Below are 56,332 nucleotides of genomic sequence, written 5' to 3'. Positions count from 1 at the left end.
ATAGGCGACATAACCTTCGAGTAGCGTGTCGCCCTGCCGGTAGTCGACGCTTTCGGCCTTGGCCGCCAGGGCCGGGGCAGCCGTCACCCCCAGGCAGGCCATCAGGCCGAGCCTTGCAATCAGCTTCCACATATTGCCTCCTTTGAGCCAGCCAGAGCCCTGCTCCATCATGCCAGAACCGGCGCTGGGCGCGGCGCTCCGGGCATACTGCCGTGCCATGTTACGCAGCGGATGCCGGCAGCGCCCGAGCTAGCCCGCCACTGCCGGGTTCAGCGTGTACCAGCCAGTCAAGCTGGCCTGCCCCAGCAGGTGCCCTGCCATGGCGCGGCGCACATCGGCACCGCCGAAGCGGCCCTCCACCGGGCAGCGGGCGATATCGAGCGCATAGACGGTAAACACATAATGATGCGGGATACTGTCGTTCCACGGCGGGCACGGGCCGTCGTAGCCGAGATAGTGGCCCGACATGTCCGCATCGCCCGCAAACCAGCCGGTATAGTCGTTCAGCCCATGCCGTGCGCCTTGCAGGCTCACCTGCTCGGGCTTGCCACGTGGCGTGATGCCGTCGCTGTGCGCGGCCTCGGCGATCCCGCCGACGGCCGGGTCGATGTCGACCAGCACCCAATGGAAGAAATCGACGCGCGGCAGACTGGCCGGCACGGTCTTGCCGGCCTGGTTGACGTCGTCGCCACGGCTCGGCACATCGGGGTCGTGGCAGATCAGCGCCAGGGAGCGCGTGCCCGCCGGCAGGTCATGCCAGGCCAGGTCGGGATTGCGATTGGCGGCCAGCGCCACATGCTGGGCCGAATCGGGCTTGCCGAAGCAATAGGTTTCGGGAATCTTCTGGCCATCGACGATGGCCCGGCTGCTCAGACGCATGACGCGCTACCCCACAAGGTCGACACATTGTTTGTAGACCGAAACAGCCAGGGCGGCAACACGCGGGCAGCTCCCGGCGAGGCAGACGCACCGCGCCCATTGTAGTCAGGTCGTGGCGGTGCTGTAGAGGGGGTTTTCCGGGTCGATGGCGAGGCCCATCTCGCGGATCGAGTTCCAGATCGGCAGGCCGCGCACGAGCGAGCGAAAGCGCTCGGCATAGTGGGCAAAGCGGTCGCGGTCGTGTTCCTTGTGGAAGATGTCGAACAGCATGAGCCAGACATCGAGCTGGTAGGGGCTGCGCGTGATCTCGTCGTCGAGCAGCGCAATCGCCTGCTCCTTCCAGCCCTGCTTGAGGAAGATCTGCGCCTCCTCGATGGCCCAGCGTTCGCGGTCGTCGACGATGATGCCGCTGTCGCGCGCGGTGCCAAAATCGAGCCCGTCGCCGATGTCGCCCTTGGGGAGCTTTTCCCGCGGCTGGATATTGGCCGCCGGCTTGATGTCGAAGCCCTCGGTGTCGTTCCAGTGGTCGCTGAGCATGGAATTAGCGCCGTGCCGCGCACGGTACAGCCAGAAGATATAGCCTAGGCCGGCCAGCACGGCGCCGCCGAGCAGCCAGATCACATAGTCGCCCCAGGTGTTCCAGTTGCTCTGGATACCGGAATGCGAGATCACGCCGAGCTTGGGCGAGGCGGAAGCCTTGGCGGCGGATGCTGGTGCCGGCTCGGGGGCCGCGGTGACGCGTGCGCGCATCTCCGCCAGCTGCTTTTCAAGCTGGTCGATCTGGTTGTTGAGGCGCAACATCTCGGCGGTCGAGTCGTCGTCCCGCACGGCCTTCATCGGGTCGCGCGGATTGGCTGACGCCGTGGCGGCAGATTTGCGCTGCAGGAAGGCCGGATCGAGCTCACTCGACAGCTTCAGCTCAAAACCACGCTCAGCCGGCCGGCGGTCCATGCGCAGCGGGTTTGGCGTCACGTGGCTCAATTGCAGCCGCGCATCGTCGGCGGCACGGGCCCGGTTGCGCCGGGTCACGCCGGGCAGCACGACTTCGCCCTCTTCCGTTGGCAGCGCCCTGAGCGGCTTGCGGCGTGCCGGCAGCGCGCGCTCGATGGCGGCTGGCGGCATTGCCGGCTTGGGCTCGGCGTTCTCGAACTGCGGCTCGACCGGGTCGATCAGCACGGTGTAATCACGCACCAGCCGCCCCGCGCCGCAGTCGAACAGCAGCGAGAACTTCAGCACCGGCTCGTTGATGGCGCGGGTGTTGCCGATGCGTATCACGCCGCTGCGACCATGGCTGTCGACCTTGACCCAGCCGCCGGCGAAGCCGAACAGGCCCGGATCGTTGCGCTCGCCGGGCAACAGCTTGATGCACGCGGCACTGACCAGGTCATCGGGCTCGGCCTGGTAGGCCACCTGCGCGCGCAGGGGCATGCCCAGCGTGGATTGCACCCGCACTTCGTCGAGCGATACGGCGCCGGCCATCGGCGCCGCCGCCATGCCCACGGCAAACATGAGCGCACGCCCAAGGGCGTGCATCGAATCGGTATCCTGCCTGTTGTCAGCGGGGGGGGTGAGTTGCATCGGCTATGATTGGCTGGAGGAGGCGCTGGCAGCGCGGTGTCTGTTTTAGCTATTTTAACAAGCAATGCGCGCGCATGTGACGATTTACGGCGCCTATGGCCAACATAGCAGGCAATTGGCGAAGCGCAAACGGGTTTTGGCATAATAGCGGGATTCGAATCCAAGCTCGTTGCGCGGGCGATCCTCGCGCCATGTCCCCCATCTTGAAAATCCGTCATCCCAACGACCCCTGGCTGGCCCTCCCTCCGTCTCATCCGCACCCGCTGCGGCCTTGGCTCACCGAGCGCGGCTCGTTGACCGCCCGGCTGCAGGCGCGCACCGGCCGTTTCCGCGTCGAGGTGCTGAACCAGGGCCTGAAGCGCGTCAACCGTGACGAGGCCAGGCTGGTGGAGCTCGATGCCGCACGCAAGGGGCTCGTGCGCGAGGTGATCCTGCGCTGCAACGAGCAGCCGACGGTGTTTGCCCACAGCGTGGCCTGCCCACGCCACATCCGCCGCACCTGGCGCTTCGTCGCGCGGCTCGGGTCGCGGCCGCTGGGCCACGTGCTGTTCGCCAACCCGCGTGTCAGCCGCCTGGCACTGCATTTCCAGCACATCGACCGCCGCCATCCGCTGTACCGGCGCATCCGGCAATGGTTGCCGGCGCTGCCGGTGCAGTTGTGGGCGCGGCGCTCGGTATTCATGCTGAAACGCTCGCCGATGCTGGTGACCGAAGTGTTCCTGCCCGCCGTACTGGAGTTACCCAAATGACTTTTGATGCATTGAAACTGCGGCTCAACGAATACGAAAAGCTGATGCGGCTCGACAAGCCGATCGGTATCCTGCTGCTGCTCTGGCCCACGCTATGGGGGCTGTGGATGGCCTCGGCCGGCACGCCGGGCGGGGAGCTGGTGTGGATATTCACGCTGGGCACGGTGCTGATGCGCTCGGCCGGCTGCGTCATCAACGATTACGCCGACCGCGATTTCGACCCGCACGTGGCGCGCACCAAGGATCGCCCGCTGGCGGCGCGGCGCGTCACCACCAAAGAGGCGCTGCTGCTCGCCGGTGGCCTGTCGGTCGCCTCTTTCCTGCTGATCCTGCCGCTCAACGCGCTGACCAAGTGGATCTCGGTGCCCGCCCTGCTTCTGGCCGCCAGCTACCCGTTCACCAAGCGCTTCTTCGCCATTCCGCAGGCCTACCTCGGCATCGCCTTCGGCTTTGGCATCCCCATGGCCTATGCCGCCGTGCTCGGCAACGTGCCCCTGATCGCCTGGCTGCTGCTGGCCGCCAATGTCGTCTGGACGATCGCCTACGATACCGAGTACGCGCTGGTCGACCGTGAGTACGACCTCAAGATCGGCATCAAGACCTCGGCGATCACCTTCGGCCGCTTCGACATTGCCGCCATCCTGCTGTGCTACGTGCTCTTTCTCGCCGGCATGGCGGGCGCGGGCTACCTGCTCCATCTGGGCGTGTGGTACTACGCGGGGCTGGTGGCGGCGATAGGGATGGTTGGCTACCAGTACTCGCTGATCCGCGAGCGGGTTCCTGAAAAATGCTTCCGCGCTTTTCTCGACAACAACTGGATCGGCGGGACGATCTTCCTCGGCACCGTGGCGGACTATTTCGCGGTCAACCATGTGCTGATCTGACCCGGCCGCGCGGCAGGGCCCGGACGCCTAGACAGGCCCGTCGCAGCGGGCGCTCAGGCCCCCAGCGCGGGCAGCCTGGCGGCGCCCTGCGTAAATAGCGAGACGGCGATCAGCCACATCACGGCGCAGGTGAAGCCATCGAGCAGGCGCCAGCTGATCGGCTTGCGGAACAAGGGCGACAGCCAGCGTGCACCGAAGCACAGCCCGAAGAACCAGGCAAACGAGGCCGTCACGGCGCCGAACCCGAACCAGATGTTGCCGGGCTGCCCATGCTGCGCGCTCAGGCTGCCCAGCAGTACCACGGTATCGAGATAGACATGCGGGTTCAACAGGCTCAGCGCCAGCGTGGTCATCAGCGCCGCGCGCGCCGTGGCAGGCCCTTGTGCGTAGCCATCCGCCTCTAGCTGGTGAGGCTTCAGCGCGTGCCTGAGCGAGCGCCAGCCATAGCCGATCAGGAACAGTGCCCCGCCCCAGGCGGCGAGATTGAGCAGCGTCGGCTGCGTGGTGATCAGCGTGCCGACACCGGCCACGCCGAGCGCGATCAGCAAGGCATCGCACAGCGCACAGGTCAGCGCCACCACGAGGCGGTGCCGGCCGCGTATGCCCTGCGCGAGCACGAACGCATTCTGCGCGCCAATCACCACGATCAGGCTCGCGCCCATGCCCAAACCCTGCAGCCACACACTCCACATGAGATACACCGTTTGCGTTGATTCGATAAGGCAAGCCTAAGCGCCTCAGCGAATTTAGAATAGCTAATAGTTTTTAAGTAACATTAGCAATATTAATAACAAACCGGTGCAGTCGATGATCGTCGATTACAAATTGCTCGATGCCTTGTCCGCTGTCGTCCGCCATCAGGGCTTCGACGCCGCGGCGCGGGCGATGCACCTGACCCAGTCGGCCATTTCACAGCGCATCAAAGCGCTCGAAGAACTGATCGGCCAGCCCTTGCTGGTGCGCGGTACGCCGATCGGGCTGACGGCGGCTGGCCGGCGCCTGTTGCAGCACGGCGAGGCGGTGCGCCTGATGGAGCGGGAGCTGCTGCAGACACTGGCCGACGACGATGCAGGCGATTTCGCGCGCCTGGCCATCGCCTCCAACGCCGACAGCGCAGCCACCTGGCTGATCCCGGCGGTGGCGCCGCTGCTGCGGCAGGAGAAAGCCTTGCTGGAACTGGTACTCGACGACCAGGACTACACCCACCAGCTGCTCAGGAATGGCGAGGTGGTCGGCTGCATCAGCAACTTGCAGGCGCCGTTGCCTGGCTGCAAGGTCGATTTCCTCGGCGCGATGCATTACTGGTGCGTGGCCTCGCCCGATTTCGTGGCGCGCCATTTTCCCGACGGCATCGGCCAGCAGGCAATCCGCCGCGCACCGGTCGTCAATTTCAACGCGAAGGATGATCTGCAGCGCCAGTTCCTGTCACGCCGGTTCGGCCTGGGGCCGGGCGACTATCCGCAACATGCGATCTCGTCGACCGAGAGCTACCTGGCGGCCATCCTGGCCGGCATCGGCTTCGGGCTCGTGCCCGAGCTGCAGGCGCACGCACAGCTGGCGCGTGGCGAGCTGGTGCGGCTGATACCGGAGCCAGCGGCGACGATTGAGCTGTACTGGCACCGCTGGCAGCGCGAGACACCGCTGATGGCGAGATTGACGCAAACCCTGCTGACCCACGCCAGCGCGGTGTTGGCGCAAGGCGCTGACGCCCAGCAGTGCCGGGCTATATGCTGTGGCCCGCCTGGCGCTGCCTGATCGACGGCAGCCCGGACGAGCGACGGAGCCAGTCGAGCAACTGGTCCGGCGGCACCGGGCGCTCGATGTAGTAGCCCTGCACGATGTCGCAGCCGAGCGCCACCAGCCGCCCGCACACGGCTTCGGATTCGACGCCCTCGGCCACTACCGTCAGGTTCAGGTCGTGCGCCATATTGATCGTGGTGCGCACGATAGCGGAATCGTCGGGCTGGGTATCGAGCGCAAAGATGAAGGATTTGTCGATCTTCAGCTCGGTCAGCGGCAACTCGTTGAGGTAGGACAGCGAGGAATAGCCGACGCCGAAATCGTCGATCGATACATTCACTCCGGCCTTGTGCAGCGGCGTCAGCACCTTCAGCGCGGCCTCGCGGTCTTCCATCATCGCCGTCTCGGTCAACTCGACAGTCAGCCAGCCCGGCTCGAGCCCGTGCCGCTCCAGCAGCGACAGCACGCGCTCGCAGAAATGCGATTCGCGCAGATTGCGGGCCGACACATTGACCGATAGCCCAAGCCGTATGCCCTGCTGGTGCCAGGTCGCCACCTGGTGGATGGTGTTCTCGAGCACCCAGCGCGTAAGCGGCTTGATCAGGCCGGTGTGCTCGGCCAGCGTGACGAACTGATCGGGCGGGATGAAGCCGTGCACGGCGTGGTTCCAGCGCAGCAGCGCCTCGACACCGACCACCTCGCGCTTGCGCACATCGTATTGCGGCTGGTAGTAGAGCATCAGCTGGTTTTCATCCAGCGCGCGCCTGAGCTCGCCCATCATCGACAAGCGCCGTTGCGAATAACGATTGAGGCTGTCGGCATAGACCGCCACCTGGCGCTCACCGCCGGCCGCGACCTCCACCGCCACCTCGGCGCAGCGCAGCAGCGTATCGAAATCGTCGCCATGCGCCTGGTACAGGGCAATGCCCACGCTGGTCGCAATGTCGAGCGACATGTCGAGATAGCGGGTGGGCTCGCGCATGCCGCGCGAAATCGCGTCACCGATGGCGACGATCTCGTCTTCGCTGGGCGCGGAAATGAACAATGCGAAACGCACGCCCTCGACATGGGCGAGCGGGTTTCTGCTGCCATCCTCCAGCGTCTCGAAGGACATCACCCCCGGCTGTCTGCGGGCAAGCAACTGCAGGCGCTGTACCGCCTGATGCAGCAAGGCATCGCCGATCTGGTGGCCGAGCGTGTTGTTGATTTCGTGGAACTGCGGGAAATGCACGAGCACCAGCGCACCGAGCCCGCCGCTGTGGCGCACTGCTTCGAACAGCGACGGAAGGGCGAGGCTCAGCTGCGTGCGGTTCGGGATGCCCGTCAGCGCATCATGCAGCGATTGGTAAAGCAGGCGCGATTCCGCCGCGGTGCGCTGCTGGGCTTCTTCGAGCAGGCGTTTCTGCGCCAGGTATTTCTCGCGTTTCTCGACGTTGATGCGGTCGGCCAGCGCGATCGACAGCACGATGACTTCCAGCACCGAGCCGAACTGCATGCCGTATTCGGTCCACCAGGTACGCGGCAGCCATCCTGCCTTGTTGAACGCCAGCATCAGTGCGCCCATCAGGAACACGCCCCAGGCCGCTACAAAATACGGCGCCGACGGCACCTTGCGCCGCCATGCCATCAGGCCCGAGATGAAGGCCAGCGAGCACACCACCATGGCCAGGCCGACGGCGGTACGGATCATCGTCGCATAGGGCATGACCAGCGACAGCACCGCGCAGATCCCGGAAGCGACGATAAAGAAATTGATGAGCCAGACAAAACGCGGGAAATGTCGCTGCAGCTGCAGGAAGGAGCGCGAGAACAGGCCGACGCTGAGCACGATCAGGCTGGCTCCCACCGCCATGCTCTTATCCTGCCACCAGGTGTCCTCCGGCCACAGGAACTGGTAGCCAAAGCCCTGCAGCGTGAGCTGCACCAGCATCAGCATGACAACATAGACCAGGTAGTAGAAGTAACTGACCTCGCGGATGCTGAACAGGATGAACAGGTTGTACAGCAGCATCACCAGCAGCATGCCGAAATAGGCCGCCTGGGGAATCAGCCGCTCCTGCTCGATCTCGACGAAGCGGGCCTCGCGATACAGCGTGGCGGGCACCTGCAGGGTGCCGGTGGTTTGCGTGCGCAGGTAGAGGGTGAACGGCCGCGTGGTATCCGCGCTGATCGGAAACAGGAAATTGCGGTGGGCAATCGGCCGCGCGCGGAACGGCTGGTGATCGCCCGTCAGCTCGTGGCTGACCAGGCGGCCATCCTGTACCACAAACAATTCGACGTTGTCGAGCAGGGGGTAGGCCACTTCGAGCAGCCAGGTCGCCCGCTCCACCTTGCCCGGCAGCACCTGGGTACGGAACCACCATACCGAGCGGGAATAGCCGAAGTTGGGCACATCGGCCTCGCTCTTCTGCCATGGCAGGTCAGCGCTGCGCTCGATACGGCCGAAGCTGTAGTGCCCGTCCGGGTCCTCCAGCACGTCGAAATACTTGCCCATGACAACCGACGGCCGGCTCTTGTCGAGCGTCAGGTCGGCAGCCTGGGCAGCGTTCGCAGCACACAAGGCGGCGCCCAGCAGGCACCACACGAGCCGCTGCAGAAAACCGGCGAGCAGGCGCCTCAATGCCGGTGTCACGCCTGGCTCCAGGCATGGCCGAAACGGCATGGGTAGTGGTCGGAAAATGAGGCGCATGGGTTCATTTTAGGCAAAAAGCTGACATGACAATGCGCATCAAGCAAGCAAATATTACATTGCGCCGCATCAATATCAGCATCACCCCGCAAGCACTCCGGCCTTGGTGCTTGTATTCAAAGGTGTTTTTTAGAAAAGTCTAATATTCTTCTTTTTAGAAACTTTGCCGCCCGAACGAAGGTTCTCACAACAAAATGTCCGGGGACAGCGCCAGATGCACCGCCAAAATCCCCGTCAGGCGGGCCGCCGCCGGCCACAGGAGCGGGCATGGCTGTTGACGCCCACATGCGATCGCTTATCATCTTCTCTCTAGAGCTAAACACCTAACCACCCGCCTCCGCCATGGCGGCGGGCCAGCGAGAACAACAATAACCTGATCCCTTCGAGGAGAGCACAACGATGAACTTCCTGCTGCGGCTGTCGCGGCCGATCGACGGCGTCACCGAACGCGTCGGGCGCGCCACGATGTGGCTGGTTCTGGCCACCTGTCTGATCAGCGCCGGCAATGCGGTGGTGCGCAAGGCCTTCGACATGAGCTCCAATGCCTTCCTCGAAATCCAGTGGTACCTGTTTTCCGCGGTATTCCTGCTGGGTGCCGCCTACACGCTGCTGCGCAACGAGCATATCCGCATCGACCTGCTGGTCGGCAGGCTGTCGCCACGCGGCCAGGCCATCGTCGACATCGTGGGTGGGCTGCTGTTCCTGCTGCCGATGGCCATCGTCATCACCCTCTACGTGTGGCCGTTCTTCACCCGGGCGCTCGTCTCCGGCGAGATGTCCCCCGATGCCGGCGGCCTGATCCGCTGGCCGGTATGGGCGCTGGTGCCGGCCGGTTTCGGTCTGCTGATCCTGCAGGCCTGCTCGGAAATCATCAAGCGGTTCGCCTTCCTGACCGGGCACGCGCCCTACCCCGGCACCCCGCTGGGCCAGCACGGCCAGACCGAACAGGAGCATATATGAGCCATGAAATGATGGCGCCGATCATGTTCGGCTCGCTGATCGTGTTCCTCTTGATCGGCTACCCGGTGGCCTTCTCGCTGTCCGCGGTCGGGCTGCTGTTCTCGCTCATCGGCATGCAGCTCGGCCTGCTGCAGCCCTCGTTGCTGCAGGCATTGCCGCAGCAGGTGTTCGACATCATGAAGAACGACACCCTGCTGGCGATCCCGTTCTTCACCTTCATGGGGCTGATTCTCGAACGCTCGGGCATGGCGGAAGAAATGCTCGATACCATCGGCCAATTGTTCGGCCGCATGCGCGGCGGGCTCGCCTACGCGGTGATCTTCGTCGGCGCCCTGCTCGCCGCGACCACCGGCGTAGTGGCGGCCTCGGTGATCTCGATGGGCCTGATCTCGCTGCCCATCATGCTGCGCTATGGCTACGACCCACGCCTGGCTTCGGGTGTGATCGCGGCATCGGGCACGCTGGCGCAGATCATCCCGCCTTCGCTGGTCCTGATCGTACTCGCCGATCAGCTCGGCACTTCGGTCGGCGACATGTACGAAGGCGCTTTCGCCCCCGGGCTGCTGCTCACCGGGCTCTATGCCGTCTACGTCTTCATCATGACGCTGATCAAGCCGGAGAGCGCCCCCGCCCTGCCGCCCGAAGCCCGCACGTTGCGCGGCCTGCGCCTTGCCGGCAAGGTGGTGACCTCGCTGCTGCCGCCGCTGGTATTGATCTTCCTGGTGCTGGGCACGATCTTCCTCGGTATCGCCACACCGACCGAGGGCGGCGCCATGGGCGCCACCGGCGCGCTGATACTGGCGCTCATCAATCGCCGCCTGAACGTCGGCTTGCTCAAGCAGGCGATGGATTCGACACTCAAGCTGTCGACCTTCGTCGTGTTCATCCTGATCGGCGCGCGCGTCTTCCGCATCGCCTTCCTCGGCGTGGATGGTGACAAATGGGTGGAAGGCCTGCTGACGGCCATCCCCGGCGGCGAGCTGGGCTTCCTCATCGCGGTCAACCTGCTGGTGTTCTTCCTGGCGTTTTTCCTCGATTTCTTCGAGATCGCCTTCATCCTGGTGCCCTTGTTGGCCCCCGTGGCGCAAAAGCTGGGCATCGATCTGGTGTGGTTCGGTGTGCTGCTCGGCGTGAACATGCAGACATCGTTCATGCACCCACCCTTCGGCTTCGCCCTGTTCTACCTGCGCTCGGTCGCGCCGAAAGAGATCAGGACCACCGACATCTACTGGGGCGCCATCCCCTTCGTGCTGATCCAGATCATCATGGTAGCAATCATCATCGGCTTCCCGGAGCTGGTGGGGCACCACCAGAAGGCCACGGGCGGCAGCGAGAATGCCGACCTGCTGTACCAGCAGACACCACCGGCCGACGTATCGCCCCAGCCCGGCACGCTGCCGTCCCCCGATGCGCCTGAGCAGCAGGATGGTGCCGCGCCGGCAGAGGAGCCAGATGCCGCCGCGAGCCTGATGGAAGAAGCCGCCAAACAAGGAAAATAACGCGCAGCCAAGCGTGACCCAGGGCAGCTGCCGCCGGTAGCCCGCCAATCAAACCCATGTAGGAGAATTGAGTGAAACGTCGTTCATTTCTGAAGAATGCGGGGGCCGCAGGCCTGGCCGCTGCTACCGTGGCCGCCCCGGCCGTCGCCGCCGAGCCGCAGATCAAATGGCGCCTGGCGTCGAGCTTCCCCAAGAGCCTGGATACCATTTTCGGTGCGGCGGAAACGCTGGCCAGCCGCGTCTCGCAGCTCACCGAAGGCCGGTTCCAGATCCGCGTCTTCGCTGGCGGCGAGATCGTCCCCGGCCTGCAGGTGCTCGATGCGGTCCAGCAGGGCACCGTGGAATGCGGCCACTCCGCAAGCTACTACTATGTCGGCAAGAACAAGGCCTTCGCCTTCGACACCTCGCTGCCATTCGGCCTGACCGCCCGCCAGCAAAATGCCTGGATGTACTTCGGCGGCGGCCTGCAGCTGATGCGCGAGTTCTTCAAGGAGTACAACATCATCCAGTTCCCAGGCGGCAATACCGGCACGCAGATGGGCGGGTGGTTCCGCAACGAGATCAAGTCGATGGCCGACCTCAAGGGCCTCAAGATCCGTATCCCGGGCTTCGGTGGTGAAATCTTCTCGCGCCTCGGCGCGGTGCCGCAAACCATCGCCGGTGGCGATATTTACCCGGCGCTGGAGAAAGGCACGATTGACGCGGCCGAGTGGGTCGGCCCTTACGACGACGAGAAGCTCGGCTTCTACAAGGTGGCGAAGCACTACTACTACCCGGGCTGGTGGGAGCCGGGCCCGCAGCTGACCTTCTACGTCAACATCGACCAATGGAACAAACTCCCCAAGGATTACCAGGCTGCATTTGAAGTCGCCGCAGCCGAAGCCAACGTCACCATGCTGGCAGAGTACGACGCCAAGAACCCGCTGGCACTGGTGCGCCTGCTCGGCAACGGCGTCAAGCTGCACCCTTATCCGCAGGATGTCGTGGCTGCCGCGCAGGCCGCCACCTTCCAGGTGTACGAGGAAGAAGCCGCCAAGAACGAGAAATTCCGCAGGATTTATACCGAGTGGCTGAAATTCCGCAAACTCCAGCATGGCTGGTTCAACATCGCCGACGCGACCATGGAGCGGATGATGTATGCGCCTGCGAAACCGGCCGCCGCCGCACCGAAAAAGAAATAGGCGCCGATTGAAACGAAAAAGCCCGCAAATCTCGCGGGCTTTTTCGCTCAATGCTTGCCGGTATTTGGCGGCGGGCTGGCGGCCTTGTTGGCTGCCGTGTCGGCCTTGGCGTCGCCAGCCGGCTTCTCCGGCAAGCCCAGGCAACGCCGCAGCCCTTCCCGCAGGCTGGTAACGTCCCCGCTGAGCTGGCAATCGCCGACGCCGGCTGCACCGGTTTTCGGGCTGTCACGCCTGGCCGCCTCGGGCGCCGCGGCATGCTGCTCGTCGGCAAGCTGCCTCCTGGCCTCGTCGAGCGCCTTGCGTTCCGCCGCGAGCTTTTCTCTTTCCTGCTCCAGCTGTTTGCGCTCGGCCTCAAGCGCGGCCGGCCCTGTCGGCGTGGCGGGCACGGCAGCAGGGGCGGCAGTACCTGCATGGCCAGCTTCCACCACTGCAGGCTTGGGTGTTGCGGCCTTCGCCGTGGTGGCGGGCTGCTTGCCGGCTGCATGCGGCGGCGTTGCGGCACCATGCGGAGGAGCCGCCGCCGGCCGCTTGAACAGGGTCAGCGCCACCAGCACCACAACGACACCCACGACCACCACGCCGCCCAGTATGGCGATCAGGCGAATCTGCGAGCGCAGCCAGGCCTTGATGCCAGGCTTGCCCTCGCCGCTGTCCTCATCCGCGGGGATGTCCGCGACGGGGGCTTCGTCCGTGGTGTTGTCTTCGCTCATGCTTATCGGGCGCGCCGGCGCGTCTCTTCCTTGTAAACCAGTAATATGGCGTAAACCACCAGGCCAAGGAAGCACAGCAGCGTCCAGCCCGGGATGGTCAAGCCAAGAAAGCGCCAGCCAGCCTCGGCACACTCACCCGAGCCATGCAGCACCGTGGCCAGCGCCTTGGCCCAGGGCATGGTTTCGAGCATGTATTCGAGCCCAGGGCCGCAGACCGGCACTTCCGCCGGCGGCAAATGCTGAATCCACACATGGCGCGCCGCCACGCCCGCGCCACCGAGGCCGATCAGCGTCAGCAGCAAGGCATACGCACGCGCGCCCCAGCCCTTGGGGTGATGCAGGGCGGCAAGCAGGAACACGAGCCCCATGCCGATCACCAGCACCCGTTGCAGAATGCACAGCGGGCAAGGCACCTGGAATTCGTAATACTGCAGATAGAGCGCATAAGCGATCAGGCTGCTGCAGAACAGGAAGCCTATGAAATTGCCGAGGCGGCGCGGCGGGACGAGGTTAAGTAGCATAGAGAGTGATTGGGTGTAATAAACGTGAGGCCCGGTAGACCCGTTGTCGGGTGAAGTGTTCAATCGCGTTGCCGATCTTCCAACAAACGCCTGATCGCTTGCAACTCGTGTTTGAGCTGAGTGACTTCATGCTGCAGGTGTTGAATGTCGCGATGCATGTCACGCCTCAACCGCTTTTCATCCTCGCCGATGAAGATGGCGGCGATACTCGCCGTCACCGCGCTCAGCATGCTGTAGCCGACCAGCACCAGCAGGATCGCAAACACGCGCGCGGTGATCGTCGTCGGCACCAGGTCACCGTACCCTACCGTGGCGGCCGTGGTGAAGGCAAGCCAGATGCCCTCGCCGAACGATTGCACGGTAGGTTCGAGCCAATAGAACACCGCCCCGCCGACCAGCATGGTGGCCACGCCGAATGCCAGGATGTAGGGCAGGCCGTCGGGCGAGAACAAACGCCGCACCGAGCTCATCACCCTGACCAGCATCATGGCGATCGCCGTCAGCCGCAGCACCCGTGCCAACGCCACCCACTCGGTGCCGGCACCGGCAAAGCTCGCCGCACTGGCCGCGATGATCAGCAGATCGAGCCAGTTGTATAGCAAATAGCGCTGCCTCTGCTTCACCACGGACAGCATCCACAACAGCTCGAAGGTAAAGGCGGCAAGGATGATTGCGTCCATCCACTCGCCGATCAAATGCAGCACCCGCGCCGAGGCGATCTCATCCAGATAGTAGGTGGGCACCGCCAGCAGGGCCACGCACAGCATCAGCCAATGCAGGCGGCGCTCCCACTCGTAGGCACGGGTATTGTCGTCGGGCGGCACGCCGGCAGCGCCGATCAGGATGCGAAGTTGAGAAAACATGAAAGCGATTGAAAGTGACCGGTGCGTATTCTAAATGCTGGGCGTGAGATGGCGGCAAACACTTGCGGCACGGGCCAACCTGGCCTGCCCTGCGCACTCCCCATGTTGCCGCGTCGCCTGGGCTGGCAGCTTGATCCCGCTCAACAAATTCGACTCAGGCGGTGCACGTCGTTTCCGGCGGCTGGGCCGGTACCGCGGCGGCTGGCGGCGCATGGCCGAGGAATTCGAGCACGGCCTCGCGCTGGCGCATGGTGTCGTCGTAGCCGAGCCGGATCAGCTCGCGCGTATAGGTCTTTTCGAACAGCAGATAGCTGGCCAGCACCGACCCACGGCGGCGCAGGCCACCAACGCCACGCAGCAGGAAACGTATCATCGGCGGGAAGCGTGCGGTATGGCGGGATGCAATCTCGTCCAGATCGCGGCTCGGGTGCACCACCAGCACGTCGACGTGATGAAGCGCCAGCTGTGCCTGCGCCCGTACCTCAGGTGGGACCAGCCCCACCGTGTTGTTGACGCGCTCCAGCCGCTCCAGGTCAGCCGACATCCCGTCCAGGAACGCACTATTGAGCATGTGGCCAATCACCTGCGCCATCGACGGATAGCCGTTGCCAGACTGGCGCTCGCCAGGCGAGCGCATCTGCCGCGTCACGCCCACCACCAGCACGCGCTCCGCCCCCAGGTGCAGGGCCGGGCTGAGCGGCGCGGTCTGGCGGATCGAGCCGTCGCAAAAGAATTCGCGATTGAGCTTGACCGCCGGGAACACAAACGGAATCGCCGACGAGGCCATGATGGTCTCCACGTTGATCGGCCCCGGCACGCCAAGCCGATGGACCCGATTCCAGCCCGCCAGATGGGGCTGGCCTTGAAAGAAACTGATCGACTGCCCCGATGTCAGACCCGACACAGTGATCGCCAGGGCATCGAGTGCCTGGGTGTCGATTGCCTGCTGGATCGAGGCCAGGTTGAAGTTGCGCATCAACAGCTCGCGCAGCGGCGCATTGTCGAGCAGGGAACGCGGGTTGTGCTTGCCGAAGCCGCCCAGCAGAATCGACAGGATCCAGTGCCAGATGTAGGTCGATACGGTGATGAAATCGGTGCGGTAGATCTTGTCGGGCGTCAGGTTCTTCCACAGATAGTCGAGCCGGCATATGCCGTTGCGAAACTCCTTCGCCGCCATGGCCACCCCCAGCGCGTTGAATGCGCCGGCCGAGGTGCCGCAGATGATCTTGAACGGGTTCTCGACGTCTTTCGGCAGCATATGTGCAATCGCGCGCAGCACGCCAACCTGATAGGCGGCCCTTGCTCCGCCCCCCGACAGGACGAGCGCGATCTTGGGCGGAATTTGAGCGGGTCCGTTCATGGTGGCTTAGATATGGTTGTGTTTATATCAGCCTAGGAAGCGCCGCCCAAAAAATAAAGCCCGTCTCGACGACGGGCTTTGGTCGGCAGGCTTATCACGGCACCGGGCTAGGCTGCCAGGTCCTGATATTTCAGCCAGCTTTCGAGCTTGTCGAGCGTCCCGGCAAGCCTGTCGGTCGTGGTGCGGCGTTTCTGCTCCGCATCGTCGTCCGGGCAGTGCAGGTAGCGGGTCGGGTCGAGCAGGCGATCGAGCCGCACGGTGATGCCATGGCGTTCGAAGATCGGCGCCAGCTCTTCGTAGCGCGCCAGCAAATCCTGACGGGTACGCTGGAACGCATGTTCGGCGATCTTGTGGCGATCCGAGTAGCTGAACACATTGGCGAAGAACATTTCGGCATCGGAATGGCTGGGCTCGAACAGCACCACGTCGGCCTGCGGATACAGCGTGCGGTACTTCGCCATGCCCACCTTCATGCGCGAATGGATGATGGCGCGGAAAGTCTGCGACAACACCACCGGTAAGCCGCCGTTGGCCAGCTTGTCGTGATGCACGAGGCCAATCTTCGGGTACTGGCGTGCGTCGTAGGGTACCAGCGGGTTCAGGCACAGCACGAAGTCGGCGCCTTCATCGAGCGACACTGACGCATGCAGGGTGCGCAACAAGGCGCCATCGACGTAGAAATTGCCGTCGATCTCGACTGGTGGGTACAGGCCCGGCAGCGCACAGCTTGCAGCGACAGCAGTCGACAGCGGCACATGGTCATGGCCCTTGTCGCCAAACTTGACCGAGCGCCCGGTATCGAGATCGGTTGCAATCACGTACAGCTTCTTGCCGAGCTGGCGGAAATCGTTGCTATGGCCTGGCGCGGAAAACACATTCGCCAAGTAGTCGCTGATGGCGCCTACGTCAAAAATCCCGGTCGGGATCGCACGCCCCAGCGAGGCCAGCGCGCCCGGCAGGGTCTGCGCATCTTCCGCTCGGGTGATGAACTTCCAGCATGCTTCCAGCAACACCTTCGGGATGGCCAGCGCGCGCTGCCAGTATTCGCGATAGGCCGGCTGCAGGAAAAGCTCGGGGCGGAATGCATCCTGATGCGGATGCTCGTTTTCGATCAGGATGCGGTACAGATCGTAGGGCGAGTAGCCATTCGCCATGGCAGCCGCAACCAGGCTGCCGGCGGAGACACCTACATAAACATCGAGATCGTTGAGGTCGATGCCTTCCAAGGAATCCTGCAAGGCACACAATGCACCGATTTCGTAAATCCCGCCGAGCGGACCACCGCCAGCCAGATTGAGACCGATACGAGGTTTTCTGTTGCCGAATGGGCTGGTTTCTATGCTGCTTGTCATGCTTGGTAATGCCTTCCAGTAGCAGTGCGGCCCTCATCCCAAAAGAGGGGCGCACCGACAATCCCAACCACGGTTGGTGGGTCAACCGTGAACGTGGCCAATTGGCCCATCGACACAACGCCGGGCGCAAGCCCAGCGTCATTCAACATCAAAGCACCGCCGCCTGCCACCTTGCTTTCGTTACAACCGGCAGGCGACGGCTATCCAGGCTTATGCGCCCTTGGTGTCTTCGGCGCCCGCGGCAGGCGCCGCAGCTGCCGTTGCCTTCTTCGCAGCCGGCGCCTTGGGCGCTGCCGGCTTCTTCGCGGCAGCCGGCTTCTTCTCGGCGGCAGCAGGCTTGGCGGCCTTTTCCGTCTTCACCACGGCAGCCTTGGTAGCCGGCTTCGCGGCGGGCTTGGCGATGCCGTCGCGCTCCAGCAATTGATCGACCATCTTGCTCAGATTGTCGATGCGCTTGGTAAGTGACTTGATTTCGCTATCGCTGGGCACGCCGAGGCGCGACAGGGAACGTGCGACACGGTCCTGAAACACGGTTTCCAGCTTGTCCCATGTTTCCACGGCCTTGCCGGCAACCTTTTCAACCTTGTCGCCAGCCAGGCGACGGCCATCGTCCTCGATCTGGCGACCAGCATCCACCAGCGCCTCGAAGATCTTGCCGCCTTCGACCTGCGCCTTGGCAAAGGCACCCAGGCCTGCCAGCCAGATCTGGTTCGCCGACTCGACGACTGTCGACGTCAGCGGCTTCTGTGTGGCTGCGCTCTTTTTCAACGATTTCATTGCTCTTCTCCTTGTTTGAACTCGCGTGACCAGCGGAGCCGGTTACAACGAAGTGCCTGTCCAGTTCACTGGCCAGGCAGGGCTGACGCGGCCATGGCCGCCGACTTTCACTGTATTTTGGATTTCGAGTATATAGTCTATCGCTCAGTATCTGGCTCGCTTTGAGCGATGTCAATTCCTTGTACGGTAGGGCTGGCTTGGCTTGCGCCCTCGTGCGATGCTTGTACCCGGCGCCCTACACACATCGACCGCACCCAAGGCTCGCCACTCGCACCAGACTTGATCTCCAGGCATCGCCGGACACCATCGGCACGGGCCGCGAAACGCTTGATCCTGCTTCACATAATTGTTTCTAAACTGTAGTCCACGACCATGAGCGATACCAGTAACAACCTGCCCCCACAACGCCATGCGCTGGCCGACTGGCAATCCAGGCGGCTGCGGCAAACCTATGCGGACCTGCTCGCCGATCCGCGCTATCACGACGCCGCTACCTACTTCCTGAGCGACCTGTACGGCCCGCACGATTTCAGCCTGCGCGACCAGCAGGCGGAGCGCGTGCATGCCAAGCTGCAACGCCTGCTCCCCAAGCACCTGGTGGCGCCGATGACCAACGCGCTCGAACTCAACACCCTATCCCAGTCACTCGACCAGCGGCTGTGCGAGGAACTGTTCGATGTGATGCAGGTTGACAGCATCGACGACGGCAACTATTGCGAGGCCTACCGCCGCTGCGACAACCATGCCGAGCGTCAGCATCAGATCGAACTGATGGCGCTGATCGGGCACGATCTGGAGCGCGTCGTGACCAAGCCACTGGTCAGCTCGCTGCTGACGCTGTCGCGCGTCCCCGCCCAGCTTGCCGGCCTGATGGAACTGCACCAGTCGCTGGAACGCGGCTTTCACGCATTTCGCTCGATCGGCGGCGCCAGCCACTTCATCGATACCGTCGTCGAGCGGGAACAGGCGATTCTGGACCGCATCTACGCCAAGCACCCTGACCCGCTGACGCTTTGATCCGATTCAGCCGAATTTCTCGTCGAGAAAGCCGGCAATCTCGGTTTCGATGCGCCCCTTGAGTGCCGACATCAATAGCCCAAGCTTCACGTCAACCTTGATTCGGTCACTGCCCACCAACAGCTGCCCCTTCACACCAGGCCGCTGAAAGTGCAGCGCATCGCCCTGCCATAGCCAGTCCAGGCCGAAGTCCTGCTTGAGATCGTCGGCGACCTGCTCGGCCAATTGCCTGGCATGGGCCAGGGTGGTGGAATGTTTCCGCTCGATGGATATGGTGGACATTATTGTTCTCCGGATAAACAAACGGGGCTGCGCAGGCAGCCCCGATGTGGCATGCAACAAAGAGCCCGATTACGGCCCGGCGCACATGATATGCGACAGGGCCGGCCACGGATTCTCACAGCTTAACCGATTGGGTGCCCCGGTAAAGCCCCCGCACGGCGGCAGCCACCACTTACATGTGAATACCCTTCATCAACTGCATCATCGCCAGCTGATCGGGCGTCACGTCCTGCACCTCGCCATCCTTCTTGCCCAGCGCGGCGGCGGACTCGGGGAACATGCGATACGAGGTGTTCATGATCACATGGGTCATCTTCGGCGCGATGGCATGCAATACCTGCGCGAAAATGCCGAGCTTGGTCGCGATACGTTGCGGCTTGTGGATGATGGCCTGGGCGATGAAGTCTGCAGCCTCTTCCGGCGAGATCATCGGCACGTTGTTGTAGATCTTGGTCGGCGCGGTCATCGCGGTCTTCACCAGCGGCATATTGATCGTGGTGAACTCGATCCCCTTGTCCGAGAACTCCGACGCGGCGCAGCGCGTGAATGCGTCCAGCGCGGCCTTGGAGGCGACATAGGCCGAGAAGCGCGGCGCATTGGTCAGCACGCCGATCGACGACAGATTGATGACATGACCCTTGCGGCGCTCGACCATCGACGGCAGCAGGCCCAGGGTCAGGCGCAGGGAGCCGAAGTAGTTGAGTTGCATGGTGCGCTGGAAGTCATGGAAGCGGTCGTAGGAGAGCTCGATGCCACGACGGATGGAGCGACCCGCGTTGTTGATCAGCACATCGACACCGCCATGGTCGGCCAGAACCTGCTTGGCCAGACCGTCGATCGCGTCGAGGTCGGACAGATCGCAGCTGTAGATGAAGGCCGTACCGCCGGCGGCTTCGATATGCTGCTTGGTCACCGCCAGCTTTTCCAGGTCGCGCGCAACGATCAGCACGGTGGCGCCCGCTTGTGCAATCTTCAGCGCAGCGGCTTCACCGATGCCCGACGAACCGCCGGTGATCATGACGATCTTGCCCTTGACGCTGCCAGCAAGCGAACGGTCGATGTGCAGATCCGGATCGAGGTGACGCTCCCAGTAGTCCCACAGGCGCCACGCGTAGTCCTCGAGACGCGGCACCTTGATGCCGGCCGGCTTCAGCAGCTGCATGGCATCCCGGTTGTCGAAGCGGGTCGGGTAGTTGACGAACTTCATGATGTCGGATGGCAGGCCCAGGTCCTTCATCACCGCGTCGCGGATGCGGCGCACTGGCGTCAGCATCATCATGCCCTGGCGCACCACGGCGGGGATGAAACCGAACAGGGCGGGGTTCAGGCGCACGGCGAAGCGCGGCGCGTGGGCTGCCTTGGTGAGGATCTCCAGGATCTCGCCGAGCTTGTAGGGCTCCGGGTCAGTCAGGTGGAAGCAGCGGCCGTCATAGCCCGGCAGATGCGCGATGTGATCCATGGCATTGACCACGAAATCGACCGGCACGATATTGATGCGGCTGCCGTCCAGGCCGATTGCCGGCATCCACGGGGGGAGCATGCGGCGCAACTTCTGGATCAGCTTGAAGAAATAGTAAGGGCCGTCGATCTTGTCGATCTCGCCAGTTTCCGAGTGGCCAACCACGATACCGGGGCGGTAAACGCGCCAGGCGATCTTGCACTCCTTGCGCACGATCGCTTCGGAATCGTGCTTGGTACGGAAGTATGGATGCGACATGTTCTCAGCTTCTTCGAACATGTCTTCGCGGAAGGTGCCTTCGTACAGCCCGGCGGCGGCAATCGAGCTCACCAGATGGAAGCACCCGGCATCAATCGCCTCGGCCAGTTGCACCGCATGGCGCGTGCCATCGACGTTGGCAGCCTGCTGCGCCTCGGCCGAAGCCTTGAGGTCATACACGGCAGCCAGATGGAAGAAATGCAGAACCTTGCCCTTCAGCATGGCCTGGTCTTGCTCCGATACACCCAGGGCCGTTTGGGTCAGATCACCGACCACGGGGATGACGCGTTCGGAGGCGCCGCCAAGCTGGGCCTTCAGCTCGTCGAGCTTGGACAGCGAAGATTCGCGAATCAAGATATAAATCGGGGCATCGCCACGCTCAAGCAGACGCTTGATCATGTTTCTGCCGATGAAACCAGTAGCTCCCGTCACGAAGTACGACACGTATTTCTCCTTTTTTACAATATTTTTTTCTAATTGGAATATTTTATGCCATAAACATCTATATTGCAACGCAGCAATATGTCAGAATAATTTATGAACGGTAATACCCATCGGGTATACAACTATATATCATTGCCATGACTCATAGCGGTTCAGTTCGAATAAGAATATGAGAAAGACCCTAGAGATGTGGCATACAACAATAAACCTTTATTTAGACTACTTGGACGGAGCAAATATGTTGTGGAATCTATCAAGCGAGAAGCGGGAGAGTATCTCTTCCGTTGATACCGCATGGCTGCGCATGGACCGGCGCACCAATCTGATGATGATCGTCGGCGTATTGATGTTTGAAACGCCGCTGGATTTGCCGCGCTTCAAGATCTCGCTGGAAGAGCGTTTTCTCAAGTACGAACGCTTCAAGCAGCGCCCGGTCAGCACCGGCTCGTCGCATAGCTGGGAAACCGACAGCTACTTCGATCTCGACAACCATATCAGCATCGCGGCCCTGCCAAGGCCTGCGACCGAGAGCGAGCTGCAGGACTTCGTCAGCGAGTTGACCAGCGAAAGCCTGGACCCCAACAAACCGTTGTGGCATTTCCATGTCGTCAACGACTTCCAGGGCGGCAGCGCGCTGGTTGTCCGCATCCACCATTGCTATGCGGACGGCATCGCCCTGATTCAAGTCCTGCTGGGGATGACCGATGACCAAGCCAAACCGAGCGGCAAACCGGCCAAGAAGCTGCGTGCGGTCGAGTCGCACCACGATGGCGAGCAGGATTTCTGGACCCGCTTCTATCGCCCCTTCACCGGTGCCGTCACGACGGCAGTCAAGACTTACTGGGATGTTCTCGAAGGCACCATCGACCTGGTGAAAAAGCCGTCCAAGCTGGTGGGCTACACCAATCTCGGCGTTGGCGTGACGGCTGACCTGGCCAAGGTGCTGACCATGTCCAACGACCCGCAGACCAGCTTCAAGGGCAAGCTCGGCGTGCGTAAGAAGGCCGTCTGGGCCGAGCCGCTCGACCTCGACGAGGTCAAGCAGATTGGCAAGGCGCTCGATTGCACCGTCAACGATGTGCTGCTGTCGAGCGTTGCCGGCTCGCTGCGCAACTACCTGATCGAGCGCGGCGAAAATGTGGATGGCCTCGAGGTGCGCGCCCTGGTGCCGGTCAACATGCGCCCGGAACACAAGATGGACAGGCTGGGCAACTATTTCGGCCTGGTGTTCCTGCCGCTGCCGATCGGCATCGCCAACCCGTTCGCGCGCCTGTATGAAGTCAAGCGCCGCATGGAGGAACTGAAGAACAGTCACGAGGCGATTCTCGCCCTGGGCCTGTTGGGCGTGGCTGGCACGTTGCCCAATGTGGTTCAGCAGTTCTCGTTCGACATGCTGACCAAGAAGGCTTCGGCCGTCATGACCAATGTGCCGGGCCCGCGTCAGCCGATGTACATGGCAGGCAGCAAGGTTTCCGACATCCTGTTCTGGGTACCGTCATCCGGCGAAATCGGCATGGGGGTCAGCATTCTGAGCTACAACGGGCAGATCCGCTTCGGCCTGATCACCGATACCAATCTGGTGCCGGACCCCGAGAACATCGTGAACCGCCTACAGTCGGAGTTCGACAAGCTGGTGTATGGCACGCTGCTGGACCTAGGCAGCGGGCCCGTGGTGCCGGAAAGCATCGAGCAGGAAATCAACCAGTGGATTTCCGCGCAGAATCTCGTGGAAAGCTGAGCTGCCCCAGCCGCCCCGGCACGAGCCGGGGCGTTCAGGGCGAAAAAAAGCGGGCATTTGCCCGCTTTTTTTGATTCTGCGAAGTAATTACTTCGCAGCTTCGTCCTTCTTTTCTTCCTTGGCAGCAGCCTTAGCCTTCTTCACCTTCTTGTGGTGCTTCTTGGCAGGTGCCTTTTGCTCAGCAGCCGGCTTTTCAGCGGCGGGCTTAGCGTCTTCAGCCATAGCGGAGAACGAAACGGTTGCGAAAGCGGCAGCAATCAGAGCGGACAGCAGCTTGTTCATGGTCAATCCCTTTTCTCGAAGTATGGGTAACTGAAATGCGGAACCTCGCGTTCCACTGCCAATAACGCAGCGCGCATCTTGCCGGTTGACAACTCTTCAGCAAGATTTTATTGCCAATGGCAATAACTCGCCGCGCGCATCACCAGCTCGGGTTACGCTGTATCAGATCGGTGGCATCACTCGCCGACAGCGGCCTGGAGAAGAAATAGCCCTGCGCAAGATCGCAGCCGAATTCGCGCAGCACCCCCAGATGCTCTTCCGTCTCGACACATTCGGCGATCACGTTCATGCCGAGGTTGTGCGCCAGCATGACGATGATACGGACGATCTCCTTGCCTTCGCGCTCGTCGGTGATCCGCCGCACGAAGGAGCCGTCGATCTTCAGCGTGTCGCAGGGAAAGCGGTGCAGATAGGACAGTGACGAATACCCGGTGCCGAAATCATCCATCAACACCTTGATATTCTTCTCCCGTAGCCGCGTCAGCATTTGCCGTGCGGACTCGGGGTTCTCCATCAGCATGGTTTCGGTGATCTCGAGCTTGAGGTGCGAGGCCGACAAGCCCGTCGAATGGATGACCGATTCGATTTCTTCGACCAGATCAGGCTGGTTGAACTGTTTGCCCGAGAGATTGACGCTCACCGGCAACATGCGGTGATCAGGAAACTGCTGCTGCCACATGACCATCTGCTGGCACGCCATCTCGAGCACCTGCTTGCCGATATCGACGATCAGGCCCAGCTCTTCGGACAGCGGGATGAAATCGTTGGGCGGCACCAGCTTGCCATCGGGCTTCTGCCAGCGGATCAGCGCCTCGAAACTGGATAGCTTGCCGGTGGTGAGTTCGACGATGGGCTGGTAATGCACGAGAAACTCACGCCGCTCGACCGCGCGCCTCAGCTCGTGCTCGAGTTGCAGCGTGGTCACCGCGCTGGCGTGCATGGCAGCATCGAAGACCTCCATCTTGCGTTTGCCTCGCTTGCGCGCACGGTGCATCGCGGTATCGGCGTCGCGCAGCATGTCCTCGGGGTCGTGGTAGCCACTGGCGCTGAACACGATGCCGACATTGCAGCCCGGAAAGAACTCGTGCCCGCCAAGGCCCAGCGGGTGGCCGATCATCGTCTGCAGCATCTCGGCGAAACGCGTCGCTTCGGCCGGGTCACGCAGGTCGTCGAGCAGAATTGCATATTCGTCGCCGGCAAAGCGTGCCGCCACATCGCCGGGGCGCAGCACCGACTTGATACGACTCGCCACCTCGATCAGGTACTGGTCGCCAATGCGGTGGCCGAAGCTGTCGTTGACGTAGCGGAAACGTTCGAGGTTGATGAACAGCACGGCGGACAGATAGGAGTCGTTGCGCTGGCGGTGTTCCAGCGCGAAGCCGAGCAGATCCGTGAACAGGGCGCGGTTCGGCAAGCCTGTCAGGCCATCGTGGAAGGCATCGTGCAGGAGCTGCTCTTCTGTGCGCTTGCGCTCGGTGATGTCGGTCTGCGAGCCGGCCATGCGATAGGCTCGCCCACTGTCGTCATAGACCGCCAGGCCGCGCGTCAACATCCAGCGATAGCCGGAGGTCTTGTGCAGCATGCGGTGTTCGATCTCGAAATGCGGCGTCAGGTGTTTCAGATGGTTGATCAGCTTGATGCGGAAGGATTGCTTCTCGTCCGGGTGCAGGCGGTTCTGCCACTCGTCCACCGAGTCGCCGACCTCGTCCATCTCGTACCCCAGCATGCTTTTCCAGCGCGACGAGAAGAACACCGTGTCGTCGGCGATATTCCAGTCCCACAGGCCGTCGTTGGCACCCTGCATGGCCAGCTTGTAGCGCTCCTCGCTGACCCGCAGCGCCTCCTCGGCGCGACGCTTGGCGCGGCGCAGATCGGCTTCGCGCAACTCGCGCTCGACCACGCCCGGCAGCCGCGGCAGATTCGTCTTGAGGACAAAGTCGCTGACCCCCATCTTCATCAGCGCGACGGCGGATTCTTCGCCAATCGTGCCGGTGACGACGATGAACGGGCAGTCCAGTCCGGTTTCGGAGAACAGGCTCAGCGCGGCCGGGCCACTGAAGCTGGGCATCGTGTAGTCGGAGATGACGATGTCCCAGGGCAGGGTCAAGGCAGCCCGCATGGCGTCCGGCGTATCGACGCGCTCATGCACGATGTGATAGCCACCACGCCTGAGCTGCAGCAGCATCAATAACGCGTCGTCTTCCGAGTCCTCTACAACCAGTACCCTCAGTTCGGTCACGCTATTATCGTCCTATCGCCGGCAGGGATTCGTTCAACACCAGCCAGTACAGCCCCACCTGGCGTACAGCATCGATGAACTGGTTGAAATCGACGGGCTTGCGGATATAGCTGTTGGCGCCGAAGGTGTAGCTCTTCAACAGGTCGTCCTCTTCTTTCGAAGTGGTCAGCACCACGACCGGTATCAGCCGTGTGCGTGCGTCGGCACGCAAGGCCTTGAGCACCTCCAGCCCATCCATCTTCGGCAGCTTGAGGTCGAGCAGGATCAGCGCCGGCTGGTGCGAGGTATCGCGCCCCGCGTAGCCCGCATTGCCAAACAGGTAATCCAACGCCTCGACACCATCACGCGCGACGACAATTTCGTTGGTGATGTTGTTCTTCTTGAATGCTCTCAGGGCGAGCATTTCATCGTCAGGATTATCTTCAACCAACAAGATAACTTGATTTTTCATCGAGGCGCTCCATGCGCATGAAATAACGGCTTATTCTAATTTAATAGCACGACTTGCAAGCCTGGCGCCAGCTGTCGCGAAATATAACGTCACAGGGCTAGGCCAACGCCTTGCTGACGATCTCGTAAACGTCCTTGGAAAGCCCTTCTGTCGCCATGATGCGCTCCAGCTCGGCTTTCATCAGGCTCTGCCGATCCGCGTCGAAACGACGCCAGCGATTGAACACGCTGACAATGCGCGACGAAATCTGCGGATTGATCCGATCAAGCGCCAACACCTGGTCCGCAATGAAGCGGTAGCCTTCGCCCGAGCCATGGTGGAAGCGCACCTGATTGGCGCCAAACGCGCCAAGCAGCGAGCGCACCTTGTTGGGATTGCGCAAGGTGAAGGCGGAATGGTCGAGCAGCGCTTTCACACGGGCCAATGCGTCGGGTAGCGCGGACATTGCTTGCAGCATAAGCCATTTATCGACCACCAGTGCATCATCCTTGAAGCGCTCGTAAAACGCCGTCAGTGCCGGCTCGCGCTGTGGGCAGCCGACATGGGTGAGCACGGACAGCGCGCCCATCATGTCGGTCATGTTGTTGGCGGTGTTGCATTGCTTGACAACCAGCTCGTGCGTTTCGGCCTCGTCGATCTGCAGCAGATAGCCCAGGCAGACATTGCGCAATGCGCGCTGCCCGGCCGCCTTGGCGTCGAAACGATATGTGCCCTTCACCTCGTTGGCGTGGTAGGCCGCCAGCCAGTCGCTGCGCAGCGCCAGCGCCAGCTCGGTGCGCACGTACTCGCGCACGGCATGGATGGCGTCAGGGTCGATCACCGCCATCTGATCGCCGATATAGCTCTCGCTCGGCAAGGTCAGCGCCTGTGCGATCAGCGCGCGGTCGAGCTGCGGGTCGTGCAGGGTCTTGCTCACCGCCTCGATGAAGCTTGTCGGCAGGCTCAGCGCACGGCCCGCCTGATGGTCGCCGATGAGCTTCAGCATCAGGCGTAGCGCCAGCGTCTGGCCAGCCTCCCAGCGATTGAAATCATCGCGGTCGTGCGCCATGAGGAAGGCCAGCTCGTCGTCATGCCACTCGTAGTCGAGCCTGACCGGTGCGGAGAAGCCTCGCAGCAGCGACGGAACCGGCTTGCTGTCGACATTGATGAAGGTGAAGCGCTGCTCCGCCTCGGTGAAGCGCAACACGCGCGAGGCGCCGGTGGGCTCTGCCTCGCCTTCGAGCTGCAGGGCGATTTCGCTGCCATCTGCGGCCAGCAGGCCAAGCGCCACGGGGATCAGGAAGGGCAGCTTGTCGGCCTGGCCTGGCGTGGCCGGGCAGCTCTGCTTCAGCGTCAGCACATAACTGCGGGTCGCGGCATCGTAGTGGCCGATGGCCTTGACCAGCGGCGTCCCTGCCTGGCTGTACCAGCGCTGGAACTGGCTCAGATCCGTCTGGTTGGCGTCGGCCATGGCGGCCAGGAAATCATCCGTGGTCACGGCTTGGCCATCATGGCGGCGGAAGTACAGATCCATGCCCTTGCGGAAGCCGTCGCGGCCGAGCAGCGTGTGGTACATGCGCACCACTTCGGCGCCCTTCTCGTACACCGTCACCGTGTAGAAGTTGTTGATCTCGATGTACGAGTCGGGGCGCACCGGGTGCGCCATCGGGCCGGCATCCTCGCGGAACTGGACGTTGCGCAGAGTGTTGACCTGATCGATGCGCTCGACCGCCCGGCTGCCCATGTCGGCCGAGAACTCCTGGTCGCGGAATACCGTCAGGCCTTCCTTCAGGCTCAGCTGGAACCAGTCGCGGCAGGTCACGCGGTTGCCGGTCCAGTTGTGGAAATACTCGTGCGCGATGACCGCCTCGATGCCGGCGTAGTCTACGTCCGTCGCCGTTTCCGGCTTGGCCAGCACATACTTGGTGTTGAAGATGTTGAGGCCCTTGTTCTCCATCGCGCCCATATTGAAGTCGCCAGTCGCGACGATCATGTAGACGTCGAGGTCGTACTCCAGGCCGAAGGTATCCTCGTCCCATTTCATCGACTTCTTCACCGAAGCCATCGCGTGATGGCACTTGTCGAGGTTGCCCGGCTCGACATAGATCTCGAGCTTCACCGGCTTGCCCGAGTGGGTCTTGTACTGGTCTTCGAGCTTGACCAGCTTGCCCGCCACCAGCGCGAACAGGTAGGACGGCTTGCGGAACGGATCGACCCACTTCACCCAGTGGCGCTGCTTGTCCACATTGCCGTGCCCGACCAGATTGCCGTTGCTCAGCAGTACCGGAAAGCGTTGCTTGTCGGCCGTGATGGTGGTGGTGTAGCGCGCCATCACGTCGGGGCGGTCGAGGAAGAAGGTGATGCGACGGAAGCCCTCGGCCTCGCACTGCGTGAACAGGTTGTGGTTGGATTCGTACAGGCCGGACAGGGCGGTATTAAGCTGCGGCTTGATATGCGTCACCACTTCCAGCACGCAGCTCGCGGGCAGGCCGGCCAGCGTCAGGCCGTCGCGGGTCTGCACGTAGCGGTCGGCCGGCAGGGTTTCGCCATCGACACGCACCAGCTTGAGTTCGAGTTCCTCGCCATCGAGCACCAGCGGCGCATCGGCAGACGGGTGGGCGCTGTTGCGATTAAGCACCATGCGCGAATGCACTTCGGTATGGTCGTCGAACACGTCGAACTTGAGATCGACGCGGTCGATCAGGAAGGCCGGCGGGGTGTAATCCTTGAGGTAAATCGTCTTGGGTGCGTCGTTGTACATCGTCTCGATCCTGCTTTTTTATCGGGCAGGCACTGGGCCTGCCGCTTGGTCCCCGCTGCTGCGCATGGGCGCGGCAGCGGGCTTGTCGTTACCCGGGCCGGGCAGTATCACCCCCGGCACTCAATCCTTGTCTTGCAGCCACGCCCGGCGCGCCTTGCGCTGTGCCGATGTGGGCTTGTGCGCCACGGCCAGCACGCAGGTATCCGCCTGGGGCGCCTGCAGCTCGGCCTGGAACACCATCAATTCATCGCGGCGGAACGCGTGAATCTCCACTACATCGCCCACCTGCCGGCACTCGATGGCCTGGTCGAAGTTGCTGGCACTGACGCGCAGACCATCGACCGCCACCAGCAGGTCGCCGGCAGACAGGCCAGCGGCCTGTGCCGCACCATCGTCGAGCACGTGGGTCAGCTTGACCCAGCCATTCTCGGTGCTGGTTCGCACTCCCAGCACCGGCCGCCGGGCCAGCGTTTTGGCCGGCTTCGACACGGCCTTGCCGCCCTTGTCGGCGTTCGACTCCGCGGCCCTCAGCTGCATCTCGACACCGACGCCCGCCAGCAACTCGGCCAGCGGCAGCTCATCGGTCGATCGCAGCGCGAGCTCGAAGAACCGACCGAGATCGATGCCGCTGGCCTCGGCGGCAACACGCTCCCACTCCGCCTCGCCCACGCCCTCGCCGCGTTCGAGATACAGCACCCACAAGGCGCGCATCACGTCGTCGAGCGAGCATGCGCCGTCACTGTCGAGGCGGATCGTCAAATCCAGCGCGAGTGCGGCGAGCGCCCCTTTTGTATAGTAGCTGACCAGGCTGTTGGGCGAATTTTCGTCCTGGCGGTAATACTTGATCCAGGCATCGAAGCTCGACTCTTCCAGCGTCTGCTTGAGGCGGCCAGCGCCACGCGCGACCCCGGTCACCGTCTTGGCCAGCAACTCGAGGTACTGCTCGACGCTGATCAGGCCCGAGCGCACCAGCGTCAGGTCGTCGTAATAGGAGGTGATGCCCTCCATCGCCCACAGCAGGCGGGTGTAGCCCTCGCGCCCGAGGTCGTAAGGCGCGAATGCCTGGGGCTTGATACGCTTGACGTTCCAGCTGTGGAAATATTCGTGGCTGACCAGGCCGAGAAACTGCCGGTAGCCTTCGCTCTGCGCCTCGTCGCCCACGCGCGGCATATCGCCGCGGGACGCCATCAGCACGGTCGACGCACGATGCTCGAGGCCGCCGTAGCCATCGCCGGTGAGCATGGTCATGAACACGTAGCGGTCGAACGGCGCCGGCTCGCCGAACAGCTTGATCTGGTATTCGCAGATGCGTTTGACGTCCTTCACCAGCCGCTTCATGTCGGCACGGTGCCGGCCGGTGATCACGAATTCGTGCGGCACACCGCAGGCCTTGAAGCTGGCCAGCGTGAAGTCGCCCATTTCCACCGGGTGGTCGATCAGCTCGTCGTAACTGCCGGCCCCGTAGCTACCGAAGCCATGCTGCTTGGCGTCCTTGCGCGCCAGGGCGGTGGCGACCTTCCAACCCTTGTAGGCACGGCCCTCGGGCGGGACGATCTCGACCTCGTGGCGGCGTGCCTCCTGGCCCTCCACGCACAGGCACAGGCTGGTGCCGTTGAAGAAGGCGCGGGTCTGGTCGAAATAGGCGCCGCGCACGGACAAATCGTAGGCGTAGACCTCGTATTCGAGCGTCAGCTTGCCCTTGCACGGGGCCGCGAGCCAGGTGTGCTTGTCCAGCTTGCTCAGGCGCACGGGCTTGCCGCCGGCACTGGCCTTGACGCTGACGATATGGCGCGCGAATTCGCGGATCAGGTAGCTGCCGGGGATCCAGCTCGGCAGGGAAAAGCGCTGGCCGCTGCTGGCCGGCTCATGGACGCTCAATGTCACACGGAACAGATGCGCCTCGGGGCTGGCGCAGGTGATGCGGTAGTGAATCGGTGATGTTTTCATTCGATGTCAGTACCCGCCATTTTTGACGGCGGGCATACCGGTGGTCGCGAGAGGCGGTATTGTAACCGAGTTGTCATGCCAGGGCCTGCCACAGCCTAAGCGGCAAGATCCAGCAGGCCTTGCAGCGCCGCGATCACGGTGGCACGCCGTACCGCCTCGCGATCGCCGGCAAACATGAAGCGCTCGCAGCGCACCACCCCGGCACGACTGGCCCAGGCGATCCATACCGTTCCGACCGGTTTCTCGACCGAGCCCCCGGACGGGCCGGCCACGCCGCTGACAGCCACGGCGAGATCGACATCGGCGCGCGACTGGGCGCCCGACGCCATCTCGGACACCACCAGCGCGCTGACTGCGCCGAACTGCGCCAGCGCCTCGCCGGAGACACCCAGCATCTGCTGCTTGGCGCGATTGGAATAGGTCACGTAGGCGCGGTCGAACCAGGCCGAGCTGCCGGGTACGGCCGTCAACGCCTCGCTGATCCAGCCGCCGGTGCACGATTCTGCTGTCGCCAGCCACAGGCCGCGTGCCAGCAGCCGCTCGCCAAGGCCTCGCGCGAGCGTGAGCAGCTCGGCATCAGCCACCGCGGTGCCTCCGGTAGCGCTCGATCAGGCCGCGCGTCGAAGCATCGTGCGTATCGAGCGAGCTGTAGTCGGTCAGCTGCGGCGTGATGCGCTTCGCCAGCTGCTTGCCGTATTCGACGCCCCACTGGTCGAAGGAATTGAGCCCCCAGATCACCCCCTGCACGAATACCTTGTGCTCGTACATGGCGATCAGGCCGCCCACGGAGCGCGGTGTCAGCCGGTCGAGCAGGATCGTGTTCGACGGCTGGTTGCCAGGGAATACCTTGTGCGGCAGCAACTGCTCGAGCGCCTCGCCAGTCAGCCCCTGCGCCTCAAGCTCCGCCCTAGCCTCGGCTTCGGACTTGCCGCGCATCAAGGCCTGCGTCTGCGCCAGGCAGTTGGCGACGAGGATGTCCTGATGATTGCCGAGCGGGTAGTTGCTCTTCACCGCCAGCACGAAATCGGCCGGCACCAGGCGCGTGCCCTGGTGCAATAGCTGGAAGAACGCATGCTGGCAGTTGACGCCGACCTCGCCCCAGATCACCGGACCGGTATCGAAGTCGAGCGTGAAGCCGTCGCGCGTCACGCGCTTGCCGTTGGACTCCATGTCGAGCTGCTGCAGGTGCGCGGGCAGGCGCGACAGGCTCTGGTTGTAGGGGATCACCGCGTGGGTATGCGCGCCGAAACAGGTGTTGTACCAGATGCCGAGCAGCGCCAGGATCACCGGGATATTGCGCTCGAACGGCTGCGAGAAGAAATGGCAATCCATCTCGTAGGCACCGTCGAGCAGCGCCTCGAAATGGTCCATGCCGATCTGGATGGCAACCGTGAGGCCAACCGCGGACCACAGCGAATAGCGCCCGCCGACCCAATCCCAGAAACCGAACATATGGTCGGGATCGATGCCGAAGGCCTTCACCGCCGGCGTGTTGGTCGATACCGCGACGAAATGCCGGGCCACCGCGTCGGCGTGGCCGAGCTTGGCCACCAGCCAGTCGCGCGCGCTTTCGGCGTTGAGCAGCGTCTCGGGCGTGGTGAACGATTTCGAGGTGACGACGAACAGGGTCGTCTCCGCATCGAGGCCAGCCACCACGTCGCTCAAGTGGCCACCGTCGACGTTCGACACGAAATGCGTGTCGATGCCGGCGGCGCCGAACGGTTTCAAGGCGCGCGCGACCAGCATCGGCCCCAGGTCGGAGCCACCGATGCCGATATTGACCACGGTGGTGATGCGCTTGCCGGTATACCCCAGCCATTCGCCGCCGCGCACGCGGTCGGTGAAGCGCCGCATGCGTTGCAACACCTCGCGCACGCCGGGCATCACATCCTCGCCATCGACGTAAACCGGCTCGTCCGAGCGGTTGCGCAGCGCGGTATGCAGCACGGCGCGGTTCTCGCTCAGGTTGATCTTGTCGCCGCTCCGCATGCGCGTCATCCAGTCGGCCAAGTTGACGCTTTCCGCCAGCTCGGTCAGCAGGCGTAGCGTGGTGCCGTCGATACGGTTCTTGGAGTAGTCCAGGAACAAGGGCCCGCATTCGAGCGAGAAGCGCTCGAAGCGGCCAGGGTCAGCATCGAACAGGTCGCGCATGTGAACGCGCGACATCTGCTGCTGATGCCGCCACAGTGCGAGCCAAGCACTCGCCTGCGGCGATTTGAACAGATTTCGCATATTTCCCAGAGTGTATTGTTGTTGGTTTTATCGCTGCACGCTCTGTGGCGCGTCAGCCTGCGCCCCGGCCGCAGCCGGGGGGCGATTACAGCTTGATGAAGTGCTCGCGGTAATACTTGAGTTCTTCGATCGATTCGTAGATGTCGGCCAGTGCCTCGTGCTTGCCATGCTTCTTCAAGCCCTTGGCAATCTCCGGCTTCCAGCGCTTGACCAACTCCTTGAGCGTGCTGACGTCGAGATTGCGGTAGTGGAAATAGGACTCGATCTTGGGCATCCAGCGCGCAAGGAAGCGGCGATCCTGGCAGATCGAATTGCCGCACATCGGGCTCACGCCGCTCGGCACGTATTCCTGCAGGAAGCTGATCATCTGCGCCTCGACCTGCGCATCGGACAGCACCGAGGCCTTGACCTTGTCGATCAGCCCCGAGCGGCCATGGGTGTTCTTGTTCCAGTCGTCCATCGCGTCGAGCACGGCGTTGTCCTGGTGCACGACGAGGACGGGTGCCTCGGCCACGGTGTTGAGCTGGCTGTCGGTGACGACCAGTGCGACCTCGATGATGCGATCCGACTCGGGCACCAGCCCGGTCATTTCCATATCGATCCAGATGAGGCGGTTTTGATCTTGTGGCATACTGATTTTCCTACAAACATTCACGCGTCATTGTCGCACACACGCCAGCCAAGCGTCATCGACGTTGCTCCCCGCGCATGTCCGCCTTCACCCTCGCCTTCCTGCTCGCCGTCGCCACCACCTTCTGTCTGCGCCAGTATCTCGCATGGCGCCACATCCGCCACGTTGCGGCCCACCGCGCGGCGGTACCGGCGGCATTCAGCGACGGCATTGACCTCGCCGCCCACCAGAAGGCTGCCGACTACACCGTCGCGCGCACCCGGCTCGGCATGCTCGACACCTGCATCGATTGCGCTGCCCTGCTCGCCTTCACGCTGGCTGGCGGGATCGAGGCACTGCACCAGTTCTGGCTTGCCCATCTCGGCAGCGGCATTGCCCAGGGCATCGCGCTGATCCTGTCGCTGTCGTTCGCCAGCGGCCTGATCAGCCTGCCGCTGTCGCTGTACACCACCTTCGTACTCGAAGCGAAGTTCGGCTTCAATCACACCTCGTTCGCCACCTTCATCGCAGACCAGATCAAGCAATTGCTGCTGGGCCTCGTGCTCGGCGTGCCGCTGATCTACGCCGTGCTGTGGCTGATGAGCAAGATGGGGGCAAACTGGTGGCTGTACGTGTGGCTGACCTGGATCGGCTTCAACCTGTTCGTGCTGGCCGTCTACCCGACCTGGATCGCCCCGCTGTTCAACAAGTTCTCGCCGATGCAGGACGACACGATGAAGACCCGCATCGAAGCCCTGCTGGTGAAGTGCGGCTTCCAGTCCAGCGGCCTGTTCGTGATGGATGGCTCGAAGCGAAGCGCGCACGGCAACGCCTATTTCACCGGCTTCGGCAAGACCAAGCGCATCGTCTTTTTCGACACCCTGCTGACGCAATTGCAGCCGGGCGAGGTGGAGGCGGTGCTCGCGCACGAGCTCGGCCATTTCAAGCACCGCCATGTGCTCAAGCGCATCGTGTGGAGTTTCGCCGCCAGCCTGCTGTTCCTGTTCGTGCTCGGCCAGGCGATGCAGCAGCCCTGGTTCTACCAGGGGCTGGGCGTGAGCTCGCAGAGTACGGCGCTGGCGCTGATCCTGTTCTTTCTGACCGCGCCGGTCTTCCTGTTCCCGCTGACACCGTTGACCAGCCTGTATTCGCGCAAGCACGAGTTCGAGGCCGATCGCTATGCCGCCCGCCAGTCCAGCGCCAACGACCTGGTCAACGCGCTGGTCAAGCTCTACCGCGACAATGCCTCGACGCTGACGCCGGACCCGCTGCACTCGGCCTTTTACGATTCGCACCCGCCCGCCTCGATCCGCATCGCGCAGCTGCGCGCCGCCGGGTGACGACACAAGACTGCTCACCGCAGCCGCCCCTGCAAGGGCCCACAAGGTCCGCGCGACACACCACTGAAGATAGGAGACCACCATGTCCAACACCGTATGTGACCTCAGCAACAAGAACTGCAAACCGTGCGAAGGCGGCATCCCGGCCCTCACCGAGGCCGAGGCGCGCGAGCTGCTCCAGCAGCTGAGCGGCTGGACGCTCGATGGCGGCAAGATCTGGAAGAAATACGAATTCAAGAATTACTACCAGACCATGGCCTTCGTGAATGCGCTGGCCTGGGTCTCGCACCGCGAGGACCATCACCCCGACCTGGAGGTCTGCTGGGGGCATTGCACCGTTCACTACAACACCCACGCGGTGAACGGCCTGTCCGAGAACGACTTCATTTGCGCGGCCAAGTGCGACGCGCTGTTTGACATCTGATGGCGGGCCCCACCACCACCGGCCGCATCGTCACCAGCTACGGCCGTTCGTTTCGCGTCGAGGTGGACGACCGCCAGGTATATGAATGCAGCGTGCGCGGCAAGCGTACCGACCTGGCCTGCGGCGACGTGGTGGAAATCCGCATCAGCAACGCCGAGCAGGCGGTGATCGAGCGCGCGCTGCCGCGCAAGAGCCTGCTCTACCGCGCCGACGACTGGCGGCAGAAGCTGATCGCGGCCAATGTCACGCAGGTCGTCGTGGTGCTCGCGCCGTTCCCGAGCTTCAGCGAGGATTTCCTCGGCCGCTGCCTGCTGGCGTGCGAGGCGGCCGACATCGAGCCGCTGATCGTGCTCAACAAATGCGACCTGCCGGAGGCCGAAGCGGCGCGCCAGCGCCTGGCCGGCTATCGCGAGCTCGGCTACCGCCTGCTCGAACTCACCGCCCGGCAGAGCGTCGACCCGCTGCGCCCGTTTCTGGACAACCATGTCACGGTGCTGATCGGCCAATCCGGCATGGGCAAATCGACCATCATCAACACTCTGCTACCACAAGCCCAGGCCCGTGTTGGCGACATTTCCATCGCCCTCGATTCGGGCAAGCACACCACGACGCACGCCACGCTCTACCACTTGAACGATACCGCATCGATCATCGATTCGCCGGGCATGCAGGAGTTTGGCCTCAAGCATCTCGACGCGACCACGCTCGACCGGCTGTTTCCCGAGATGCGCGAGCACGTGGGGCAATGCCGTTTCCGTAACTGCCGGCATCGCGTCGAGCCGGGCTGCATCATGGATGAGCTGGTACGAGAGAACAGGCTCGCGGCGGAGCGGCTGGCCTTCTATCGCCGCGTTGTCAACGAGCTGGCCTGAGGCGGGCACCAGGGCACGACGTCGCACGGCCCGCAGGCTGACTGCTTACAGATCGGTCAGCCTGAACCACAGTGCCTGGCGATCCAGCGGGGTTTCAGCAGGCAGCTGCGGATTGGTCAGCTCGATGATGCGGCGCGACCGCAATCCTGCGCCGCGAATATAGGTGCCGTAGGTGTCGTAGAACAAGGTATCGAAGTCGCCGTCGGCAATGGCGCATTCGAGGCCGGCTTCGATCACGGCAGCCAGCAGGTCGGCATTGCGGTTGACGAAGAAATAGAATGCCGCCGGATAGTGAAGCGCGAGGTGATCGTCGATCACCAGACCATCGCGGCGTGCGCGGACGGCATTCTCGGCCCATATCTCGGCCAGCGAGCGCGGAAAATAGTCCGCGTAGCCCGAATGCATCAAGGCAAACAGGCCGTCGTAGCTATCTACCGGACACACCGGCAGGCCGTTGGCCCGCAGTAGCGCGGTATCAGGCCAATCGTGCCCCTGGCAGGCGATGAAGCGGGCCAGGCGGCGGATCGAATCCACTCTAGCCAGCAGCTGCGGGCGCTGCTGCGACACAAAGGCAATGCGCCAGCCGATCAAGCCCTTGTAGATGGGAATACGGATGGGCAGCAGGCGCCGCTCGCGGTTGAGGGAGGTCATCGACCACACGATGTCGAGCGACTCGCCCCGTTCCATCATCGACAGCGCCGCTCCCTGTTGCACCACGTTCGGCCCGGGGCACAACTCGAAGCGCTCGCCGGCCTTGTTCAGTGCCAGCTCCAACAGCCTGACGGGGTATTCGGTGCGCGCGTCTGGCGCACTCTCCGGCGGGGGGTAGACCAGTCGTATCATCGGCGCCTCACGTCTGGGCACTGCGAATAAGCGGCCTGGCGAGCAAAACCTGCATCGGCTGCTCGCTCGGCATTGCCTCTGTGGCTGATATCCCTCGGCCCGTCAGCCCTTGCTTGCGACGGCTTCCGAGGTGGCCGTCTGTTTACCGCCGGGAACCGTCCTCAGCCGACCCAGTGGGTCACGCTGAACAGCAGGATCAGGAACAGCCACAGCAACACGGCACGCCACACCAGCCCGACGGCGCTGGCCAGGTAATCGGGATCGGCCGCGTCGCCCACGCCAAGCTCGGGGCGGAACTTAACGGTGTGATCCTGGTGCAGCGGGTCGCCGAGCTTGATGCCGATGGCCCCGGCGCCGCTGGCGAGCAGGATGCCGTAATCGTAGTTGAGCCAGGCCTGCGCCTGCGAACGCCAGCAATACACCGCATCCTCGAAATCGCCGACAATGGCGAAGCTGACCGAGGTCAGCCGGATCGGCGCCCAATCGAGCAGCTGCATGATCTTGAGACTGAAGCGGCCGAACGGATCGGTCTGCTGCGCGTCGCGCTCGCCCCATTTCTGGCTCAGCCGCGTGGCCAGGCGATACAGCAAGGCACCGGACGGCCCGGGCAGGATCAGGAACCAGAAAATCGTGCCGAACACGTGACGATAGGAATCCACCAGCCCCTGCTCGATCGCCACGCGCGACAGCTCGCCTTCGGTCATCTCGCTGGTGTGCTGGCTGGTCCAGCCGGCCAGCAACTGCCGGGCGCGCTCGATATCACCCTCTTTCATGGCCTCGGCGATGCCGCTGAAGGCGTGGCTGAAATGGCGGAAGCCGATGGTCAGGTAAAGAATGACCACGTTCCAGGCCAGCGCGAACAGCGGGTTCAGCTGGTTGAGCCAGAAATAGATCCCGGTGGCCGCGAGGCACAGCGGCAAAATGGCTGCGCACCACGCGATGGCACCGTGCTTGAACTCGCCGGCATTGAGCTTGCGCTCCAGGCGATTGGCGAAACGGGTGAAGACGAACATCAGCTGGTTGCGGATTTCCAGCGGCTTGAACTGTTCCAGCAGCAAGGCGGCGATCAGCGACAGCAGACTCATGGCGGGATCTTTATTAGAGAACGATGTTTGATTTCCAAGATAACATAGCAACTGCCCGGAAACCAGCCGCAGCAAGCCCGCGCAGATACAAGAGCAATTTACTCAACAATTGTTCAGCGCATGGCACTCCTGATAAACTCTTGATCCACCACTCCATCACTCAGAGCCGCCCGGCTCTGCAGCGTTATAACCACAGGCCAATCAGGAGATTTCCATGGAACACAAGCTGCCAGAACTGCCCTACGCCCTCGACGCGCTCGCTCCGCACATGTCCAAGGAGACGCTGGAGTACCACTACGGCAAGCATCACCAGACTTACATCACCAACCTGAACAACCTGATCAAGGGCACGGAAAACGAAAACCTGTCGCTCGAAGAGATCGTGAAGAAGGCGCCGGCTGGCGGCCTGTTCAACAACGCGGCCCAGGTCTGGAACCACACCTTCTTCTGGCTCGGCTTCAATCCGAATCCGAACAGCGAAGCGCGCGCACCCAGCGGTGCCCTGGCTGACGCGATCAACGCCAAGTGGGGTTCGTTCGACGAGTTCAAGAAGGCGTTCAACACCTCCGCTGCCGGCAACTTCGGCTCGGGCTGGACCTGGCTCGTGAAGAAGGCTGACGGCTCGCTCGACATCGCCAACACCAGCGCTGCCGCCACCCCGCTGACCACCGCCGACACCGCGCTGCTGACCTGTGACGTGTGGGAACACGCCTACTACATCGACTACCGCAACAGCCGCCCGAACTACCTCGAGGCGTTCTGGAAGCTGGTCGACTGGTCGGTTGTCGCCAAGCGCTTCGCCTGATCGATGCGTGATGCCGGGGTCATCATTGCCAGAGCCTGCATGATGCCCTGATATCTCCGCACCCGGCAGACGATCCGTCGTTGCAGAATGGGCGCCCCTGGGGCGCCCATTTTTATGGTGTGACGGACCACTCCGCACACGGGCCGTCACCCCGCCAGCCCACCAAAACGCGAGAGCAAGGCCCATCACCGCGGGCGTGATGCCGCCCGGCATCCACACCGCGCCGGCACGGGCCGCGTCCGACCCGCAACAGCGCCACTCACTCACGGCGGCAGGTTCTACACTGAAGCAAGCGGCGGCGAGCGTGCATCGCGCCAGTCCCGGCGATGAACCGCTGGTACGCTGTTCTGTCCACCCTTCAACCGGACCACACAGGAGCAATCATGGCAAGCAGAAAAGTCGCGGTACTCGTCGGCAGCCTGCGCAAGCAGTCCTACAACCGCAAAATGGCCAAGGCGTTGATCGAATGTGCACCGAGCGGGCTTCAGCTCGAAATCGTCGAGATCGGGCAACTGCCGCTCTACAACCAGGATGGTGACGACGACGGCAGCCCGGCATCCGAGTGGGTGGCGTTCCGCGAGCGGATGGCGGGTTTCCAGGCGGTATTGTTCGTGACACCGGAGTACAACCGCTCGGTGCCCGCCGTGCTCAAGAACGCGCTCGACGTCGGCTCCCGCCCCTACGGCAAGAGCATCTGGAGCGGCAAGCCTGGCGCGGTCGTGAGCTTGTCGCCGGGCGCCATCGGCGGCTTCGGCGCCAATCACCATCTGCGCCAGTCGCTGGTGTTTCTCAACGTGCCGACCATGCAGCAGCCTGAGGCCTACATCGGTGGCGCGGCAGCGCTGTTCGACGAGTCTGGCAAGCTCGCCAACGACGGCACGCGCAACTTCATACAAGGTTTCATGAACAGCTTTGCGGCCTGGGTCCAGGCCAATCTGCCCAGCGCATGAGCTTGGCACCCCGGCCTGACATCAGCACGGTGCGGGCAGACTCGCCGCAGGCCGCCGGCATGGCACCTGCCCGCACTAAGCCCGGCTGAGGAGCGGCGCAACGATGCACTATGCGCTGAACCCGCGTGTCTTCATCTTCAGCCACTATTTCCACACCGGCCTGCGCGTCGCAACGGGCGTCATCGGGCTGACGGCGCTCGTTTTCCGCTACACGGACCTGCCCACGGCGATGACGGTGTGCATCGGCGCCCTATGCACGAGCCAGATGGATCTGCCGAGCCCAATCCGCCACAAGTTCAACGAGATGCTGGCCAGCGTGCTGCTATGCACGCTGGTCACGCTGTTGATCAGCCTGAGCAGCCCTTATCGCGCCCTGCTCTACCCGCTGCTCGTGCTGGTGAGTTTTCTTGCCAGCATGATGGTGGTCTACGGCAAGAAAAGCCTGCCCTTGCAGTTCGCCGCGCTGTTTGTGATGACGCTGTCGATGGTGAACGTGCTGAGCCCGATGCAGGCGCTCGGCCATAGCGCACTGTTCTGCGCCGGGGGGCTGGCCTATCTCGGCTATGCCATGGCGGTCAGCTGGTGCCTGCGCTTTCGTACCAAGCAGCAGATCCTGGCCGAGGCGCTGTTCGAGCTCGGGCGCTACATCGAGCTCAAGGCGGCCTGCTACGACCCGCGCATCGACCTGAAACAGCAGTTCACGCTGCTGGTGCGGCAACAGGTGATCCTCGCCGACAAGCAGCAGGCATCGCGCGACCTGTTGCTGCGCGGCGTGCCGGACGAGCGCGACAGGCGGCGGGTGCAGGTCCATTTCGGCATGCTCGATCTGTATGAGCTGGTGCTCTCAACGCACGCCGATTATGCGCTGCTGCGCCGCCACGCCGAGGGGGCGCCAGCGCTGACGCTGATGCGCAGCCTGGTGGAGAAGGCCGCGCAGGACATCGAGGCGATCGCCTATGACGTGACGCGGCAGCGGGCCTCGGCGCCGCGCGTGAACTACACCGCAGAGCTGGCGGCGCTCGACCGGGAGCTCACACAATGGGCCCAGAGCAGCGGGCCGGACGGCAAGGCCGCGCTGGTCGTGCTGCGTACGGCGGCCAACAAGCTGCGTGAAGTGATCGAGATGATCGAACGGCTGCACCGCGCCACGGCGGCCGTGACCGGGCCACCACCGACGCTGCCCGGCGCGGACATGACGCCGTTCCTGACACAGCAGCGCTACGAGATCGGGCTGATGTTGTCCCACCTGCGCCGCGACTCGCCGATCTTCCGTTTTTCACTGCGGGTGGCGATGGCCGTCGCCGTCGGGCTTGCCGTGGCCAGCACGCTGCCCTACATGGCGCATGGCTACTGGATCTTGCTGACCATCGTGATCGTGCTCAAGCCGAGTTTCAGCATGACCAAGCGGCGCCGCGGCGACCGCCTGATCGGCACGGCGATCGGCTGCGCGCTGACGGCCGTCATCCTGCATCTCGTGCATGCGCCGGCCGTGCTGCTGGCCCTGCTCTACCTGACCACGGCCGCGGCCCCGGCCTTTCTGCAGATCAAGTACCGCTACACGGCGATTGCCGCGAGCATGCAGATCCTGCTGCAGACCAGCCTGCTGTTGCCGGCGGGCAGCCACGTGATCGGCGAACGGCTGATCGACACGGCGATCGGCACGGCCATCGCCACCATATTTAGCTTCGTGCTGCCGAGCTGGGAATACCGCGCGCTGCCGCAACTGGTACGCAAGGTGCTGGAAGCCAACCGGCGCTATCTCGATGCCAGTAGCGAGCTCTTGCGGGGCAGGATGGGCAACGACCTGGCCTACCGGCTGTGCCGCAAGCGCTTCATGGATGACCTCGCCAATCTCGGCGCCGCGCTGTCGCGCATGCTCGACGAGCCGGAAGACAAGCAGCGTGCCGCCGACGAGCTGAACCAGTTCATCGTGCAGAACTACCTCGTGGTGACCCATGTGGCGGCGCTGCGCCTGTTGCTGCGCCGCCATGCAGCCGAGCTGACGCCGCAGCACCTCGATGGCCCGCTGCAGCAGACCTTCGCCGCCGTGTCCGCCACGCTGGAGCAGGCACGGCAGGCGCTGGCAGCCGTGCCCGCCACGCCGCCCAGCACACCGACGCCGCCCGAGCCCGCAACGGACCCCGGCATCTGGGGCGGTGAAGCGCTGCTGAGCCGCCGCCTGGCCCTGCTCCATAGCGACGCCGCGGCCCTGGCGGCCTCCAGCGCCGTGCTGGGCCGCAAGCTCGGTGCCGCGCCCGCAGCCTGATTCAGCTGGCGGGGATGTGTACCCGGGAACATTCCGCCCGGCCCGCCACCTCGCTGCATTTCACCACCTGATCGCGTGCCGTATCGAGAAACCACGCGGTGGAGCCCGCGCCCGACGCCGACACGCCGAGTGGCGTGTATGTGCCCTTGCTGCCGCTGGGCAGCTCCGCATGGGCGCGGCCGGCGACGGATACATAGGCCGCTGCGAACATCAGTGCGGCCGCAGCGGTGATGGCAAGCGATGCTGTCTTCATGTCGATCTCCAGAATGAGCCGAGGCTGTGGACCGGCGCCGGCACGCGGCCTTGGCGATTGGCTCAGCCCAAAATTCGGGCAGCCCAGTTCTACGCGATGCTGCTCAGTAGCTTAGCGACGCCGTCCTCACGATATGCCCAGGGTTATCCACAGAAGCTGTGGGCAACGACACACGCCGCTAGCCGCCTGCCGCCTGTTGCTTCAGCGCGACCATATGCTCGGCGATCAGCTCGGTCTGGAAGCGCACGATCGTGTCCTGATCGGTGAAAATCGACTGGGTGTTGTTCTGGGCGCGGTAACCCGGCCCACCGGCCTTGCCGGTCACGCCAAACGTGCCTTCACCGGCGCTCGACCAGTTGGTCGAGCCTTCGCCACCCACGCGGCCGTCGGCCACGAAGCCCTTGGTGTGCGTGATCTGGTGGCTGCTCGACTGGCCGATCGCGAAGTGGGTGTTGAAGTTCGCCAGATCATGCTGGCGGTTGACATCGAGCAGCGCCTTCTCGTGCGCCCCGCCCGCCTGGCTCTTGTCGAGCGTGATCAGCACGGTCACGCTCGGGTCGCGCACCAGCTGCATCAGGATGTCGTTCAACTCCTCGTCGTCATAGCCGAACATATTGAGATACAGCGAGATGCTGACGCGCGACAGCACGTACTTGAGCACGTCGTGCACATCGTCGCGGCCAACGTAGAACAGGTGAAAATCCCGGCTGGCATTGCTGGCGTAGCTTTTCTCCTGCGTGTACTGCTGCAGGTCGAGCAGATCGAAGGTCTGCAGCGTCTGGGTCGGGTCGTCGATCACATTGCTGGCGCTGTTTGCCATCACACGTCCTTTCCTCGCGGGTTCAACCCAGGCCCGGCACAGGGCGGGCCACCCACTCAGTATTGCCGCTATTGCACCAATGGCAATGCCGATCGGGGCGCTATTTCATATAGGGCTTGATGACCTGCAGCACCAGTTCGAGATCGTGCTGCCGCTGGGCAAGCTCGGGCTCTTCGACGATGTGATCGGTCAGATGGCCCTCGATCACCGCCACCATCAGGCCGTTGACCGCCCCCCGGATCGCCGCGATCTGCTGCAGGATGCCGGCGCAGTCGGTGCCGCTGTCGAGCAGCGTTTCCAGCGCGGCGGTCTGGCCGTGGATGCGCCTCACCCGCGCGAGTAGCTTGGCCTTGTCCCGGATCGTATGAACCATGTCGTTTTCTCCGAAAAATATACTGGAGGGTAGCATAAACATACTGGAGGGGAGTATGATGCGGACTCCAGATTTCCCCAAACAGTGCCATCCACATGACTGATTTCGCAACACTATTGCAACAAGGGGCAGGCAACGCCTGGCTGTTCATCCCCAGCGCCATCCTGCTCGGCGCGCTGCACGGGCTCGAGCCGGGGCACTCCAAGACCATGATGGCCGCCTTCATCGTCGCCATCCGCGGCACGCTGACGCAGGCCGTACTGCTCGGCCTGGCGGCCACCTTGTCGCATACCGCCGTGGTCTGGGCCGTGGCGTTGGCCGGCCTGTATTTCGGCCAGCACTGGCAGGCCGAAGCGACCGAGCCCTACTTCCAGCTCGCCTCTGCCGTGATGATCGTCGGCGTCGCCGCGTGGATGCTGTGGCGCACCTGGCACAACGCCGGCACCTGCATCGGCCATGATCATGGGCACGGTCACGACCATGACCATAAGCACGATCACGAGCACAGCCACGGGCACGATCACGGCGAGGGCAAGCACATCGATACCGGCCATGGCGCGGTTCGTCTCGACATATTCGAAGACGGTGTGCCGCCACGCTTCCGCCTCACCCGCGATGGCCGGCATGGCCATGACTGGGCGGCCGATCAGGTGAAGCTCGAGACCGAGCGGGCCGATGGCAGCCGCCAGTCCTTCAGCTTTGTGGCGCGCGAGGGCTATCTCGAATCGGCGCAGGAAATCCCCGAACCGCATGAATTCGTCGCCCGCCTGAGCCTGGGCCACGGCCATCACAGCCACGATTACGACGTCGAGTTCACCGAACACCAGCATGCGATCGCCGACTACGCGGGGCTCGATCTCGCCGCACCGGGCTATCAGGATCCGCACGAACTCGCCCACGCCAACGATATCCGCCACCGCTTCGCCAACCGCCAGGTGACGACGGGGCAGATCATCATGTTCGGCCTGACTGGCGGGCTGATCCCCTGCCCGGCCTCGATCACCGTGCTGCTGCTGTGCCTGCAACTGAAGCAGATCGCGCTCGGCGCGACGCTGGTGCTGTGTTTCAGCGTTGGCCTGGCATTGACGCTGGTGGCCTCGGGCGCGCTGGCGGCGTTCAGCGTCAAGCACGCGGCGCAGCGCTGGAGCGGGTTCGGCGATTTCGCGCGCAACGCCCCCTATTTCTCGGGCGGGCTCATCCTGCTGGTCGGCCTCTACATCGGCTACCAGAGCCTGCACGCCCTGCTGTAACGCGTCCTTACCTGGCCTTGCGCAGGGTCAGGTTGATGCGCAGCTCGCCGGTGAGCGCATGCCGGCCGGCTTTCAACGGCAGCACGCCGTGATGGAAGAGCCGGGCCGGCCCACCCCACACCACGACATCGCCGTGGCCAAGCGGGATGCGCCGCAGTGGGTCGTTACGCGCCAGCCCGCCGAACTGGAACTGCGCGGGCAGACCGAGCGATACCGAAACGATGGGCACACCGAGGTCGCGCTCATCGCGATCCTGGTGCAGCGACAGCCTGGTGCCGGGCTCATAGCGGTTGATCAGGCAGGCATCCGGCACGAAGCCCGCAAAGCCTGCGCGCCCGGCAGCCTCTTCCGCAAGCGCTCGAAACAGCGCAGGCATCGCCGGCCACGGCCGCCCACTGTCCGGGTCGACGTCATCGTAACGATAACCGCGCCGGTCGCTGATCCAGCAGCAATCGCCACATCCCGTCATGGCCACCGACATGCGCTGCCCACCGGGCGTGACCATGTGCCGGAACGGCGCCTGCGCCACGACGGCGGCCACCGCATCGAGCAGAGCCTGTGCCCGCGCCAGCGCAAAGCCGCGCAGCACCACGGCGCCGGGGCAGATCGGCTCGTCCCAGCCCTGCGGCTGGTCGCCGAACAAGTCCGCCATCATTCCACGCTCCATCATTGACTGGCTCACGGCCTTCTCTCCGATTGGCCCACACGACAGGCCGTCCCACTCTGCGGAATAACCATTTTCAGAGCAGGGAATATCCGTGGATTCGCCTGCCTGCCCCGCCTAGAATACACCCAGGCTGTTCACCGTGCGGGCCACCCCGCACGCAACGAGATTGTCAGTCGCGCAGGCCCCGGCGGCCATTTCGCAGCGCCAGCACCTGCGCCCATATATGAGGAGATGTCCGTGTCACCGAAGCATGCCTACCAGCTTGGTCTCGACCGCAACGACGCCAATTTCGTCGCCCTGTCGCCACTGAGCTTCCTCGAACGCTCGGCCCAGGTCTACCCCAACCGGGTATCGGTCGTGTACGACGAGCGAAGCTACACCTGGCGTCAGACCTACGATCGCTGCCGCCAGCTGGCGTCGGCCCTGCAGGCGGCCGGTGTGGAAGCGGGCGACACGGTTGCCGTAATGCTGCCTAATATTCCGGCGATGTACGAGGCGCACTTCGGCGTGCCGATGACCGGTGCGGTGCTCAACACGCTCAATACCCGGCTCGATGCCGAAGCCATCGCCTTCATGCTGCAGCACGGCGAGGCCAAGGTGCTGCTGACCGACCCGGAATTCTCCGGCGTTATCGAGCGCGCGCTCGCCATGCTCGGCAGCAAGCGCCCACTGGTGATCGACGTGCTCGACCCGGGCTTCGAAGGCGGCAAGCGGCTGGGCACGATCGAATACGAGGAATTCATCGCCAGCGGCGATGCCGATTTCGCCTGGCAGCCGCCGCGCGACGAGTGGGATGCGATCGCGCTCAACTACACCTCGGGCACCACGGGCAACCCCAAGGGCGTGGTCTACCACCACCGCGGTGCCTATCTCAACGCCACCAGCAACATCGTCTCCTGGGGCATGCCGCAGCATGCGGTCTACCTGTGGACGCTGCCGATGTTCCATTGCAACGGCTGGTGCTTCCCCTGGACCATGGCCGCCAACGCCGGCACCAATGTCTGCCTGCGCCGCATCGACGTGGCGCAGATCTTCGACCTGATCCGCCGCCACCGCGTCAGCCATTTCTGCGGCGCGCCGATCGTGCACGGCATGCTGGCCAACGCGCCGGACGCATTGCGCGCAGGCATCGGCCACAAGGTCTGCGGGCTGATCGCCGGCGCCGCACCACCGGCCGCCATCATCGAGGGCATGGAGCGCATCGGCTTCGACATCACCCACGTCTATGGCCTCACCGAAACCTACGGCCCGGCCTCGGTCTGCGCCAAGCATCCCGAGTGGGACGCGCTGCCGATCGAACAGCGCGCCGAGCGCAACGGCCGCCAGGGTGTGCGCTATCACATGCAGGAGGCGATCAGCGTGCTTGATCCAAACACCATGCAGCCGGTGCCGCGGGATGGCGAGACCATGGGCGAGATCTTCTTCCGCGGCAATCTGGTGATGAAGGGCTACCTGAAGAACCCGAGCGCGACCGAAGAAGCCTTCGCCGGCGGCTGGTTCCACACCGGCGATCTGGCGGTGGTGCACCCGGATGGCTACGTGAAGATCAAGGATCGCTCGAAGGACGTGATCATCTCGGGTGGCGAGAACATCTCCTCGCTCGAGGTCGAGGACATCCTGTATCGCCACCCGGTCGTGATGGCCGCGGCCGTGGTCGCCGGGCCGGATCCGAAATGGGGCGAGGTGCCCTGCGCCTTCGTCGAGCTCAAGGACGGCGCCACCACCACCGAAGAAGAGATCATCGAGCACTGCCGTGCCAACCTGGCCCGCTTCAAGGTGCCGAAGAAAGTGGTGTTCGGGCCCATCCCCAAGACCTCGACCGGCAAGATCCAGAAATTCCTGCTGCGCCAGCAGATGAAGTCGAGCAACGCCATCGAATAGCGATACGGCTGCCGCGGCGACATGGGGCGTGCGATCGGGCACGCCCTTTTTGTTGCCGGCCCGTGGCAACAAGCCGCCCCTGCCCTTGGCGCGGCAAATGCGACTATAATTCCCGCCACATCGAACCAGACGAGGACCACCATGGGTTTTCTTGCCAACAAACGCATCCTGATCACGGGGCTGATCTCCAATCGCTCGATCGCCTACGGCATTGCCCAGGCGATGCAGCGCGAAGGCGCCGAGCTGGCATTCACCTATGTAGTGGACAAGCTCAAGGACCGGGTGGTCGAGATGGCGCGCGAATTCGGCAGCGACATCGTACTGCGTTGCGATGTCACCTCGGATGACGAGATCGCCGGCATGTTCGCCGACCTGAAGACCCACTGGCCCGAAGGCCTGGACGGCATCGTCCACTCCATCGGCTTCGCACCGCGCGAAGCGCTGGCTGGCGACTTCCTCGACGCCATCTCGCGCGAAGCGTTCCAGGTTGCCCATGACATCAGCGCCTACAGCTTCCCGGCGCTGGCTAAGGCCGGCCGCGCGCAACTGCGGCCGAACGCCGCGCTGCTGACGCTGACCTACCTCGGCGCCGAGCGCGCCATGCCCAACTACAACGTGATGGGCCTGGCCAAGGCCAGCCTCGAAGCCAGCGTGCGCTACACCGCCTACGCCATGGGCCCGCAGGGTTTCCGCGTCAACGGCATCTCGGCCGGACCGATCAAGACCCTGGCAGCGAGCGGGATCAGCGGTTTCTCCAAGATGCTGCACCACATCGCCGAGAATGCGCCGCTGCGCCGCGGCGTCACCATCGAGGAAGTCGGCAATGTCGCCGCCTTCATGATGAGCGACCTGGCATCGGGCATCACTGGCGAGATTACCTATGTCGATGCCGGCTACAATACCGTCGCCCCGATGGCCGGCGAATGAGCAGCTCAGCCTTCGCCAGACAGCCCACCCGCGCGGTGGGCTTTTTCTTGCTCAGCCCGACACCCGCCCCAGGTGCAGTGACAGGAAATCCATGAAAGCCTTGACCGCCGGCGACAGCCCACGCCGGCTCGGGTACACGCCGTGCACGATGCCCTCCGGCAGACGCCAGTGCGGGATCACCGGCAACAGCTCGCCGTGCTCGATTTCATCGATGCAGTAGGTTTCCGGCATCGTGGTCAGCCCCATGCCGGCGAGCGCCGCGTGCTTGAGCACATAGAAGTCGTCGCAATGGAAGACCGGCTCGATCACTACCTCGCGCTGCTCGCCATCGGGGCCGGTAAGGCGCCAGTGCGTGCCACGGTCGCCGAGGCCAAAGTTCATCGTCGGCAGACCGGCCAGATCCTCGGGCGAGTTGATCGGCGGATAGCGCTCCAGCAGCGCGGGGCTCGCCACCAGCAGCGTATTGCCGGTGCGAAAACGCCGCGTCACCAGATTCGGGTCCTGCTGGCCCGCTTCGCGCACGCGTAGCGCCACGTCCACCCCTTCTTCCAGCAGATCGACGCGGCGGTTGGTCACCATCAGTTCCAGCTGGATGGCCGGGTGCTGTCGCAGAAAGGCCGGCAGCACCGGTGCCAGTTCCGGGTAGGCGATGCCGACCGGGCAACTGACGCGCAGCCGACCGCTCGGCTCATCGCGCAGGCTGGCAACCGTGGCCTCGGCCGCGTCCGCCTCGAGCAGCATGGCCTGGCAGCGCTCGTAATAGCGCTGCCCCACGTCGGTCAGCGCCAGCTTGCGCGTGGTGCGCTGCAATAGCCGCGCGCCAAGCCGCTCCTCGAGCTGCGCCACGCGGCGCGACAGGCGCGATTTGGGGATGTCGAGCGCTCGGCTGGCGGCAGCAAAGCTGCCGCGCTCGACCACCTTGGCGAAGAAATAGAGATCATTCAGGTCATGCATCGATTAGCACCACAAATAGAACAATCTATTCCATTTTAGCTGGCTACCGCTGATTTAGCTTCATCCATATGATTAGTTCCAAGCGATGACGCCACAGATTGACGACATCGGCCAACTCAATCAATTTGGAGAGTCCATCATGAAAGTTCTGCACCTCGATTCCAGCATCCTCGGCAACCACTCCGTTTCGCGTGAGCTGACCCAGGCCGTGGTTGATGCCTACCGCAATGGCGGCGAACAGGTTGACGTGATCTACCGCGACCTTGGCACCGAGCCGCTGCCGCACATCTCGCCCGACCTGCTGGCACCACGCGGCACGCCGGTCGAACAGATGAGCGACGCGCAACGCCGCGACAACGAGATCAGCGACCTGCTGATCGATGAACTGAAGACGGCCGACGTCGTCGTCATCGGCGCCCCGCTGTACAACTTCACCGTGCCATCCGGCCTGAAGGCGTGGATCGACCGCATCGCGGTGGCCGGCAAGACCTTCAGCTACGGCGCCAACGGCCCCATCGGCCTGGTGCCGAACAAGAAGGCGGTGATCGTGGCCACGGCTGGCGGCATCCACAGCCAGTCGCCGGTGACCCATATGCACGATGGCTACGTCAAAACGGTGCTCAACTTCGTCGGCGTGCAGGACGTGGAAGTGGTCCGTGCCGAAGGCCTGAACATGGGGCCGGAACTGCGTGAAAAGGCGCTGGAAGCCGCACGCGCCCAGATCGCGGAACTGACCGAGCCACAAACAGCCTGATCCGTCGGGCAAAGCAAAAAAAGGCGAGATGATCTCTCGCCTTTTTTACGTCCATTGTGGCTATCATGACCGGCATCACCGATGGTGGTGCCACAAAAAAACAAACCCCGCTATCAGGAGCGGGGTTTGTTTCGAAATTCGGTACTGCGGGAAACGGCTGAATTACTTCAGCTTCACTTCCTTGTAAGCCACGTGCTTGCGGGCTACGGGGTCGAACTTCATGATTTCCATCTTTTCCGGCATGGTACGCTTGTTCTTGGTCGTGGTGTAGAAGTGACCAGTACCTGCGGAGGATTCCAGCTTGATTTTTTCACGCATGATGCTTCAGCCTTTCAGTAATGATGCTCGGGCTTAGATTTCGCCGCGGGCACGCAGGTCGGCCAGAACAGACTCGATGCCGTTCTTGTCGATCAGGCGCAGAGCCGCGTTGCTGACACGCAGACGAACCCAGCGGTTTTCGCTTTCAACCCAGAAACGACGCGATTGCAGGTTGGGCAAGAAGCGGCGCTTGGTCTTGTTGTTGGCGTGGGAAACGTTGTTCCCGACCATCGGGCCCTTCCCTGTTACTTGGCATACACGTGCCATGATGTTGACTCCCGACTCGGAAAAAACACGATTTATACCACAGATCAAGCGCCCCACTCAATACTGATTTCAAACAAAAAATCGTCCGTCTGCCCGCCCGTCATAGCAGCCCACGCTCGGCGAACGATAACGACTGGTTGCCGGCAACCACGAAATGATCGAGCACTTTCACGTCGATCAGCGCCAGTGCCTGCTTCAATGCCTGTGTCAACAGTTCGTCGGCGCGGCTCGGTTCGGCCACGCCAGAGGGGTGGTTGTGCGCGAAGATCACCGCGGCGGCATTGTTGGCGAGCGCACGCTTGACCACCTCGCGCGGATAGACCGAGGTCTGCGTCAGGGTGCCGCGTGCCAGCTCCTCGCTGGCGATCACGCGGTGCTGGGCATTGAGGAAGATCGCCCAGAACACCTCGACCGGCAGGCCGCCAAGCTGCAGCCGCAGATAATCGCGCACCGCCTGCGGCGACTCCAGCGCATGGGCCTCGCGCATGGCCTCGCCGAGCGCGCGCTTGGCCATCTCGAGCACGGCCTGCAACTGCACGTACTTGGCTTGCCCCATGCCCGGCATCTCGCAGAATGCCGCTTCCGACGCCTGGAACAGCTGCGTCAGGCTGCCGAAACGCGCCAGCAGTTCGCGCGCGAGGTCGACCGCGCTCTTGCCGACGATGCCGGTGCGCAGAAAGATCGCCAGCAGCTCGGCGTCGGACAGGCTGGCAGGGCCTTTCTGGATCAGCTTCTCGCGTGGCCGCTCGTCGGCGGGCCAGTCGGTGATGGGCATGGCGTTCCTCCTCCTCGACCATTGTAGGCAGGAATTCGCGCCTGTTTTAAACTCCCGCCAACTGCAACGAACCAGGGTTGGTCATGGCCACATCCAGCAAACGCATCCTTCTTGGCATCACCGGCGGCGTGGCCGCCTATAAATCGGCCGAACTGACGCGCCTGTTCGTCAAGGCTGGCCACAGCGTGCAGGTAGCGATGACCGAGGCCGCCAGCCATTTCGTCGGCCCGGTCACCTTCCAGGCGCTGTCGGGCAAGCCGGTGTTCACCGACCAGTGGGACCCGCGCATCAATAACGGCATGCCGCACATCGACCTGTCGCGCGAGGCCGACGCCATCCTGATCGCCCCGGCCAGCACCGATTTCATCGCCAAGCTCGCGCACGGCCAGTGCGACGACCTGCTGTCGACCCTGTGCGCGGCGCGCGACTGTCCGCTGCTGGTGGCCCCGGCGATGAACCGGCAGATGTGGGAGAACCCGGCCAATCAACGCAATATCGCGTTGCTCAAGCAGGATGGCATCGCCGTTCTCGGCCCCGGCAGCGGCGATCAGGCCTGCGGCGAGGTCGGCGACGGGCGCATGCTGGAACCCGCAGAGCTGTTCGAGCTGACCGAAGCCTTCTTCGCGCCCAAGCTGCTCAAGGGCAAGCGCGTGCTGATCACGGCCGGCCCGACTTTCGAGCCGATCGACGCGGTGCGCGGCATCACCAATTCGAGCTCGGGCAAGATGGGCTACGCAATTGCCCGCGCGGCCGTCCATGCCGGCGCCGAGGTGACGCTGGTCAGCGGCCCGACGGCGCTGCCGACACCGCTGGGCGCGCGGCGCATCGACGTGCAGGGAGCGCGCGACATGCTCGACGCGGTAATGGCCGGCGTAGCCGACACCGATGTATTCATCGCCGTCGCCGCCGTAGCCGACTACACGGTGAAGAACCGCAGCGAGCACAAGATCAAGAAGACCGACAGCGCCCCCGTGATCGAGCTCGAACTCAACCCCGACATCCTCGCCACCGTCGCGGCGCTGCCGCAGGGGCCGTTCTGCGTCGGTTTCGCGGCAGAGAGCCAGAACGTGCTGCAATACGCGGAGGAAAAGCGCCGCCGCAAGCACATCCCGCTGCTCGCCGCCAACCTGGCGCAAGCCGCCTTCGGCTCGGACGACAACGAACTGACGCTGATCGACGACCAGGGCCAGCACCCGCTGGGCCGCGCGCCCAAGGCGGAGCTCGCTCAGGGGCTGATCCGGCATATCGCCGGGATGCTTGCCGCGCGCTAGCACGCGCCACCTTACAGAACCGCTCCGGCTGATGGCCCCGCGCCATCAGCCTTCATTTTTCAGGACACACCGCATGACCACCATCGACATCAAGATTCTCGACCCACGCATCCAGGAAGCCCTGCCCGCCTATGGCACGCCGGGCGCCGCCGGTCTCGACCTGCGCGCCTGCCTCGACGAGGCGCTGGTATTGCAACCGGGCGAGACCAAGCTGATCCCCACCGGCATCGCGATTCACCTGGCAGACGCGGGCCTCGCCGCGATGATCCTGCCGCGCTCGGGCCTCGGCCACAAACATGGCATCGTGCTCGGCAATCTGGTCGGGCTGATCGACTCGGACTACCAGGGCCAGATCTTCGTCTCGTGCTGGAACCGCGGCCTGGAGGCCTTCACCATCAACCCGATGGAGCGCATCGCGCAGATGGTGGTGGTGCCGGTGGTGCAGGTCGGCTTCAACATCGTCGATGATTTCGATGCCAGCCATCGCGGCGAAGGCGGCTTCGGCAGCACCGGCAAGCATTGATCGCGGATGGCGCCATGAAATACGACGACCTGCGCGACTTTCTCGCGCAACTGGAAAAACAGGGCGAGCTCAAGCGCATCAAGGCCGAGGTCTCGACGCATCTCGAGATGACCGAGATCTGCGACCGCGTGCTGCGCGCCGAGGGCCCGGCCCTGCTGTTCGAAAACGTGAAGGGCCACCGCATGCCGGTGCTGGCCAACCTGTTCGGCACGCCGAAGCGCGTGGCGATGGGCATGGGCGCCGAGTCGATCGACGCGCTGCGCGAGATCGGCAAGCTGCTGTCCTACCTGAAGGAGCCGGAGCCGCCCAAGGGCTTGCGCGACGCGTGGGAGAAGTGGCCGGTGTTGAAGCAGGTGCTCAACATGTCGCCCAAGGAGGTGCGCAGCGCACCGTGCCAGCAGGCGGTGTGGGAAGGCGCGGATGTCGATCTGGCGCGCATCCCGATCCAGCATTGCTGGCCCAGCGACGTGGCGCCGCTGATCACCTGGGGCCTGGTGGTGACGCGCGGCCCGCACAAGACGCGGCAGAATCTCGGCATCTATCGCCAGCAGGTGCTGGGGCCGAACAAGGTGATCATGCGCTGGCTCGCGCATCGTGGCGGCGCGCTCGATTTCCGCGAGCATTGTGAAAAGAATCCCGGCCAGCCCTTCCCGGTGGCGGTGGTATTGGGTTGCGACCCGGCGACGATACTGGGCGCGGTGACGCCGGTGCCGGACACGCTCTCCGAATACCAGTTCGCCGGCCTGTTGCGCGGCGCCAAGACCGAGCTGATCAAGTGCCTGGGCTCGGACCTGCAGGTGCCGGCGAGCGCCGAGATCGTGCTCGAAGGTGTGATCCACCCCGATGAGACGGCGCTCGAAGGCCCTTACGGCGACCACACCGGCTACTACAACGAGCAGGACCGCTTCCCGGTGTTCACGATCGAGCGCATCACCATGCGCCGCGACCCGATCTACCACAGCACCTATACCGGCAAGCCACCGGACGAGCCCGCCGTGCTCGGCGTTGCGCTGAACGAGGTGTTCGTGCCCATCCTGCAGAAGCAGTTCACCGAGATCGTCGACTTCTACCTGCCACCCGAGGGCTGCAGCTACCGCATGGCCATCGTCAGCATCAAGAAACAGTACCCGGGCCACGCCAAGCGCGTGATGTTCGGCATCTGGAGCTTCCTGCGCCAGTTCATGTACACCAAGTTCATCGTGGTGGTGGACGAGGATGTGAACATCCGCGACTGGAAAGAGGTGATCTGGGCCATCACCACGCGCATGGATCCGGCGCGCGACACCACGCTGGTCGAGAACACGCCGATCGACTACCTCGATTTCGCTAGCCCGGTATCGGGCCTCGGCAGCAAGATGGGGCTCGATGCAACCAACAAGTGGCAGGGCGAGACCACGCGCGAGTGGGGCACGCCCATCGTGATGGACGAGGCGGTGAAACGGCGCGTCGACGAGATGTGGGGACAGCTCGGGCTGTAGGCCCGCCACGCCATGGACATGCACGCGGCGACGCATATTCTTCTTGTGCGTCACCGCATCTGAGCTAAGTTTAGAAAATAAGCAGATGCTCAGGAGGAGCACCCATGTCCCACCCCATTGATTTCTATTTCGATTTCGGCTCGCCCTATTCGTATATCGCGGCGAACCGGCTGGAAAGCTTCGAATCGCGCAACGGCAAGCCCGTCGTCTGGCGCCCCATCCTGGCGGGTGCCATTTTCAAGCTGCTCAACAACCCGCCCGAGCCCGACGTGCGGCAGCGCTACATGGTTCTGGACGCCAAGCGCACGGCAAGTTTCCACAAGATGCCGCTGAACTGGCCGAGCCGCTTCCCGATCAACCCGCTGGCGGCCTGCAGGGCGTTCTACTGGCTTTACGAGGACAACCCGGCGCAGGCCATCCAGCTTGCCATGGCCCTGCTCAAGGCCTACTGGGTGATGGACCACGACATCTCCGACGCCGACTACATCCTCGACCTCGCCGACCGCTACGGCATCGAGCGCGACTACCTGCTGGAAGGCATGAACGATCAAGGCGTCAAGGACAAGCTACGGCAGGCCACCGAAGTCGCCTATCAGCGCGGCGTGTTCGGCGTGCCCTTCGTCTTCGTCGGCGACGAGCCATTCTGGGGGCAGGACCGCATCGACCAGATCGAGCGCTGGGCGCAGATCAGCGGCTGGACCTACTGACCGCCCCTATCGATACCCCCACGGCCCGCAGCAGCACAGCGGGCTTTTTCATGCCCGGCGGCCTTCCGGTATCATCGGCGCTCGCGCCAACCCTGTCCTCCCCATGCCGCCCTCGCCCCGCCCACTGACGCTGCTGACCGCCCTGCTGGCCATCGCCTGCTCACCGCTCGCCATGGCCGACGGGCTGTATGTCGGTGCACGCTACCACCTGGGGCTGGGCCCCTATCGCGTCAGCACGCTGGGCGAGGGCCTGCCGGCCGGCGACCATACCGGCGAACGCCTGCTGCTGCGCGACGATGAACTGGGGCTACGCCTTGTCGGCAACCCGGCATTGAGCCTCGATGCCATCGTCCAGCAGGATCGGCTCGCGTTTCGCGCGCGCGACGCCGACACGCCCGAGCTGCGCGCCCTGCGCGACCGCAGGGAGAGCCTCAACGCCGGGCTGGAGCTGGCCTGGCGGCCAAGCGCAGCCAGCGTACTGCGCATCGCCTACCTGCACGATGCACTGGCCCGCCACCAGGGCGATCAGGTCGAGCTCCATGCCGACTACACCGTCGAGCAGGCGGCTGGCGCGCTGCGCTTCACCCCCTATCTCGACTGGCGCCACTACAACGCGCGCTACAGCCGTTACTATTTCGGCGTCGATGTCGACGAAGCACGGGCCTCGACCCTGCCAGCCTACGCGCCGGACCACAGCCAGCGCCTGGACCTGGGCCTGCGTCTGGCCCACCCCCTGTCGCGCGACTGGACGACCTTCGCCGACCTGTCGCTGCGCCACTATGGCCAGGCCGTGGCGGATAGCCCGCTGACCGGCCATGCACGCTATGGCGAGCTCAGCATCGGCGCGGTCTACAATCTCAGGGCCGTGCTCGGCACCCGTCTCGCCGGCCTCTGAGCACGGCTGCGGGGCGGCGGGCGCCATTCAGCGGATGGATGCGCCAGCACCCCGCAACTGGCCAGCCCCCACTGCATGACCGACACGCACCACCTGCCGGCGTGGCCCACGACACCTTGCCGATAACGGCACCGCGGCCAAGGTGAAAGCATCGGCGGCTCATCGCCGGGAGGGGCAATCGCCCACCGTACAG

General features: G+C 63.7%; 54 protein-coding genes (1 of these 54 cut by a window edge). 23 read left to right on the top strand and 31 right to left on the bottom strand.

Annotated elements, in window-relative coordinates; translation table 11 throughout:
- From ABWL39_RS19000 to ABWL39_RS18990, 3 genes are all read right to left on the bottom strand, one after another.
- Positions 1-132: the 5' end (the start) of a dienelactone hydrolase family protein gene (locus ABWL39_RS19000; RefSeq protein WP_367795129.1), read on the bottom strand. 651 nt of this gene lie to the left of the window's left edge; 132 of the gene's 783 nt are visible here — the first part of the coding sequence; its start codon is at positions 130-132; the stop codon falls past the left edge of the window.
- A gap of 117 nt (positions 133-249) precedes the next feature.
- A complete protein-coding gene (locus ABWL39_RS18995; protein WP_367795125.1) occupies positions 250-879 on the bottom strand; it encodes a YbhB/YbcL family Raf kinase inhibitor-like protein in 630 nt (209 codons plus the stop codon).
- 105 nt (positions 880-984) lie between these two features.
- Entirely contained in the window at positions 985-2,457 is a 1,473-nt protein-coding gene (locus tag ABWL39_RS18990; protein WP_367795122.1) for a FimV family protein, read from the bottom strand.
- 191 nt (positions 2,458-2,648) lie between these two features.
- On the opposite strand from ABWL39_RS18990, the gene ABWL39_RS18985 reads away from it, so the two are divergent.
- Positions 2,649-3,206, top strand: coding sequence for a chorismate lyase (locus ABWL39_RS18985; protein WP_367795119.1), 558 nt, complete (start codon positions 2,649-2,651; stop codon positions 3,204-3,206).
- A complete protein-coding gene (ubiA, locus tag ABWL39_RS18980; RefSeq protein ID WP_367795116.1) occupies positions 3,203-4,090 on the top strand; it encodes a 4-hydroxybenzoate octaprenyltransferase in 888 nt (295 codons plus the stop codon). The genes ABWL39_RS18985 and ubiA overlap by 4 nt, the downstream gene beginning before the upstream one ends.
- Before the next feature lie 53 nt (positions 4,091-4,143).
- Here ubiA and ABWL39_RS18975 read toward each other — a convergent pair whose 3' ends face one another.
- The gene (locus tag ABWL39_RS18975; RefSeq protein WP_367795113.1) at positions 4,144-4,782 is read right to left on the bottom strand and encodes a LysE/ArgO family amino acid transporter; all 639 of its coding nucleotides are present in this window, start codon (positions 4,780-4,782) and stop codon (positions 4,144-4,146) included.
- Between the two features lie 115 nt (positions 4,783-4,897).
- Between ABWL39_RS18975 and ABWL39_RS18970 the strand changes: the two genes are divergently transcribed.
- Complete coding sequence (locus tag ABWL39_RS18970) at positions 4,898-5,845, top strand: LysR family transcriptional regulator ArgP (protein ID WP_367795110.1); 948 nt, start codon at positions 4,898-4,900, stop codon at positions 5,843-5,845.
- On the opposite strand, the gene ABWL39_RS18965 is transcribed toward ABWL39_RS18970, so the two are convergent.
- On the bottom strand, positions 5,814-8,462 hold the full coding sequence (locus tag ABWL39_RS18965; RefSeq protein WP_367795107.1) for an EAL domain-containing protein: 2,649 nt from the start codon (positions 8,460-8,462) through the stop codon (positions 5,814-5,816). The two genes, ABWL39_RS18970 and ABWL39_RS18965, sit on opposite strands and share 32 nt — an antisense overlap.
- A 456-nt stretch (positions 8,463-8,918) precedes the next feature.
- Between ABWL39_RS18965 and ABWL39_RS18960 the strand changes: the two genes are divergently transcribed.
- The 3 genes from ABWL39_RS18960 (at position 8,919) to ABWL39_RS18950 (ending at position 12,159) form a co-directional block, all read left to right on the top strand.
- Positions 8,919-9,479: a TRAP transporter small permease subunit gene (locus ABWL39_RS18960; protein ID WP_367795104.1), complete on the top strand. Its 561-nt coding sequence runs from the start codon at positions 8,919-8,921 to the stop codon at positions 9,477-9,479.
- The gene (locus tag ABWL39_RS18955; protein WP_367795101.1) at positions 9,476-10,978 is read left to right on the top strand and encodes a TRAP transporter large permease subunit; all 1,503 of its coding nucleotides are present in this window, start codon (positions 9,476-9,478) and stop codon (positions 10,976-10,978) included. Before ABWL39_RS18960 ends, ABWL39_RS18955 begins: the two co-directional genes overlap by 4 nt.
- A 71-nt stretch (positions 10,979-11,049) precedes the next feature.
- On the top strand, positions 11,050-12,159 hold the full coding sequence (locus ABWL39_RS18950) for a TRAP transporter substrate-binding protein (RefSeq protein ID WP_367795098.1): 1,110 nt from the start codon (positions 11,050-11,052) through the stop codon (positions 12,157-12,159).
- A gap of 47 nt (positions 12,160-12,206) precedes the next feature.
- On the opposite strand, the gene ABWL39_RS18945 is transcribed toward ABWL39_RS18950, so the two are convergent.
- The 6 genes from ABWL39_RS18945 to ABWL39_RS18920 form a co-directional block, all read right to left on the bottom strand.
- Positions 12,207-12,869, bottom strand: coding sequence for a hypothetical protein (locus tag ABWL39_RS18945; RefSeq protein WP_367795095.1), 663 nt, complete (start codon positions 12,867-12,869; stop codon positions 12,207-12,209).
- A 2-nt stretch (positions 12,870-12,871) separates the two neighbouring features.
- Complete coding sequence (locus ABWL39_RS18940) at positions 12,872-13,390, bottom strand: disulfide bond formation protein B (RefSeq protein WP_367795092.1); 519 nt, start codon at positions 13,388-13,390, stop codon at positions 12,872-12,874.
- Between the two features lie 59 nt (positions 13,391-13,449).
- Positions 13,450-14,253: a potassium channel family protein gene (locus tag ABWL39_RS18935; protein WP_367795089.1), complete on the bottom strand. Its 804-nt coding sequence runs from the start codon at positions 14,251-14,253 to the stop codon at positions 13,450-13,452.
- A 154-nt stretch (positions 14,254-14,407) separates the two neighbouring features.
- Positions 14,408-15,613 (bottom strand): patatin-like phospholipase family protein, encoded by a 1,206-nt coding sequence (locus ABWL39_RS18930; RefSeq protein ID WP_367795086.1) that lies wholly within the window; start codon positions 15,611-15,613, stop codon positions 14,408-14,410.
- A 107-nt stretch (positions 15,614-15,720) separates the two neighbouring features.
- A complete protein-coding gene (locus tag ABWL39_RS18925; RefSeq protein WP_367795083.1) occupies positions 15,721-16,965 on the bottom strand; it encodes a patatin-like phospholipase family protein in 1,245 nt (414 codons plus the stop codon).
- A gap of 210 nt (positions 16,966-17,175) precedes the next feature.
- A complete protein-coding gene (locus ABWL39_RS18920) occupies positions 17,176-17,742 on the bottom strand; it encodes a phasin family protein (protein WP_367795080.1) in 567 nt (188 codons plus the stop codon).
- A gap of 372 nt (positions 17,743-18,114) precedes the next feature.
- Here ABWL39_RS18920 and ABWL39_RS18915 point away from each other — a divergent pair, with 372 nt between their 5' ends.
- Positions 18,115-18,759: a hypothetical protein gene (locus ABWL39_RS18915; RefSeq protein WP_367795077.1), complete on the top strand. Its 645-nt coding sequence runs from the start codon at positions 18,115-18,117 to the stop codon at positions 18,757-18,759.
- Between the two features lie 6 nt (positions 18,760-18,765).
- On the opposite strand, the gene ABWL39_RS18910 is transcribed toward ABWL39_RS18915, so the two are convergent.
- On the bottom strand, positions 18,766-19,041 hold the full coding sequence (locus ABWL39_RS18910) for a polyhydroxyalkanoic acid system family protein (RefSeq protein ID WP_367795074.1): 276 nt from the start codon (positions 19,039-19,041) through the stop codon (positions 18,766-18,768).
- Between the two features lie 172 nt (positions 19,042-19,213).
- A complete protein-coding gene (locus ABWL39_RS18905; RefSeq protein ID WP_367795071.1) occupies positions 19,214-21,202 on the bottom strand; it encodes an SDR family oxidoreductase in 1,989 nt (662 codons plus the stop codon).
- A 238-nt stretch (positions 21,203-21,440) separates the two neighbouring features.
- Here ABWL39_RS18905 and ABWL39_RS18900 point away from each other — a divergent pair, with 238 nt between their 5' ends.
- Entirely contained in the window at positions 21,441-22,940 is a 1,500-nt protein-coding gene (locus ABWL39_RS18900; protein WP_367795068.1) for a wax ester/triacylglycerol synthase family O-acyltransferase, read from the top strand.
- Positions 22,941-23,027: 87 nt separating this feature from the next.
- Here the strand turns inward: ABWL39_RS18900 and ABWL39_RS18895 are convergent, their stop codons facing one another.
- The 8 genes from ABWL39_RS18895 to orn all read right to left on the bottom strand — a co-directional run bounded on the left by ABWL39_RS18895 (position 23,028) and on the right by orn (position 33,462).
- Positions 23,028-23,222 carry a hypothetical protein gene (locus tag ABWL39_RS18895; RefSeq protein WP_367795066.1) on the bottom strand — a complete coding sequence of 65 codons (195 nt, stop codon included), beginning with the start codon at positions 23,220-23,222 and terminating at the stop codon, positions 23,028-23,030.
- Between the two features lie 139 nt (positions 23,223-23,361).
- A complete protein-coding gene (locus ABWL39_RS18890; protein WP_367795063.1) occupies positions 23,362-25,461 on the bottom strand; it encodes a putative bifunctional diguanylate cyclase/phosphodiesterase in 2,100 nt (699 codons plus the stop codon).
- Positions 25,462-25,465: 4 nt separating this feature from the next.
- On the bottom strand, positions 25,466-25,912 hold the full coding sequence (locus tag ABWL39_RS18885; RefSeq protein WP_367795061.1) for a response regulator: 447 nt from the start codon (positions 25,910-25,912) through the stop codon (positions 25,466-25,468).
- Between the two features lie 97 nt (positions 25,913-26,009).
- Positions 26,010-28,652, bottom strand: coding sequence for an aminopeptidase N (gene pepN, locus ABWL39_RS18880; protein ID WP_367795058.1), 2,643 nt, complete (start codon positions 28,650-28,652; stop codon positions 26,010-26,012).
- 120 nt (positions 28,653-28,772) lie between these two features.
- A complete protein-coding gene (locus ABWL39_RS18875) occupies positions 28,773-30,599 on the bottom strand; it encodes a M61 family metallopeptidase (protein WP_367795055.1) in 1,827 nt (608 codons plus the stop codon).
- Positions 30,600-30,694: 95 nt separating this feature from the next.
- On the bottom strand, positions 30,695-31,183 hold the full coding sequence (gene pncC / locus ABWL39_RS18870) for a nicotinamide-nucleotide amidase (protein ID WP_367795052.1): 489 nt from the start codon (positions 31,181-31,183) through the stop codon (positions 30,695-30,697).
- The gene (gene pgi / locus ABWL39_RS18865; protein WP_367795050.1) at positions 31,176-32,765 is read right to left on the bottom strand and encodes a glucose-6-phosphate isomerase; all 1,590 of its coding nucleotides are present in this window, start codon (positions 32,763-32,765) and stop codon (positions 31,176-31,178) included. Before pgi ends, pncC begins: the two co-directional genes overlap by 8 nt.
- 151 nt (positions 32,766-32,916) lie before the next feature.
- Positions 32,917-33,462 carry an oligoribonuclease gene (gene orn / locus ABWL39_RS18860; protein WP_367795047.1) on the bottom strand — a complete coding sequence of 182 codons (546 nt, stop codon included), beginning with the start codon at positions 33,460-33,462 and terminating at the stop codon, positions 32,917-32,919.
- A 77-nt stretch (positions 33,463-33,539) separates the two neighbouring features.
- Between orn and ABWL39_RS18855 the strand changes: the two genes are divergently transcribed.
- The 3 genes from ABWL39_RS18855 to rsgA all read left to right on the top strand — a co-directional run bounded on the left by ABWL39_RS18855 (position 33,540) and on the right by rsgA (position 36,077).
- Complete coding sequence (locus tag ABWL39_RS18855; RefSeq protein ID WP_367795045.1) at positions 33,540-34,781, top strand: M48 family metallopeptidase; 1,242 nt, start codon at positions 33,540-33,542, stop codon at positions 34,779-34,781.
- Between the two features lie 82 nt (positions 34,782-34,863).
- Positions 34,864-35,205: a 4a-hydroxytetrahydrobiopterin dehydratase gene (locus ABWL39_RS18850; protein ID WP_367795042.1), complete on the top strand. Its 342-nt coding sequence runs from the start codon at positions 34,864-34,866 to the stop codon at positions 35,203-35,205.
- Positions 35,205-36,077, top strand: a complete 873-nt coding sequence (gene rsgA / locus ABWL39_RS18845; RefSeq protein ID WP_367795039.1) for a ribosome small subunit-dependent GTPase A — start codon at positions 35,205-35,207, stop codon at positions 36,075-36,077. The genes ABWL39_RS18850 and rsgA overlap by 1 nt, the downstream gene beginning before the upstream one ends.
- A gap of 45 nt (positions 36,078-36,122) precedes the next feature.
- Here rsgA and ABWL39_RS18840 read toward each other — a convergent pair whose 3' ends face one another.
- Both ABWL39_RS18840 and ABWL39_RS18835 read right to left on the bottom strand, forming a co-directional pair.
- Positions 36,123-36,920 (bottom strand): hypothetical protein, encoded by a 798-nt coding sequence (locus ABWL39_RS18840; RefSeq protein ID WP_367795036.1) that lies wholly within the window; start codon positions 36,918-36,920, stop codon positions 36,123-36,125.
- 161 nt (positions 36,921-37,081) lie between these two features.
- Positions 37,082-38,005, bottom strand: coding sequence for a CobD/CbiB family protein (locus tag ABWL39_RS18835; protein ID WP_367795033.1), 924 nt, complete (start codon positions 38,003-38,005; stop codon positions 37,082-37,084).
- A gap of 214 nt (positions 38,006-38,219) precedes the next feature.
- On the opposite strand from ABWL39_RS18835, the gene ABWL39_RS18830 reads away from it, so the two are divergent.
- From ABWL39_RS18830 to ABWL39_RS18820, 3 genes are all read left to right on the top strand, one after another.
- Positions 38,220-38,810: a superoxide dismutase gene (locus ABWL39_RS18830; protein WP_367795030.1), complete on the top strand. Its 591-nt coding sequence runs from the start codon at positions 38,220-38,222 to the stop codon at positions 38,808-38,810.
- Between the two features lie 383 nt (positions 38,811-39,193).
- Positions 39,194-39,760, top strand: a complete 567-nt coding sequence (locus ABWL39_RS18825) for an NADPH-dependent FMN reductase (RefSeq protein WP_367795027.1) — start codon at positions 39,194-39,196, stop codon at positions 39,758-39,760.
- Positions 39,761-39,863: 103 nt separating this feature from the next.
- Positions 39,864-42,026, top strand: a complete 2,163-nt coding sequence (locus tag ABWL39_RS18820; RefSeq protein WP_367795024.1) for an FUSC family membrane protein — start codon at positions 39,864-39,866, stop codon at positions 42,024-42,026.
- Position 42,027: 1 nt separating this feature from the next.
- On the opposite strand, the gene ABWL39_RS18815 is transcribed toward ABWL39_RS18820, so the two are convergent.
- The 3 genes from ABWL39_RS18815 to ABWL39_RS18805 all read right to left on the bottom strand — a co-directional run bounded on the left by ABWL39_RS18815 (position 42,028) and on the right by ABWL39_RS18805 (position 43,472).
- Complete coding sequence (locus ABWL39_RS18815; protein ID WP_367795021.1) at positions 42,028-42,279, bottom strand: hypothetical protein; 252 nt, start codon at positions 42,277-42,279, stop codon at positions 42,028-42,030.
- A gap of 178 nt (positions 42,280-42,457) precedes the next feature.
- The gene (locus ABWL39_RS18810) at positions 42,458-43,099 is read right to left on the bottom strand and encodes a hypothetical protein (RefSeq protein WP_367795018.1); all 642 of its coding nucleotides are present in this window, start codon (positions 43,097-43,099) and stop codon (positions 42,458-42,460) included.
- 100 nt (positions 43,100-43,199) lie between these two features.
- Positions 43,200-43,472 carry a metal/formaldehyde-sensitive transcriptional repressor gene (locus ABWL39_RS18805; protein WP_367795016.1) on the bottom strand — a complete coding sequence of 91 codons (273 nt, stop codon included), beginning with the start codon at positions 43,470-43,472 and terminating at the stop codon, positions 43,200-43,202.
- A 95-nt stretch (positions 43,473-43,567) separates the two neighbouring features.
- Here ABWL39_RS18805 and ABWL39_RS18800 point away from each other — a divergent pair, with 95 nt between their 5' ends.
- A complete protein-coding gene (locus ABWL39_RS18800) occupies positions 43,568-44,722 on the top strand; it encodes a nickel/cobalt efflux transporter (RefSeq protein WP_367795013.1) in 1,155 nt (384 codons plus the stop codon).
- Positions 44,723-44,729: 7 nt separating this feature from the next.
- On the opposite strand, the gene alkB is transcribed toward ABWL39_RS18800, so the two are convergent.
- Positions 44,730-45,374: a DNA oxidative demethylase AlkB gene (gene alkB / locus ABWL39_RS18795; protein ID WP_367795183.1), complete on the bottom strand. Its 645-nt coding sequence runs from the start codon at positions 45,372-45,374 to the stop codon at positions 44,730-44,732.
- A 246-nt stretch (positions 45,375-45,620) separates the two neighbouring features.
- Between alkB and ABWL39_RS18790 the strand changes: the two genes are divergently transcribed.
- Together ABWL39_RS18790 and fabI are read left to right on the top strand one after the other, a co-directional pair.
- Positions 45,621-47,270: an acyl-CoA synthetase gene (locus ABWL39_RS18790; RefSeq protein WP_367795010.1), complete on the top strand. Its 1,650-nt coding sequence runs from the start codon at positions 45,621-45,623 to the stop codon at positions 47,268-47,270.
- Positions 47,271-47,411: 141 nt separating this feature from the next.
- Entirely contained in the window at positions 47,412-48,197 is a 786-nt protein-coding gene (gene fabI, locus ABWL39_RS18785) for an enoyl-ACP reductase FabI (RefSeq protein ID WP_367795008.1), read from the top strand.
- A 51-nt stretch (positions 48,198-48,248) separates the two neighbouring features.
- Here the strand turns inward: fabI and ABWL39_RS18780 are convergent, their stop codons facing one another.
- Entirely contained in the window at positions 48,249-49,151 is a 903-nt protein-coding gene (locus ABWL39_RS18780; protein WP_367795006.1) for a LysR substrate-binding domain-containing protein, read from the bottom strand.
- 139 nt (positions 49,152-49,290) lie between these two features.
- Between ABWL39_RS18780 and ABWL39_RS18775 the strand changes: the two genes are divergently transcribed.
- Positions 49,291-49,905: an FMN-dependent NADH-azoreductase gene (locus ABWL39_RS18775; protein WP_367795004.1), complete on the top strand. Its 615-nt coding sequence runs from the start codon at positions 49,291-49,293 to the stop codon at positions 49,903-49,905.
- A gap of 162 nt (positions 49,906-50,067) precedes the next feature.
- Here ABWL39_RS18775 and rpmG read toward each other — a convergent pair whose 3' ends face one another.
- The 3 genes from rpmG to radC form a co-directional block, all read right to left on the bottom strand.
- On the bottom strand, positions 50,068-50,223 hold the full coding sequence (gene rpmG, locus ABWL39_RS18770) for a 50S ribosomal protein L33 (RefSeq protein ID WP_367795002.1): 156 nt from the start codon (positions 50,221-50,223) through the stop codon (positions 50,068-50,070).
- A gap of 33 nt (positions 50,224-50,256) precedes the next feature.
- Complete coding sequence (gene rpmB / locus ABWL39_RS18765; RefSeq protein WP_367795000.1) at positions 50,257-50,490, bottom strand: 50S ribosomal protein L28; 234 nt, start codon at positions 50,488-50,490, stop codon at positions 50,257-50,259.
- A 100-nt stretch (positions 50,491-50,590) separates the two neighbouring features.
- The gene (gene radC / locus ABWL39_RS18760; protein WP_367794998.1) at positions 50,591-51,265 is read right to left on the bottom strand and encodes a DNA repair protein RadC; all 675 of its coding nucleotides are present in this window, start codon (positions 51,263-51,265) and stop codon (positions 50,591-50,593) included.
- A gap of 83 nt (positions 51,266-51,348) precedes the next feature.
- Between radC and coaBC the strand changes: the two genes are divergently transcribed.
- The 5 genes from coaBC to ABWL39_RS18735 all read left to right on the top strand — a co-directional run bounded on the left by coaBC (position 51,349) and on the right by ABWL39_RS18735 (position 56,139).
- The gene (gene coaBC, locus ABWL39_RS18755) at positions 51,349-52,536 is read left to right on the top strand and encodes a bifunctional phosphopantothenoylcysteine decarboxylase/phosphopantothenate--cysteine ligase CoaBC (protein ID WP_367794995.1); all 1,188 of its coding nucleotides are present in this window, start codon (positions 51,349-51,351) and stop codon (positions 52,534-52,536) included.
- A 73-nt stretch (positions 52,537-52,609) separates the two neighbouring features.
- Positions 52,610-53,059, top strand: coding sequence for a dUTP diphosphatase (gene dut / locus ABWL39_RS18750; RefSeq protein WP_367794993.1), 450 nt, complete (start codon positions 52,610-52,612; stop codon positions 53,057-53,059).
- Positions 53,060-53,073: 14 nt separating this feature from the next.
- Positions 53,074-54,537 (top strand): 4-hydroxy-3-polyprenylbenzoate decarboxylase, encoded by a 1,464-nt coding sequence (ubiD, locus tag ABWL39_RS18745; protein WP_367794991.1) that lies wholly within the window; start codon positions 53,074-53,076, stop codon positions 54,535-54,537.
- A 104-nt stretch (positions 54,538-54,641) separates the two neighbouring features.
- Positions 54,642-55,244: a 2-hydroxychromene-2-carboxylate isomerase gene (locus tag ABWL39_RS18740; protein ID WP_367794988.1), complete on the top strand. Its 603-nt coding sequence runs from the start codon at positions 54,642-54,644 to the stop codon at positions 55,242-55,244.
- 103 nt (positions 55,245-55,347) lie between these two features.
- Complete coding sequence (locus ABWL39_RS18735) at positions 55,348-56,139, top strand: MipA/OmpV family protein (RefSeq protein ID WP_367794985.1); 792 nt, start codon at positions 55,348-55,350, stop codon at positions 56,137-56,139.
- The last annotated feature ends 193 nt before the right edge of the window (positions 56,140-56,332 follow it).

Origin of the sequence: Chitinivorax sp. PXF-14, from assembly GCF_040812015.1 — a bacterium.
GTDB lineage: Bacteria > Pseudomonadota > Gammaproteobacteria > Burkholderiales > SCOH01 > JBFNXJ01.
Note: the sequence above shows the minus strand (reverse complement) of the source record. Positions and strands in the feature narration are given on the sequence as shown.

Bases quoted from the DNA above. Each gene is read 5' to 3' on its own strand.
- ABWL39_RS18995 (WP_367795125.1), bottom strand. From the start codon at position 879: ATGCGTCTGAGCAGCCGGGCCATCGTCGATGGCCAGAAGATTCCCGAA.
- ABWL39_RS18990 (WP_367795122.1), bottom strand. From the start codon at position 2,457: ATGCAACTCACCCCCCCCGCTGACAACAGGCAGGATACCGATTCGATG.
- ABWL39_RS18985 (WP_367795119.1), top strand. From the start codon at position 2,649: ATGTCCCCCATCTTGAAAATCCGTCATCCCAACGACCCCTGGCTGGCC.
- ubiA (WP_367795116.1), top strand. From the start codon at position 3,203: ATGACTTTTGATGCATTGAAACTGCGGCTCAACGAATACGAAAAGCTG.
- ABWL39_RS18975 (WP_367795113.1), bottom strand. From the start codon at position 4,782: ATGTGGAGTGTGTGGCTGCAGGGTTTGGGCATGGGCGCGAGCCTGATC.
- ABWL39_RS18970 (WP_367795110.1), top strand. From the start codon at position 4,898: ATGATCGTCGATTACAAATTGCTCGATGCCTTGTCCGCTGTCGTCCGC.
- ABWL39_RS18960 (WP_367795104.1), top strand. From the start codon at position 8,919: ATGAACTTCCTGCTGCGGCTGTCGCGGCCGATCGACGGCGTCACCGAA.
- ABWL39_RS18955 (WP_367795101.1), top strand. From the start codon at position 9,476: ATGAGCCATGAAATGATGGCGCCGATCATGTTCGGCTCGCTGATCGTG.
- ABWL39_RS18945 (WP_367795095.1), bottom strand. From the start codon at position 12,869: ATGAGCGAAGACAACACCACGGACGAAGCCCCCGTCGCGGACATCCCC.
- ABWL39_RS18940 (WP_367795092.1), bottom strand. From the start codon at position 13,390: ATGCTACTTAACCTCGTCCCGCCGCGCCGCCTCGGCAATTTCATAGGC.
- ABWL39_RS18935 (WP_367795089.1), bottom strand. From the start codon at position 14,253: ATGTTTTCTCAACTTCGCATCCTGATCGGCGCTGCCGGCGTGCCGCCC.
- ABWL39_RS18930 (WP_367795086.1), bottom strand. From the start codon at position 15,613: ATGAACGGACCCGCTCAAATTCCGCCCAAGATCGCGCTCGTCCTGTCG.
- ABWL39_RS18925 (WP_367795083.1), bottom strand. From the start codon at position 16,965: ATGACAAGCAGCATAGAAACCAGCCCATTCGGCAACAGAAAACCTCGT.
- ABWL39_RS18920 (WP_367795080.1), bottom strand. From the start codon at position 17,742: ATGAAATCGTTGAAAAAGAGCGCAGCCACACAGAAGCCGCTGACGTCG.
- ABWL39_RS18915 (WP_367795077.1), top strand. From the start codon at position 18,115: ATGAGCGATACCAGTAACAACCTGCCCCCACAACGCCATGCGCTGGCC.
- ABWL39_RS18910 (WP_367795074.1), bottom strand. From the start codon at position 19,041: ATGTCCACCATATCCATCGAGCGGAAACATTCCACCACCCTGGCCCAT.
- ABWL39_RS18900 (WP_367795068.1), top strand. From the start codon at position 21,441: ATGTTGTGGAATCTATCAAGCGAGAAGCGGGAGAGTATCTCTTCCGTT.
- ABWL39_RS18895 (WP_367795066.1), bottom strand. From the start codon at position 23,222: ATGAACAAGCTGCTGTCCGCTCTGATTGCTGCCGCTTTCGCAACCGTT.
- ABWL39_RS18885 (WP_367795061.1), bottom strand. From the start codon at position 25,912: ATGAAAAATCAAGTTATCTTGTTGGTTGAAGATAATCCTGACGATGAA.
- pepN (WP_367795058.1), bottom strand. From the start codon at position 28,652: ATGTACAACGACGCACCCAAGACGATTTACCTCAAGGATTACACCCCG.
- ABWL39_RS18875 (WP_367795055.1), bottom strand. From the start codon at position 30,599: ATGAAAACATCACCGATTCACTACCGCATCACCTGCGCCAGCCCCGAG.
- pgi (WP_367795050.1), bottom strand. From the start codon at position 32,765: ATGTCGCGCGTTCACATGCGCGACCTGTTCGATGCTGACCCTGGCCGC.
- orn (WP_367795047.1), bottom strand. From the start codon at position 33,462: ATGCCACAAGATCAAAACCGCCTCATCTGGATCGATATGGAAATGACC.
- ABWL39_RS18855 (WP_367795045.1), top strand. From the start codon at position 33,540: ATGTCCGCCTTCACCCTCGCCTTCCTGCTCGCCGTCGCCACCACCTTC.
- ABWL39_RS18850 (WP_367795042.1), top strand. From the start codon at position 34,864: ATGTCCAACACCGTATGTGACCTCAGCAACAAGAACTGCAAACCGTGC.
- rsgA (WP_367795039.1), top strand. From the start codon at position 35,205: ATGGCGGGCCCCACCACCACCGGCCGCATCGTCACCAGCTACGGCCGT.
- ABWL39_RS18840 (WP_367795036.1), bottom strand. From the start codon at position 36,920: ATGATACGACTGGTCTACCCCCCGCCGGAGAGTGCGCCAGACGCGCGC.
- ABWL39_RS18835 (WP_367795033.1), bottom strand. From the start codon at position 38,005: ATGAGTCTGCTGTCGCTGATCGCCGCCTTGCTGCTGGAACAGTTCAAG.
- ABWL39_RS18830 (WP_367795030.1), top strand. From the start codon at position 38,220: ATGGAACACAAGCTGCCAGAACTGCCCTACGCCCTCGACGCGCTCGCT.
- ABWL39_RS18825 (WP_367795027.1), top strand. From the start codon at position 39,194: ATGGCAAGCAGAAAAGTCGCGGTACTCGTCGGCAGCCTGCGCAAGCAG.
- ABWL39_RS18820 (WP_367795024.1), top strand. From the start codon at position 39,864: ATGCACTATGCGCTGAACCCGCGTGTCTTCATCTTCAGCCACTATTTC.
- ABWL39_RS18815 (WP_367795021.1), bottom strand. From the start codon at position 42,279: ATGAAGACAGCATCGCTTGCCATCACCGCTGCGGCCGCACTGATGTTC.
- ABWL39_RS18810 (WP_367795018.1), bottom strand. From the start codon at position 43,099: ATGGCAAACAGCGCCAGCAATGTGATCGACGACCCGACCCAGACGCTG.
- ABWL39_RS18805 (WP_367795016.1), bottom strand. From the start codon at position 43,472: ATGGTTCATACGATCCGGGACAAGGCCAAGCTACTCGCGCGGGTGAGG.
- ABWL39_RS18800 (WP_367795013.1), top strand. From the start codon at position 43,568: ATGACTGATTTCGCAACACTATTGCAACAAGGGGCAGGCAACGCCTGG.
- alkB (WP_367795183.1), bottom strand. From the start codon at position 45,374: ATGGCGGACTTGTTCGGCGACCAGCCGCAGGGCTGGGACGAGCCGATC.
- ABWL39_RS18790 (WP_367795010.1), top strand. From the start codon at position 45,621: ATGTCCGTGTCACCGAAGCATGCCTACCAGCTTGGTCTCGACCGCAAC.
- fabI (WP_367795008.1), top strand. From the start codon at position 47,412: ATGGGTTTTCTTGCCAACAAACGCATCCTGATCACGGGGCTGATCTCC.
- ABWL39_RS18780 (WP_367795006.1), bottom strand. From the start codon at position 49,151: ATGCATGACCTGAATGATCTCTATTTCTTCGCCAAGGTGGTCGAGCGC.
- ABWL39_RS18775 (WP_367795004.1), top strand. From the start codon at position 49,291: ATGAAAGTTCTGCACCTCGATTCCAGCATCCTCGGCAACCACTCCGTT.
- rpmG (WP_367795002.1), bottom strand. From the start codon at position 50,223: ATGCGTGAAAAAATCAAGCTGGAATCCTCCGCAGGTACTGGTCACTTC.
- rpmB (WP_367795000.1), bottom strand. From the start codon at position 50,490: ATGGCACGTGTATGCCAAGTAACAGGGAAGGGCCCGATGGTCGGGAAC.
- radC (WP_367794998.1), bottom strand. From the start codon at position 51,265: ATGCCCATCACCGACTGGCCCGCCGACGAGCGGCCACGCGAGAAGCTG.
- coaBC (WP_367794995.1), top strand. From the start codon at position 51,349: ATGGCCACATCCAGCAAACGCATCCTTCTTGGCATCACCGGCGGCGTG.
- dut (WP_367794993.1), top strand. From the start codon at position 52,610: ATGACCACCATCGACATCAAGATTCTCGACCCACGCATCCAGGAAGCC.
- ubiD (WP_367794991.1), top strand. From the start codon at position 53,074: ATGAAATACGACGACCTGCGCGACTTTCTCGCGCAACTGGAAAAACAG.
- ABWL39_RS18740 (WP_367794988.1), top strand. From the start codon at position 54,642: ATGTCCCACCCCATTGATTTCTATTTCGATTTCGGCTCGCCCTATTCG.
- ABWL39_RS18735 (WP_367794985.1), top strand. From the start codon at position 55,348: ATGCCGCCCTCGCCCCGCCCACTGACGCTGCTGACCGCCCTGCTGGCC.